Source organism: Methylohalomonas lacus, from assembly GCF_024808875.1.
GTDB lineage: Bacteria > Pseudomonadota > Gammaproteobacteria > Methylohalomonadales > Methylohalomonadaceae > Methylohalomonas > Methylohalomonas lacus.
Window position 1 is genome coordinate 57672 of record NZ_JANUCT010000007.1, and the last position, 57671, is coordinate 115342.

General features: G+C 60.9%; 58 protein-coding genes (2 of these 58 cut by a window edge). 36 read left to right on the top strand and 22 right to left on the bottom strand.

Translation table 11 applies throughout. The features are described from left to right. The 4 genes from J2T55_RS06280 to J2T55_RS06295 all read left to right on the top strand — a co-directional run. Positions 1–946: the 3' portion of a sigma-54-dependent transcriptional regulator gene (locus tag J2T55_RS06280; RefSeq protein ID WP_259054882.1), read on the top strand. The gene continues 476 nt to the left of window position 1, outside the view; the window shows 946 of its 1422 coding nt (coding positions 477–1422); its start codon lies off the left edge, out of view; the stop codon is at positions 944–946. A gap of 176 nt (positions 947–1122) precedes the next feature. After that, positions 1123–1584, top strand: a complete 462-nt coding sequence (locus J2T55_RS06285; RefSeq protein WP_259054883.1) for a DUF4168 domain-containing protein — start codon at positions 1123–1125, stop codon at positions 1582–1584. Between the two features lie 404 nt (positions 1585–1988). Beyond that, positions 1989–2324 (top strand): DUF485 domain-containing protein, encoded by a 336-nt coding sequence (locus J2T55_RS06290; RefSeq protein ID WP_259054884.1) that lies wholly within the window; start codon positions 1989–1991, stop codon positions 2322–2324. After that, positions 2321–3973: a cation acetate symporter gene (locus J2T55_RS06295; protein WP_259054885.1), complete on the top strand. Its 1653-nt coding sequence runs from the start codon at positions 2321–2323 to the stop codon at positions 3971–3973. The genes J2T55_RS06290 and J2T55_RS06295 overlap by 4 nt, the downstream gene beginning before the upstream one ends. On the opposite strand, the gene J2T55_RS06300 is transcribed toward J2T55_RS06295, so the two are convergent. Genes J2T55_RS06300 through J2T55_RS06310 form a run of 3 tightly spaced genes read right to left on the bottom strand, consistent with a single transcriptional unit; the run spans position 3974 to position 5739 of the window. After that, complete coding sequence (locus tag J2T55_RS06300; RefSeq protein ID WP_259054887.1) at positions 3974–4558, bottom strand: DNA-3-methyladenine glycosylase I; 585 nt, start codon at positions 4556–4558, stop codon at positions 3974–3976. Between the two features lie 2 nt (positions 4559–4560). After that, positions 4561–4965 carry a large-conductance mechanosensitive channel protein MscL gene (gene mscL / locus J2T55_RS06305; RefSeq protein WP_259054888.1) on the bottom strand — a complete coding sequence of 135 codons (405 nt, stop codon included), beginning with the start codon at positions 4963–4965 and terminating at the stop codon, positions 4561–4563. Between the two features lie 48 nt (positions 4966–5013). Further along, on the bottom strand, positions 5014–5739 hold the full coding sequence (locus J2T55_RS06310; RefSeq protein WP_259054889.1) for an SIMPL domain-containing protein: 726 nt from the start codon (positions 5737–5739) through the stop codon (positions 5014–5016). Positions 5740–5855: 116 nt separating this feature from the next. On the opposite strand from J2T55_RS06310, the gene J2T55_RS06315 reads away from it, so the two are divergent. Then, a complete protein-coding gene (locus tag J2T55_RS06315; RefSeq protein ID WP_259054890.1) occupies positions 5856–7577 on the top strand; it encodes a histone deacetylase family protein in 1722 nt (573 codons plus the stop codon). Positions 7578–7661: 84 nt separating this feature from the next. Continuing rightward, a complete protein-coding gene (locus J2T55_RS06320; RefSeq protein ID WP_259054891.1) occupies positions 7662–8204 on the top strand; it encodes a lipocalin family protein in 543 nt (180 codons plus the stop codon). A gap of 23 nt (positions 8205–8227) precedes the next feature. Here the strand turns inward: J2T55_RS06320 and J2T55_RS06325 are convergent, their stop codons facing one another. The 3 genes from J2T55_RS06325 to J2T55_RS06335 form a co-directional block, all read right to left on the bottom strand. Next, positions 8228–9286: a PilT/PilU family type 4a pilus ATPase gene (locus J2T55_RS06325; protein ID WP_259054893.1), complete on the bottom strand. Its 1059-nt coding sequence runs from the start codon at positions 9284–9286 to the stop codon at positions 8228–8230. A 66-nt stretch (positions 9287–9352) separates the two neighbouring features. Further along, positions 9353–10525: a PilT/PilU family type 4a pilus ATPase gene (locus J2T55_RS06330; protein ID WP_259054894.1), complete on the bottom strand. Its 1173-nt coding sequence runs from the start codon at positions 10523–10525 to the stop codon at positions 9353–9355. A gap of 80 nt (positions 10526–10605) precedes the next feature. After that, on the bottom strand, positions 10606–11640 hold the full coding sequence (locus tag J2T55_RS06335) for a type IV pilus twitching motility protein PilT (protein ID WP_259054897.1): 1035 nt from the start codon (positions 11638–11640) through the stop codon (positions 10606–10608). Positions 11641–11913: 273 nt separating this feature from the next. Here J2T55_RS06335 and J2T55_RS06340 point away from each other — a divergent pair, with 273 nt between their 5' ends. From J2T55_RS06340 to metW, 7 genes are all read left to right on the top strand, one after another. Continuing rightward, entirely contained in the window at positions 11914–12600 is a 687-nt protein-coding gene (locus J2T55_RS06340) for a YggS family pyridoxal phosphate-dependent enzyme (protein WP_259054899.1), read from the top strand. A 72-nt stretch (positions 12601–12672) separates the two neighbouring features. Next, positions 12673–13515 carry a pyrroline-5-carboxylate reductase gene (gene proC / locus J2T55_RS06345; protein ID WP_259054901.1) on the top strand — a complete coding sequence of 281 codons (843 nt, stop codon included), beginning with the start codon at positions 12673–12675 and terminating at the stop codon, positions 13513–13515. Positions 13516–13541: 26 nt separating this feature from the next. Then, on the top strand, positions 13542–13877 hold the full coding sequence (locus tag J2T55_RS06350; protein WP_259054903.1) for a hypothetical protein: 336 nt from the start codon (positions 13542–13544) through the stop codon (positions 13875–13877). A 37-nt stretch (positions 13878–13914) separates the two neighbouring features. Continuing rightward, on the top strand, positions 13915–14502 hold the full coding sequence (locus J2T55_RS06355; protein ID WP_259054905.1) for a YggT family protein: 588 nt from the start codon (positions 13915–13917) through the stop codon (positions 14500–14502). After that, the gene (locus J2T55_RS06360) at positions 14499–14807 is read left to right on the top strand and encodes a DUF167 domain-containing protein (RefSeq protein ID WP_259054907.1); all 309 of its coding nucleotides are present in this window, start codon (positions 14499–14501) and stop codon (positions 14805–14807) included. Before J2T55_RS06355 ends, J2T55_RS06360 begins: the two co-directional genes overlap by 4 nt. A gap of 82 nt (positions 14808–14889) precedes the next feature. After that, positions 14890–16035, top strand: a complete 1146-nt coding sequence (gene metX, locus J2T55_RS06365) for a homoserine O-succinyltransferase MetX (RefSeq protein ID WP_259054908.1) — start codon at positions 14890–14892, stop codon at positions 16033–16035. An 11-nt stretch (positions 16036–16046) separates the two neighbouring features. Next, positions 16047–16652 carry a methionine biosynthesis protein MetW gene (metW, locus tag J2T55_RS06370; protein ID WP_259055048.1) on the top strand — a complete coding sequence of 202 codons (606 nt, stop codon included), beginning with the start codon at positions 16047–16049 and terminating at the stop codon, positions 16650–16652. 318 nt (positions 16653–16970) lie between these two features. Here the strand turns inward: metW and J2T55_RS06375 are convergent, their stop codons facing one another. Further along, complete coding sequence (locus J2T55_RS06375; RefSeq protein ID WP_259054910.1) at positions 16971–17744, bottom strand: exodeoxyribonuclease III; 774 nt, start codon at positions 17742–17744, stop codon at positions 16971–16973. Between the two features lie 80 nt (positions 17745–17824). Between J2T55_RS06375 and pyrE the strand changes: the two genes are divergently transcribed. Further along, complete coding sequence (gene pyrE, locus J2T55_RS06380; RefSeq protein WP_259054912.1) at positions 17825–18481, top strand: orotate phosphoribosyltransferase; 657 nt, start codon at positions 17825–17827, stop codon at positions 18479–18481. A 148-nt stretch (positions 18482–18629) separates the two neighbouring features. Then, on the top strand, positions 18630–19265 hold the full coding sequence (locus J2T55_RS06385; protein WP_259054914.1) for a hypothetical protein: 636 nt from the start codon (positions 18630–18632) through the stop codon (positions 19263–19265). Positions 19266–19296: 31 nt separating this feature from the next. Here the strand turns inward: J2T55_RS06385 and slmA are convergent, their stop codons facing one another. From slmA to coaBC, 5 genes are all read right to left on the bottom strand, one after another. Continuing rightward, the gene (gene slmA / locus J2T55_RS06390) at positions 19297–19902 is read right to left on the bottom strand and encodes a nucleoid occlusion factor SlmA (protein ID WP_259054916.1); all 606 of its coding nucleotides are present in this window, start codon (positions 19900–19902) and stop codon (positions 19297–19299) included. 67 nt (positions 19903–19969) lie between these two features. After that, positions 19970–20884, bottom strand: a complete 915-nt coding sequence (gene argB, locus J2T55_RS06395) for an acetylglutamate kinase (RefSeq protein ID WP_259054918.1) — start codon at positions 20882–20884, stop codon at positions 19970–19972. 99 nt (positions 20885–20983) lie between these two features. Next, positions 20984–23476 (bottom strand): phosphomannomutase/phosphoglucomutase, encoded by a 2493-nt coding sequence (locus J2T55_RS06400; protein ID WP_259054919.1) that lies wholly within the window; start codon positions 23474–23476, stop codon positions 20984–20986. Between the two features lie 43 nt (positions 23477–23519). Beyond that, entirely contained in the window at positions 23520–23972 is a 453-nt protein-coding gene (gene dut, locus J2T55_RS06405) for a dUTP diphosphatase (RefSeq protein ID WP_259054920.1), read from the bottom strand. Continuing rightward, positions 23929–25158 carry a bifunctional phosphopantothenoylcysteine decarboxylase/phosphopantothenate--cysteine ligase CoaBC gene (gene coaBC / locus J2T55_RS06410; RefSeq protein ID WP_259054922.1) on the bottom strand — a complete coding sequence of 410 codons (1230 nt, stop codon included), beginning with the start codon at positions 25156–25158 and terminating at the stop codon, positions 23929–23931. Before coaBC ends, dut begins: the two co-directional genes overlap by 44 nt. Positions 25159–25392: 234 nt before the next feature. On the opposite strand from coaBC, the gene radC reads away from it, so the two are divergent. Beyond that, the gene (gene radC / locus J2T55_RS06415) at positions 25393–26067 is read left to right on the top strand and encodes a RadC family protein (RefSeq protein ID WP_259054924.1); all 675 of its coding nucleotides are present in this window, start codon (positions 25393–25395) and stop codon (positions 26065–26067) included. 123 nt (positions 26068–26190) lie between these two features. Here the strand turns inward: radC and J2T55_RS06420 are convergent, their stop codons facing one another. Beyond that, complete coding sequence (locus J2T55_RS06420) at positions 26191–28887, bottom strand: cation-translocating P-type ATPase (protein ID WP_259054926.1); 2697 nt, start codon at positions 28885–28887, stop codon at positions 26191–26193. A gap of 137 nt (positions 28888–29024) precedes the next feature. Between J2T55_RS06420 and rpmB the strand changes: the two genes are divergently transcribed. Next, a complete protein-coding gene (rpmB, locus tag J2T55_RS06425) occupies positions 29025–29261 on the top strand; it encodes a 50S ribosomal protein L28 (protein ID WP_259054928.1) in 237 nt (78 codons plus the stop codon). 11 nt (positions 29262–29272) lie between these two features. Next, a complete protein-coding gene (gene rpmG, locus J2T55_RS06430) occupies positions 29273–29428 on the top strand; it encodes a 50S ribosomal protein L33 (protein WP_259054930.1) in 156 nt (51 codons plus the stop codon). A gap of 353 nt (positions 29429–29781) precedes the next feature. Here rpmG and J2T55_RS06435 read toward each other — a convergent pair whose 3' ends face one another. Next, entirely contained in the window at positions 29782–30963 is a 1182-nt protein-coding gene (locus J2T55_RS06435; RefSeq protein ID WP_259054932.1) for a DesA family fatty acid desaturase, read from the bottom strand. A gap of 113 nt (positions 30964–31076) precedes the next feature. Then, positions 31077–33077, bottom strand: coding sequence for a hydantoinase/oxoprolinase family protein (locus J2T55_RS06440; RefSeq protein ID WP_259054933.1), 2001 nt, complete (start codon positions 33075–33077; stop codon positions 31077–31079). A gap of 175 nt (positions 33078–33252) precedes the next feature. On the opposite strand from J2T55_RS06440, the gene J2T55_RS06445 reads away from it, so the two are divergent. From J2T55_RS06445 to J2T55_RS06515, 15 genes are all read left to right on the top strand, one after another. Next, complete coding sequence (locus J2T55_RS06445) at positions 33253–34230, top strand: ABC transporter ATP-binding protein (RefSeq protein ID WP_259054934.1); 978 nt, start codon at positions 33253–33255, stop codon at positions 34228–34230. Beyond that, positions 34227–34973 carry an ABC transporter permease gene (locus tag J2T55_RS06450; RefSeq protein ID WP_259054936.1) on the top strand — a complete coding sequence of 249 codons (747 nt, stop codon included), beginning with the start codon at positions 34227–34229 and terminating at the stop codon, positions 34971–34973. The genes J2T55_RS06445 and J2T55_RS06450 overlap by 4 nt, the downstream gene beginning before the upstream one ends. A 9-nt stretch (positions 34974–34982) precedes the next feature. Continuing rightward, positions 34983–36332, top strand: coding sequence for a GldG family protein (locus J2T55_RS06455; protein WP_259054938.1), 1350 nt, complete (start codon positions 34983–34985; stop codon positions 36330–36332). A gap of 4 nt (positions 36333–36336) precedes the next feature. Then, entirely contained in the window at positions 36337–37224 is an 888-nt protein-coding gene (locus J2T55_RS06460; RefSeq protein WP_259054940.1) for a DUF4340 domain-containing protein, read from the top strand. Between the two features lie 55 nt (positions 37225–37279). Beyond that, positions 37280–38095 (top strand): bifunctional DNA-formamidopyrimidine glycosylase/DNA-(apurinic or apyrimidinic site) lyase, encoded by an 816-nt coding sequence (mutM, locus tag J2T55_RS06465; RefSeq protein WP_259054942.1) that lies wholly within the window; start codon positions 37280–37282, stop codon positions 38093–38095. A gap of 1 nt (position 38096) precedes the next feature. After that, positions 38097–38861 carry an endonuclease/exonuclease/phosphatase family protein gene (locus J2T55_RS06470; protein WP_259054944.1) on the top strand — a complete coding sequence of 255 codons (765 nt, stop codon included), beginning with the start codon at positions 38097–38099 and terminating at the stop codon, positions 38859–38861. Further along, positions 38858–39397 (top strand): CDP-alcohol phosphatidyltransferase family protein, encoded by a 540-nt coding sequence (locus tag J2T55_RS06475; protein WP_259054945.1) that lies wholly within the window; start codon positions 38858–38860, stop codon positions 39395–39397. Before J2T55_RS06470 ends, J2T55_RS06475 begins: the two co-directional genes overlap by 4 nt. 120 nt (positions 39398–39517) lie before the next feature. Then, on the top strand, positions 39518–40105 hold the full coding sequence (locus J2T55_RS06480) for a TetR/AcrR family transcriptional regulator (RefSeq protein ID WP_259054947.1): 588 nt from the start codon (positions 39518–39520) through the stop codon (positions 40103–40105). Between the two features lie 112 nt (positions 40106–40217). Next, entirely contained in the window at positions 40218–40409 is a 192-nt protein-coding gene (locus J2T55_RS06485; RefSeq protein ID WP_259054948.1) for a hypothetical protein, read from the top strand. 13 nt (positions 40410–40422) lie between these two features. Continuing rightward, complete coding sequence (gene trxA / locus J2T55_RS06490) at positions 40423–40749, top strand: thioredoxin (RefSeq protein WP_259055049.1); 327 nt, start codon at positions 40423–40425, stop codon at positions 40747–40749. Positions 40750–40779: 30 nt separating this feature from the next. Then, complete coding sequence (locus tag J2T55_RS06495; protein WP_259054950.1) at positions 40780–41931, top strand: alkene reductase; 1152 nt, start codon at positions 40780–40782, stop codon at positions 41929–41931. After that, positions 41931–42692 (top strand): SDR family oxidoreductase, encoded by a 762-nt coding sequence (locus J2T55_RS06500; protein ID WP_259054951.1) that lies wholly within the window; start codon positions 41931–41933, stop codon positions 42690–42692. Before J2T55_RS06495 ends, J2T55_RS06500 begins: the two co-directional genes overlap by 1 nt. A 90-nt stretch (positions 42693–42782) precedes the next feature. Beyond that, complete coding sequence (locus J2T55_RS06505) at positions 42783–43472, top strand: type 1 glutamine amidotransferase domain-containing protein (protein WP_259054953.1); 690 nt, start codon at positions 42783–42785, stop codon at positions 43470–43472. 11 nt (positions 43473–43483) lie between these two features. Continuing rightward, positions 43484–44482, top strand: coding sequence for a zinc-dependent alcohol dehydrogenase family protein (locus J2T55_RS06510; protein ID WP_259054956.1), 999 nt, complete (start codon positions 43484–43486; stop codon positions 44480–44482). Between the two features lie 40 nt (positions 44483–44522). After that, the gene (locus tag J2T55_RS06515; protein WP_259054958.1) at positions 44523–46466 is read left to right on the top strand and encodes an SMP-30/gluconolactonase/LRE family protein; all 1944 of its coding nucleotides are present in this window, start codon (positions 44523–44525) and stop codon (positions 46464–46466) included. A gap of 58 nt (positions 46467–46524) precedes the next feature. Here J2T55_RS06515 and J2T55_RS06520 read toward each other — a convergent pair whose 3' ends face one another. From J2T55_RS06520 to J2T55_RS06550, 7 genes are all read right to left on the bottom strand, one after another. After that, positions 46525–47160 carry a hypothetical protein gene (locus J2T55_RS06520; protein ID WP_259054961.1) on the bottom strand — a complete coding sequence of 212 codons (636 nt, stop codon included), beginning with the start codon at positions 47158–47160 and terminating at the stop codon, positions 46525–46527. A gap of 77 nt (positions 47161–47237) precedes the next feature. Beyond that, the gene (locus J2T55_RS06525) at positions 47238–48977 is read right to left on the bottom strand and encodes a chloride channel protein (RefSeq protein WP_259054962.1); all 1740 of its coding nucleotides are present in this window, start codon (positions 48975–48977) and stop codon (positions 47238–47240) included. A gap of 69 nt (positions 48978–49046) precedes the next feature. Continuing rightward, entirely contained in the window at positions 49047–50729 is a 1683-nt protein-coding gene (gene ggt, locus J2T55_RS06530) for a gamma-glutamyltransferase (RefSeq protein WP_259054964.1), read from the bottom strand. 250 nt (positions 50730–50979) lie between these two features. Beyond that, on the bottom strand, positions 50980–51471 hold the full coding sequence (gene coaD, locus J2T55_RS06535; protein ID WP_259054966.1) for a pantetheine-phosphate adenylyltransferase: 492 nt from the start codon (positions 51469–51471) through the stop codon (positions 50980–50982). 27 nt (positions 51472–51498) lie between these two features. After that, positions 51499–52083: a 16S rRNA (guanine(966)-N(2))-methyltransferase RsmD gene (rsmD, locus tag J2T55_RS06540; RefSeq protein WP_259054967.1), complete on the bottom strand. Its 585-nt coding sequence runs from the start codon at positions 52081–52083 to the stop codon at positions 51499–51501. A gap of 94 nt (positions 52084–52177) precedes the next feature. Further along, positions 52178–53497 (bottom strand): M16 family metallopeptidase, encoded by a 1320-nt coding sequence (locus J2T55_RS06545; RefSeq protein ID WP_259054969.1) that lies wholly within the window; start codon positions 53495–53497, stop codon positions 52178–52180. Then, positions 53487–54899 carry a M16 family metallopeptidase gene (locus tag J2T55_RS06550; protein WP_259054971.1) on the bottom strand — a complete coding sequence of 471 codons (1413 nt, stop codon included), beginning with the start codon at positions 54897–54899 and terminating at the stop codon, positions 53487–53489. Before J2T55_RS06550 ends, J2T55_RS06545 begins: the two co-directional genes overlap by 11 nt. 167 nt (positions 54900–55066) lie before the next feature. On the opposite strand from J2T55_RS06550, the gene ftsY reads away from it, so the two are divergent. The 3 genes in view from ftsY to ftsX are tightly spaced (at most 29 nt apart) and all read left to right on the top strand, a layout consistent with a single transcriptional unit that may run on beyond the window. Beyond that, complete coding sequence (gene ftsY / locus J2T55_RS06555; protein WP_259054974.1) at positions 55067–56035, top strand: signal recognition particle-docking protein FtsY; 969 nt, start codon at positions 55067–55069, stop codon at positions 56033–56035. A gap of 29 nt (positions 56036–56064) precedes the next feature. Next, complete coding sequence (gene ftsE / locus J2T55_RS06560; protein ID WP_259054976.1) at positions 56065–56739, top strand: cell division ATP-binding protein FtsE; 675 nt, start codon at positions 56065–56067, stop codon at positions 56737–56739. Further along, on the top strand, positions 56729–57671 hold the 5' portion of the coding sequence (ftsX, locus tag J2T55_RS06565; protein WP_259054979.1) for a permease-like cell division protein FtsX. 83 nt of this gene lie beyond the right edge of the window; only the first 943 of its 1026 coding nucleotides appear in the window; it begins with the start codon at positions 56729–56731; its stop codon lies off the right edge, out of view. The genes ftsE and ftsX overlap by 11 nt, the downstream gene beginning before the upstream one ends.

Below are 57671 nucleotides of genomic sequence, written 5' to 3' on the forward strand. Positions count from 1 at the left end.
GGTCGACAATATCCGCCAGATCGCCCGTGCGGCCGGACCGGTCCTGATCATCGGCGAAAGCGGTACCGGCAAGGAGCTGGTTGCGCAGGCGGTACACAAGGAAAGCGAGCGTGCCGACAAACCCTTTGTCGCCGTCAACTGTGCCGGTATACCGCCGGAACTGCTGGAAAGCGAATTGTTCGGCCACGTCGCCGGGGCCTTCACCGGCGCGCAAAAGGCCCGCAAGGGCCTGTTCGCCGAGGCCGACGGCGGCACCCTGCTGCTCGACGAAATCGGCGAGATGCCCCTGGAGATGCAGTCGAAACTGCTGCGTATCCTGCAGGACGGTCAGATACGGCCGGTCGGCGCGAACCGCGAGGTCGCCGTTGACGTGCGCATCATTGCGGCAACCAACCGCTCGCTGGAACAGGAAGTCAGTGAAAAGCGCTTTCGCGAGGACCTCTATTACCGCCTCGAAACCTTTACGCTCAAGGTGCCCGCACTGCGCGATCGCGGCGACGATATCGAACTGCTGACCGCGCACTTCATTAACCGCTTCAACGCGCACCTGCGCAAACAGATACACGGCATTCGCCCGGCGGCACTCGAGCGCCTGAAAGGCTACAGCTTTCCCGGCAACGTGCGCGAACTTTCAAACGCCATCGAACGTGCGGTCACCTTCTGTCAGAAAGAGGAAATCGATGTCGACGATCTGCCGGAACGTCTGCGTGCCAGCCAGGCCGGCCAGGCCCGCAACCAGTCACTGGAGGATAATGTCGGCGACGGCGGCCACCAGCTGCTGAAGGGTAACGAGTTGCCGACGCTGGAAGAACTGGAACAGCGCTACATCCAGTATGTGCTGGATCAGCTCGACGGCAACAAGCGCCGGGCAGCGGAATTGCTCGGTATCGGCCGGCGCACGCTATACCGGCGGCTGGAAAACGAGTCTGTGCCGGAATACGACTGATGGCGTGCCCGGGCGCACATGTGCCTGTATGACACAGCCATGGATGCTTCGTGACCCGCCATGATTTATTGATATTAATATTGTTTTCAATAGCTTATAAATATATCTGGCTGTTGGCATAGTGGTTGCTTCTATTTAAGCGAACATCTCAATGACGCCAACAAGAGGAGCAAGTCATGAAAGATATGATGCTGAACTACTACAAACATCTGGCCCTGCCGGCTTGCCTGGCACTGGTTTTCGGTATGCCGCTTAGCGCCCAGGCGCAGGGTGCCGGTGCCCAGCCGTCCGATCAGGGCCCGCCGACGGAAGGCGCCCCGGCCGAGAACGCCCCCGCCGAGGGTGGCGCAGGTCAGCCCGGTGGCGGCGTCGACCTGGATGATCAGACCAAGGAAAAATTCGTCGGTGCCTATGTTGAAATCAAGGATGTTCAGCAGAAGTACACCAAGAAGCTGGAAGACGTGAGCAACGAGGACAAGGCTCGCGAACTGCAGAAGGAAGCGCAGGCCGAAATGGTCGAGATCGTGGAAAGCAATGACATGAGCGTGAACGAGTACAACGAAGTTGTTGGCGCCATCAGCAGCGATCCGGAACTGCGTATGGAAATCGAGGAAATGGCCCAGGCTCGCAGCAACTGAGTCTGAGCCGGCTATGCACTTAGCAGTATTGAGGTACTCCTAGTAAATAGAGTCTATCTCTCCCACGGGACACACCCCCATGTCCCGTACAGCCCCCTTGGCCCCGTCCACCCCGCGGGGCCTTTTTTTTATCCGAATATCGGCCCGATGGGCCCGGTCATGGGCCATCAGGCCGATGCTGTAGAGCACAAACCGCCAGGTCAGGCTCTACCATATCCTGAACGCACGTAGCCAGGTGACTTCCAAGTTAATCCCTCTTTATCACCTTATATGACCTGCAGCCGCACTCCCGCCTGACCATTGCTTATTCTCCGGCCATCGCCCGGGCCAGGACTTCATCTCGGCCGGCTGTCGTGAAATACTTGGCCGACAACAATAAACAAAATGCCGCGGGAGTGGACGTAATGCAGGATCTTTACCGTGCCATCCACAATCATCCGGAATTCAAGCGCCTCGAGGCCGAACGCGCCAGGCTCGGCTGGTCGCTGACCGGTGTCGTGCTGGCCATTTACTTCAGTTTCATTCTGGTCATCGCTTTCGCGCCCGAACTGTTTGCGCAACCGATTCATGCTGGCAGCGTCATCAGCTGGGGCATCCCGCTGGGCATCCTGGTCATCCTGATCAGCTTTCTGCTGACCGGTTACTATGTCTATCGCGCCAATACCCGGTTCGATCCGGCACGCGAGGCACTGATACGGGACATCCGCGCGAGCAATCCCGATTTCCGGGAGCCGTCATGATACGCGCGTCCCATCTGCTCTTGCCCCTGCTGTTACTGGTGCCGGCGGGTAGCGGCCTGGCCGCCGAACTGGAAGGTGCGCGGCCGGTTAACTATACCGCCATCGCCATGTTTGCACTGTTCGTGTTCGCTACCCTGGGTATCACCTGGTGGGCAGCCCGGCGCACGCGCACGACCAAGGATTTTTATGCCGCCGGCGGCAGCATTACCGGGCTGCAGAACGGCCTGGCGATATCCGGCGATTTCATGTCGGCGGCGTCGTTTCTCGGTATTTCCGGGCTGGTTTTTGCCAGCGGCTTCGACGGCCTGATCTACTCGATCGGCTTCCTCGTTGGCTGGCCGATCATTCTGTTTCTGCTGGCCGAACGCCTGCGTAACCTGGGCAAATACACGTTCGCCGACGCTGTCTCATATCGGCTGCAGGCACTGCCGATCCGCAGTCTCGCCGCCTGCGGTACGCTCGCCGTCGTCCTGTTGTATCTGATCGCGCAAATGGTCGGTGCCGGCCAGCTTATCCAGGTGTTGTTCGGCCTGCCGTATCCGGTCGCCGTGATCCTGGTTGGCCTGCTCATGATCCTGTACGTGACTTTCGGCGGCATGATCGCCACCACCTGGGTCCAGCTCATCAAGGCCGTATTGCTGCTCTCCGGAGCAACCTTCATGGCCTTCATGGTTCTTCTACACTATGGCTTCTCACCCGAGGCGTTGTTTGCCGACGCGGTACGCGTGCATGACAGTGGCCGCGACATCATGGCACCGGGCGGTCTTGTTTCGGATCCAATTTCGGCCATCTCACTGGGACTGGCACTGATGTTTGGTACCGCCGGCCTGCCGCATATCCTCATGCGCTTCTTTACCGTCGGCGACGCCCGCGAGGCACGCCGTTCGGTGTTCTTCGCCACCGGCTTTATCGGCTATTTCTACATCCTGACCTTCATCATTGGCTTTGGCGCCATCGTTCTGGTTGGCACCAACCCGGAATTCCGCGACGCCGCAGGTGATCTGCTGGGTGGCAACAACATGGCCGCCGTGCACCTGGGCGAGGCGGTCGGTGGCGACATTTTCCTCGGTTTCATCTCGGCTGTTGCCTTCGCCACAATTCTGGCCGTGGTTTCCGGCCTGACCCTGTCGGGGGCCTCGGCGCTGTCACACGATCTTTATGCCAGTGTCTTCCGGCATGGTCGCGTCAGTGAACGTGACGAGGTGCGGGTCTCGCGCATCGCAACCATTATTCTAGGCATACTTGCCATCGGTTTGGGTATCGTCTTCCAGGAACAGAACGTCGCCTACATGGTTGGGCTGGCATTCGCCATCGCCGCCAGCGTCAACTTCCCGATCCTGTTTCTGTCGATGTACTGGCGCCGCCTGTCGACACGGGGTGCCGCTGTCGGCGGCTTTATCGGTCTGGCCACAGCGGTGCTGTGCATGTTGCTCGGACCAACCATCTGGGTAGATATCCTTGGCAATGACGAGGCCATATTCCCCTACAAGCACCCGGCCCTGTTTTCCATGAGTGCCGCATTCATCAGCATTGCCCTGTTTTCGCTACTCGATCGCAGCCGCCGTGCGCAGGACGAACAGCAGGCCTTTGACTGGCAATATGTGCGCTCGCAGACCGGTATTGGCGCTGAAGGGGCCAGCAAGCATTAATCAGTTATCAGGATCGAGCTGGCTGTAGCGGAAACAGCTGGTCAGATGATCGTTCACCATCCCGACCGCCTGCATGAAGGCGTAGCAGATGGTTGAGCCGACGAAACGAAATCCCTGCTGTTTCAAATCACGGCTCATCTGGTCGGATACAGCGGTCTTCGCCGGCACCTGACGCAGATATTTGCAGCGGTTTCGAATCGGTCGGCCGTCGACAAAGCGCCACAGGTACCTATCAAGACTGTCGTGAGTCTCGATAATCCGTAACGCGGCACGAGCGTTATCTATAGTTGACTCGATCTTCAAACGATTACGCACGATGCCGGTATCCGCCATCAGTCGCTGCACGCTTCTGCTGTTGTAGCGCGCTATTGTTTCCATATCGAACTGATAAAATGCCCGGCGATACGCCGGACGCTTCCTGAGAATGGTCAGCCAGCTCAAACCTGCTTGCGCCCCTTCCAGTATCAAGATTTCGAACAACCGTCGATCATTATGTACCGGCACACCCCATTCATGATCGTGATAAGCCACATAGTCAGCATCCTGACCACACCAGGGGCAACGCTTGACCGCGGCTGGAACCATCTCTAGCTGCGCTGCTTGAGCAAGTCACGTATTTCCTTGAGCAATACTTCCTGAGGCGGCGGCACGGCTGCAGCTTCAGTGACCTGCTCTTCCTTGCGCTTGAGTTCATTCATGAATTTGATGGCGATGAATATTGCTGCGGCCACTATCATAAAATCAATGCAAGTCTGAATGAAGGCACCATACTTGATTGCCACGGCCGGGATATCACCGCTGGCGGCCTTCAAGATGATGGCCAGATCACCAAAATCCACACCACCTATCAGAATGCCAATCGGCGGCATGACCAGGTCATTCACAAAGGATGAAACAACCTTGCCGAAAGCAGCGCCAATGATAATACCCACAGCCATATCAATAACATTACCCCGTACCGCAAATGCCTTGAACTCCGTCAATAAGGACATGAGACTCTCCTCTTGCTACCCGATAGTACCCCGGTGGTTTAAAACACTTTAATCACTCAGATAGTAATCAACTGTTGAAACAACGCGCACGGTCTTGTCAATCTGGCTGGATTCATCAATGCCCGGCGCGCGATCGCGGGGCTGAATCACAAACACGCCCTGATTCGCTCTGCGAATGCCGCCGAGCCGGCTGCCGGAGCCCTCGGCAAACTGTTCTGCCGCAGTACGCGCATTGGCTGTCGCTTCAGCTATCATGTCCGGCTTAAGATCACTCAGTTGTGTAAACAGATAGGTAGGCCCACCCTGCATGGCACCTTCATAGCTCAGTATCACGCCTGATTCGACCAGATCACTCACATTCTGGCTGGCCGCTGCAATCAGCGCGGGTTTATTAGTGCGTACCATCAGTGTCTGCGCAATAATGAACCGGTTTTGATAATCACCACTACGCCAGGCATTGGCCGTCACATCGGTCACCTCGAGGCGGTCCAGTTGAATTGATTCCTTTGGAACACCTTGCAGCGTTAGGAATGCTATTACCGTTTCACGACTTTTATTGATCGTCGCCTGGGCCTGAGCCAGATCGTTATCAGCGGCCACGTAACGCAACGGCCACAAGCCTACATCTGCCTGCACATCGCGCTCGGCAATACCCTTGACGGTCACATATCGGTCGGTGGCCCGTCCCTCCTTGAAACCATTACCGATGAACCAGCCGGCGAGCGCTATGGCCAGTGCCAGCAAACCTGTCATGAGTATATAATCGCGCTGCATCAATCATCTCCTGACAATACTTGAGGCAAAGAGTAAGCTAAATGGTTAATAATCGGAAGAGTCCATGTTCATGACAACTGCCGACTCATGACAGTATAGACGGCTTGTAAAAAACGATGATCCGTTTTGATCGCATTGTAGATCGGGGAACCGATGCTGAACGTGAACGCCTGGGGCAGGTGCTGGAGCTGTTTCGTCGGGTATTCCCTCGTGAAGCCGAGTATGCCGAAGAGTTGGTCCACGAGATCAATGATGTACGGCAGAGTGGTTGCGAACCGGTTTTGCTGACCGCAGCCGATAGCCACGGGCACGTCATCGGCTTTGCCCATTTCTACTACTTCACCGCCGTACGCTGTGGTTATCTGAATTATATTGGCAGCGATCCGGATCGCCCGCGGCGCGGTATAGGGCGGGCGCTTTACGAGAGTGTTCGCGAATACCTTAACCATCGCGGTGCTGTCGGATTATTACTCGAATTTCCGCCGGACGATCCCGACGCGGTCAGCGAGCCGGCGCGACTAAAGGCGAATCGCGATCGTGCGCGTTTCTACGAATCCTTCGGCGTACGACCGATACTCGGCACCTACTGGCAGAATCCGCCGCAAGACCCCGGCTACGATCCGCCCTGGCTGGCGTATGACGCGCTAGGTCGCAAGCAGCTATTGCGCCGCCGTACCCTGCGCGAGGCCATGCGGGCAATACTTCATTATCGTTATCGAAAAGCCGATGACGACCCATTAATGCGCGCGATGCTCGAATCGGTCAACGATGATCCGGTACGCTTGCGGCCGGCCCGCTATGCCCGCAGCCAGCCGCCACTACCGGTGTCCGCCGGCAAGCTCAATCCGATCAAGCTCTTGGTACCCAGTCAGCATGCCATCCATCATGTACGCCAGCGCGGCTATGTCGAACGGCCGGCACGTGTGGGCGCCATACTGCAGGCATTGAAGGATCTGCCGGTGCAGGAGCAACCAACGCGTCATTTCGGTGAAGATGTCATCAAGGCTGTACACGCGGTCGACTACGTCAACTACCTGCGCCGCGCCAGTGCCAATCTGCAACCAGGCCAAACCATATATCCGGAAGTGTTCCCGATCCGCCGGCCAAATAACCGGCCACGCGAAATGGCCATTCGGGCCGGCTATTACTGTATTGATACTTTCACGCCACTGTCGCTGGCGGCCTATCGTTCCGCGCGTGCGGCCGTCGACTGCGCCGCAACTGGCACGCGCCTGCTGATCGGTGGCGAACCGTTTGTCTATGCCCTGTGCCGGCCACCGGGCCACCATGCCGAACACCGCGCCTATGGCGGTTTCTGCTACTTCAACAACGCCGCCATCGCTGCGCAACTGCTGTCTGCGCGTGGTCGTGTCTGCATTCTCGACATCGACTATCATGCCGGTAACGGGCAACAGGATATTTTCTATTCGCGCAGCGATGTACTCACCGTGTCGCTACACGGCCGGCCGCGCGATCACTATCCTTACTTTGCCGGTTACGCAGATGAAAAAGGTCAGGCTGACGGCCGTGGCTTCAATCGCAACTATCCACTGGCCGATCTGATCGGAGATGATGCCTATACCGAGGCACTCAACAAGGCCCTGCAGGGTATTCGTGAGTACCGACCGGACTGGCTGGTCGTGGCATTGGGTTATGACACAATGCGCGGCGATCCGACCGGCAATTTTGACCTCAGCCCCGGTGGCATCAAACGCATCGGCGAACTGATCGGCCGCATGGCCCTGCCGACACTCATCGTTCAGGAAGGCGGCTATTCACTGAATAACCTGCGCCAGGGTGCGCGTGCCTTCTTCAGTGGCCTGGTCAGCACCTGGTAACCTGGCTATTGAACCCGGCAACCGGTTCCATGGTCGTATACTTTAATTGATCAATAGAATACGCTTCAACAAGGACCCATCATCATGCGTCTTGGAATTGTACTGAACCTACTGTTTGCCACCCTGCTATTGGGCGGCTGTGCGACACACCCGCAACAGCCCCTGGAAACTGTCGATCATATCGATCTGGAGCGCTACATGGGCGACTGGTATGTCATCGCCCATATCCCGGCCTTTATCGAGGCCAACGCCTACAACGCGGTGGAATCCTATCATCTCGATGAAGGGGGCAGGATCCAGACGACCTATACCTTCCTGGACGGCGGCTTTGACGAGGAAATGGAAATCATGCAGCCGGTCGGCACGGTCAAGAACACCGACACCAATGCTGAATGGGGCATGCAGTTCATCTGGCCAATCCAGGCCGAATATCTGATCACCTATGTTGACGACGATTACAGAACGACCATAGTAAGTCGCAGCCGCCGGGATTATGTGTGGATCATGGCACGTTCGCCGGAAATTCCGGACGAGAAGTACGAAAAGCTGGTCCGTATCGTTGAACGACAGGGTTATGACATCAGTGAACTACGCAAAGTACCACAGCGCTGGCCGGCCAAGCAGTAATTACATTCTCTGCGTGGCGCGTCTCAACCGAAGTTGATCTTGGCTTCCAGGTTGGTGCGTGAATCGGCATTACCAAGCGCTTCCTCAAGTTCGATGCGGCCCTCCTTGTAAAGATTGAATAATGCCATGTCGAACGTTTGCACACCCTGAGAGCCGCTTGATTCCATTGCCGTACGCAATTCGTCGATCGCACCTTTAAGGATCAGCTCGGCAATATGTGGTGTATTGATGAGGATTTCCACGGCGGCCACACGCATGCCATCTATACCAGTGACCAGGCGCTGCGAGATCACGGCGCGCAGATTCAATGACAGGTCCATGAACAATTGCTTGTGCAATTCCTGGGGGAACAGGTTGACCACTCGCTCCATGGCCTGTGAGGCATTGTTGGCATGCATGGTGGATATTGCCAGGTGGCCGGTATTACAGAGTTCCAGAGATGCTTCCATCGTTTCACGATCACGGATCTCGCCAATCAGAATCACGTCCGGGGCCTCGCGCAACGAAGAACGCAGTGCATTTCGATAGGAAAACGTATCGACACCGATTTCACGCTGATTGACGATGGATTTCTTGTTCGGATGACTGAACTCGACCGGATCCTCGATGGTAAGAATATGGCCTGACAGGTTCTCATTACGATGATTGAGCATCGCTGCCAGAGTTGTCGACTTGCCCGAACCGGTTGCACCTACCATCAGGATGAGACCACGCTTGTGCAGGATCAAATCCTTTAGTACTTCTGGCAGACCAAAGTCATCCAGTTCCGGTATCTTGTTCGGGATCAGTCGCATGACCACGCCGATCTCGCCACGCTGACGGAACACGTTGACGCGAAAACGCGAATCGCTTTCGGGTAATGCTATTGCGAAGTCACACTCCATGTGTTCTTCGAAGTATGCGATCTGCTTATCGTTCATCAGCCCGTAGGCGACAGATTTGCACAAATCGCTGGTCAGAACCGTCTTGCCAACCGATGTGATCTTGCCCTCAATCTTGATCTTGACTTGCGTGCCCACGGTAAAAAACAGATCCGAGGCCTTTTTGTCGACCATCAACTTGAGGTAGGGCGTTATATCCATAATGCTTTATTATCGTATGCGGGCAGGAATGGGATATTAATGAATGTCGTCTATAACAGACGGCGATTATCGCATCATGCCGCCTTTGGATTCATCTTCGGACTCATCCAGACTCAGATGATCAAGCCCACCTAGCTTGTCCTTGCCCTCATTTTCCTTGCTTTCAAGCTTGATGCGCAGACGCAGCTCGTTCATGGAATCGGCATTGCGCAGGGCATCTTCATAAGTAATGCGACCCGCCTCGTAGAGATCGAACAGGGCCTGATCAAAAGTCTGCATACCGAGCTCGCGCGATTTCTGCATCAACCCCTTGATTTCGTGCACTTCACCCTTGAGGATAAGATCGGCCATCAATGGTGTATTGAGCATGATTTCAATGGCAGCAACACGGCCCTTGCCATCCTTGGTCCGCAAAAGACGCTGTGATACAACGCCCTTGAGATTGAGAGACAGATCCATAAGCAATTGCTGGCGACGCTCTTCCGGGAAAAAGTTGATAATGCGGTCCAGAGCCTGGTTGGCACTGTTGGCATGTAACGTGGCCATGGCAAGATGGCCGGTCTCGGAAAAAGCGATACCGTATTCCATTGTTTCGCGATCGCGGATTTCGCCCAGCAGGATCACGTCCGGCGCCTGACGCAGACTGTTCTTCAGGGCAATATCCCAGTCATCCGTGTCAACGCCGACTTCGCGTTGCATAACGATCGAGTTCTTGTGCGGATGCACATACTCGATAGGATCCTCGATCGTAATAATATGACCATAAGTATTCTCGTTGCGGTAGTCGATCATCGCGGCCAGCGACGTTGATTTACCTGAGCCGGTACCACCAACCATGATCACCAACCCGCGCTTGGTCATACAGATTTCACGCATCACATCCGGCAAACCCAGTTTCTCAATCGTCGGCACGTCGGTATTGATGGTACGCAATACCATGCCACAGTGACTTTGCTGCACGTAGGCATTGACGCGAAAACGCCCAATGCCCACTGGTGCAATGGCAAAGTTACATTCCTTGGTCGCCTCGTACTCCTTGAGTTGCTTGTCGTTCATGATGGCATAGGTCATTGCCTTGGTGTTCTCACTCGACAACTGCGTTTTCGACACCGGCGTGACTTTGCCGTCAATCTTGATCGCTGGCGGGAATCCCACGGTAATGAACAAGTCCGAGCCACCTTTCTCAACCATCAGCTTGAGCAGGTCGCGCATGAACTTGATAGCTTGATCTCTTTCCATACCTGAGCGCCTCGATCCGCACCAGCAGGCTGTGCGAATTCAATGATGAATCTATGACTGTCGCCGGCGGCGCAGCCCGATCAGAAGTTGTCCTTGTTGGCAGCCTTGGTACGCGCCTCATCACGTGTCACCAGGCCTTTCTGCACCAATTGTTGCAGATTCTGATCCAGAGTCTGCATGCCCGCCTGTTGACCCGTCTGGATGGCCGAGTACATCTGCGCGATCTTGTTTTCACGGATCAGGTTGCGAATGGCCGGCGTACCGATCATGACTTCGTGGGCGGCGACGCGGCCACCACCAATCTTGCGCAGCAGCGACTGGGAAATCACGGCGCGCAGTGACTCGGACAGCATGGCGCGGATCATGTCCTTTTCCGCGGCCGGAAAAACGTCGACAACACGGTCTATGGTCTTGGCGGCCGAGCTGGTATGCAGTGTGCCGAACACGAGGTGACCGGTTTCGGCAGCGGTCAGTGCCAGACGAATGGTTTCCAGGTCGCGCATCTCGCCAACCAGAATGACATCCGGATCTTCGCGCAATGCCGAGCGCAGCGCTTCATTGAATCCCAGTGTGTCCCGGTGCACCTCGCGCTGATTGATCAGGCATTTCTTGGAATCATGCACGAATTCGATCGGATCCTCGACCGTGAGGATATGACCGTATTCGTTTTCGTTCTTGTGATTGACCATGGCCGCCAAGGTGGTCGATTTACCGGAACCGGTCGGCCCGGTAACCAGCACGATGCCGCGCGGATAGTCGGCAATGGTTTCGAAGGTTTTCGGCGCGTTGAGATCTTCCAGCGTCAGAATCTTCGAGGGAATGGTACGAAAAACGGCAAAGGCGCCGCGGTTCTGGTTGGCGGCATTGACACGAAAGCGGGCCAACTTCGGGATTTCGAAGGAAAAGTCACACTCGTAGAATTCCTCGAAGTCCTTGCGCTGCTTGTCGTTCATGATGTCATACACCATGTCATGAACGTCCTTGTGATCCATTGCCGGCACATTGATGCGGCGAATGTCACCATCGACACGGATCATGGGTGGCAGACCGGCGGACAGATGCAGGTCGGAGGCATTGTTCTTGACACTGAACGCCAGCAGTTCACCAATATCCATTCAATTCCCCTAATTGATTCCGGTGTTTATTGTTCTAGCGCGTACAATGACCGGGCCTGAATCGTTGTTATCGTTATGATGCCCACTGCCGATATTCGCTGCATTAAAGTGCCAGCGGATATACCCAATACGTATACTAATACATGCTGTGGCACAGTCAGGACACTATCCGGATCAATCCGGATATAACCCGGAAGCAACAAATTCTGTCCGGTAGCCGGATGCTTGGCAAACATGCTACTAACTTTTTAAAGTATAGACTACTGTAATAGCGTGAAAAACATCGCACAAAGCCTGACAGACCTGCGTCACGAAATTGCAGCCTGTGCTCGTGAACACGGCCGCGATGCGACCGCGGTCAGCCTGCTGGCGGTCAGCAAGAAACAACCCGTCGCCGCCATCCGCGCTGCGCTGGATGCCGGCCAGACCGATTTCGGTGAAAACTACCTGCAGGAAGCCCTGGACAAGATGACAGCGCTGGCCGATAGCCACGCCTGCTGGCATTTCATCGGCCCGCTGCAATCGAACAAGACGCGCGCCGTCGCCGAGCATTTCGACTGGGTCCATACCCTGGATCGCGACAAGGTAGCCCGCCGCCTGAGCGAACAGCGACCGGCTGACCGGCCGCCACTGAATGTCTGTATCCAGGTGAATATCAGCGCCGAGGCGAGCAAGTCCGGCGTCGATCCCGCGCGGCTACCGGAACTGGCAGCGACGATCAGCAGCCTGCCAGGCCTGCGCCTGCGCGGCCTCATGGCGCTACCGGCGCCAACCGTGGACTTCGAGGCCCAGCGGCGACCCTTCCGGCAGTTGCGCGAGACGTTCGAGCAGCTGCGTGCCGGCGGGCTCGAACTGGACACCCTGTCGCTGGGCACCAGCGCCGATTTCGCTGCGGCCATTGCCGAGGGCAGTACGCTGGTGCGACTCGGCACCGCCGTTTTCGGCGCCCGGCCGGGCTAGATCGGCGTCGATCATGCAACGCCGCGGCGCTGTTGTTACACTCGCACGCTCAAGTCAGGAGAAGCTAACACATTGAGCGATCAGACAAATCATCCGCGCATCGCGTTTATCGGCTGCGGCAACATGGGCGCCAGCCTGATCGGCGGCCTGGTTACCAGCGGCTATCCGGCCAACCGGATCACCGCGGCCGACCCGGATCCGGAAAAGCGCACGGTCATGGTCAACCGCCACGGCATTGCCGCCTACGACGACAATGCCACCGCCTGCGCCGGCGCCGCCGCCGTGGTCCTGGCGGTCAAACCCCAGGTGCTCCGCGAGACACTGCAGCCGCTGGCCGCCAGGTTGCGCGGCAGCGACACAGTCATCATCTCGGTCGCCGCCGGCATCGATTCGGCGGCCATCGACCGCTGGCTGGGCGGTAACGCCGCGGTGGTACGCGCCATGCCGAACACGCCGGCGCTGATCGGCGCGGGGGCAACCGGCCTGTTCGCCAATGATCAGGTCAGCAGCCGCCAAAAGCAGCTGGCCGACACCATTATGCAGGCCGGTGGCCTGACCCTGTGGCTGACGGACGAGTCACTGATCGACGCCGTCACCGCCATCTCCGGCAGCGGCCCGGCCTATTTCTTCTTCTTCATCGAGGCACTGGAGCACGCCGGTATCGAGCTCGGTCTGACCGCCGAACAGGCCCGGCAGTTGGCGTTGCAGACCGCCTTTGGGGCAGCCCGCATGGCGCACGAGTCGGATGTCGACGCCGCCGCTCTGCGCGAGCGCGTCACCTCGCCCGGCGGCACCACCGAACAGGCGCTGAAGCAGCTCAGCGACGGCGGCCTTGAAAACCTCATCCAGCAGGCCGCCACCGCAGCCCGTGACCGTGCGCGCGAACTCGCCGCCACGCTGGGCGGCGAAAGCTAGGCAGCCCGGGATCGGCAAAGCACATCATGCTGGGAACACTGCTCAAAGCCGGCGCCCTGTTCATTGTCGCCAACCTGCTGCTTACCCTGGTGCCGATCCACGATTTTGACCCGACGTCGATCTGGACATTGCTGCTGCCGCTGGCCGTGGCCGGCGGCTTTTTCATACATCAGCTGCTGACCCGTGCCTGCCCGCATTGCGACAGCAATTTCGCGCTCCAGCGGCAGACGACCCGCCGCGAAATCGTTGTGGAACGGCCCGCATTGTTAAAGTACCGTTGCCGATTCTGCGGCGAAACCAGTTACCTGGAAGCCAGCTATGGCGGTAATCCGGGTGGTGGTGCCGGTGGTGGCGGGTGCTAGCCGCGCCGTTTGAATATGACAGAATAGGAACCCGATCATGAGCTACTTTCTTCAGGCACTGATTTTCCTGGTCCAGACACTGTTCGGCCTGTACCTGATTGCGCTGCTGCTGCGTTTCCTGATGCAGCTGTCGCGCGCCGATTTCCGTAATCCGATCGCCGGCGTTCTGGTGCAGATCACCAATCCGGTATTGCGGCCGCTGCGCCAGCTGATCCCCGGCTTCAGCGGTATCGACTGGGCGCTGGTACTGCTGATACTGGCAGTACAGCTGGCCGAGATCGTCATCGTCACCCTGCTGGGCGGCGGTGTCGCACCCGCCCTGCCGGGCCTGTTACTGCTGGCCGTCGGCCGCGTCCTGCAGCTGGTCGTCTACATTTACATCGTCGTCATCCTGATCGAGGTCATTCTCAGCTGGGTCAATCCGCACGCCCACAACGCCGCCACCGTGCTGGTCTACAGCCTCAGCGACCCGATCCTGCGGCCGGCACGGCGCATGCTGCCGCCCATGGGCGGGCTGGACCTGTCGCCCCTGATCGTGCTCATCGTCCTCAATCTGCTGCTCATCGTGCTGGTCGCGCCGATCCTCGACAACGCCTACAGCCTGCTCGGGCAACGCCTGCCGTGAATCCCGCTGCCTGGTACCGCTGGCGCGCGGATCAGCTGCTGCTCGACTGCCGGCTGAAACCACGCGGCCGGGCGAACCGTGTGCTCGGCCTGCGTCAGGGCCGGCTGCAGGTCCAGGTCAAGGCACCGCCGGTCGATGGCAAGGCCAACGCCGCGCTGTGCAGCCTGCTGGCGACCGAATTCCAGCTGCCCCGACAGCACGCCGAGCTCGTCAGCGGTGCCCGCGGCCCGAACAAAACCGTTGCCCTGCACCAGCCCGCGGTTCTGCCGGACTGGTTCAGCGAACTCAGCCAGTCGCCGGCCTGAATACCGGTCTGCCGCGACACCCCGAACCGGCCAATAGTCGTTATAATGCACAGCTCATACTGACCGCGACATGAAGGAAGCCTTGTCAGCCAAACCCGCGCAGCCCGCGAATTCCGTCGGACTGGTAAGCCCCAAGACGCAGCACTTCAACGAAGCGCTGACGCTGGAGTCCGGCTCGACACTAAACGGATTCGATCTCGTCTACGAAACCTACGGTCAGCTGAACGCCGACAAGAGCAACGCGATCCTGATCTGTCACGCCCTGAGCGGTGACCACCATGTCGCCGGCTACCACAGTGACAGCGACCGCAAGCCCGGCTGGTGGGATAGCTGCGTCGGCCCGGGCAAACCGATCGATACCGACAAGTACTTCGTCATCGCGCCGAACAATCTCGGCGGCTGCAGCGGCTCGACCGGCCCGACCACCATGAACCCCGACACCGGCCAACCCTACGGTCCGGAATTTCCGATCGTCACGGTGGGCGACTGGGTGAAGAGCCAGGCCATGCTCGCCGACGTGCTCGGCATTGAACGCTGGGCGGCGGTCATCGGCGGCAGCCTCGGCGGTATGCAGGTCATGCAGTGGTCATTCGACTACCCGGACCGGATACGCAATGCCTTCGTCATCGCCGCGGCGCCGAAACTGTCGACCCAGAACATCGCCTTCAACGAGGTCGCCCGCCAGGCGATCATGAACGACCAGGACTTTCACGGCGGTCATTACAACGAACACAACGTCGTGCCCAACCGCGGCCTGATGCTGGCCCGCATGCTCGGCCACATCACCTACCTGTCCGATGACGTGCTCGACGAAAAATTCGGCCGCGAGCTGCGCGATGGGCGCATCAAGTTCGGTTATGACGTCGAATTCCAGGTGGAAAGCTACCTGCGCTACCAGGGCCGTTCGTTCGTCGACCGCTTCGACGCCAACAGCTACCTGCTACTGACCAAGTGCCTGGATTACTTCGATCCGGCCAGCCGCTTCGGTTCGCTGGCCAGCGCGTTTCGCGGCGCAACCGCCAAGTTCTATGTCATCTCGTTCAGCAGCGACTGGCGCTTCTCGCCAGCGCGTTCGCGCGAGATTCTGCGCGCCCTGCTGGACGCCGACCAGGACGTCACTTACGCGGAGATCGAATCGAAGCAGGGCCACGACTCGTTTCTCATGCCCATTCCGCGCTACCACGAAGTCCTGCGCACAGCGCTCAACCGGATCCATCGCAAGCTATGAGTGAAATGCAACTGCGCACCGACCAGGTTCTGATCGCTGAATGGATTCAGCCGAACGCGCGCGTACTCGATCTCGGTTGCGGCGACGGCACCCTGCTGACCTATCTGCACGAACAACGCCAGATCACTGGCTACGGCCTGGAGATCGATCCGGACAACATCACTGCCTGCATCGATCGCGGCGTCCCCGTAATGCAGTCTGACGTCGACGCCGGCCTATCCGACTTTGATGACGATTCATTCGACTACGTCATCATGACGCAGACCTTGCAGGCGGTGCACTATCCGCATGAAGTACTCAATGAAATGCTGCGTGTTGGCCGCGAGGGCATCGTCACATTCCCGAACATGGGCCACTGGCGCGCACGCATGCAGGTCGCCCTGCGCGGCCGCATGCCAATGACCATGGCACTGCCCTACAAGTGGTATAACTCACCCAACATTCACCTGTGTTCCGTGCGCGACTTCGAGGCCCTGTGCGAGGAAGAGGGCATTGAAGTGCTGGAATGCACGACGGTCGATCACGCGCATCGCACCAGCCTCGGCATGCGACTGCTGCCCAGCCTGCTCGGCGAGATCGCCATCTATCGCTTCCGCCGCGAGGCCGGACTTGGGTGATTGGTGATTGGTGATTGGTGATTGGTGATTGGTGATTGGTGATTGGTGATTGGTGATTTAAAAAAAGTGACCGGCACCGTTTCAGTGTCAAGGAAAAATTCAATCTCAATAACCAATTAACCAGTGAGCCACATCCGTAGGAGGCCCGACCTCGGGCCGAACAGAAAACCGATTATGCCGTGATATCTAAACCTTTACTTCGCGGCGGGGTCGCCGCTCCTACCTGCCCCATCAAGGGGGAAGAAGCTGAAGTGCACTTCGCGCTGTTGGTTGATGCACTCACACAAAGGGCGGGCTTCGCCAATCACTAATCACCAGTTACCAATCAACCTCATAATCGATCGTCAACGGCGCATGATCGGAAAAACGTGCCTCCCGGTAAATGGAAGCATCCCGAATCGCGTCCTGCAGACCCGGTGAGACGATCTGGTAGTCGATACGCCAGCCGACGTTCTTGCTCCAGGCCTGGCCGCGGTTTGACCACCAGGTGTATTCATCTGCGGACTGGTTGACCCTGCGGAACGCGTCGACGTAGCCGACCCTATCGAACAGTTTATCCAGCCAGGCGCGCTCTTCCGGCAGAAAGCCGGAGTTCTTCTGGTTGCTGCGCCAGTTTCTGATGTCGTTTTTCGTATGGGCGATGTTCCAGTCACCGCATATGATGAACTCGCGTTTCTGGCGCCGCATGCGGCGAAACAGATCCATGAAGTAATCCAGGCACTCGTACTTGATGTCCTGACGTACGTCGCCGGTCGTGCCCGACGGCAGATACAGGGATATGACGCTGAGCTTGCCGAAATCGGCACGGATGTAGCGGCCCTCGTCGTCCGCCCGCGGCCAGCCGAGCGTATCGTGAACCTTGTCCGGCTGGCGCCTGCAGTACAGTGCCACACCGCTGTAGCCGGGCTTTTGCGCATCGCGGAAATAGCCGTAATAGCCGTCCGGCTGGCGGATGTCATCCACCAGCTGATGCACCTGGGCCTTGGTTTCCTGTATACAGACGACATCGGCGCCCTGCTGCGGCAGCCAGTCGAAGAAACCCTTGCGGTGGGCCGCGCGGATGCCGTTGGCATTGAGTGTCATGACACGCATGGACTGTTCCTTATAGTGACAGCCGGTTATGATAACGAATCAACGAACACATTCATCCCTTCGATCGGATCAGCCACCCCATGCAGGACCCCAGCAGCAATTATCGCCAGGAATTTCTCGAATTCGCGCTTGAACGCCAGGCCCTGTGCTTCGGCGAATTCACCCTGAAGTCGGGTCGCCAGAGCCCGTACTTTTTCAACAGCGGCCTGTTCAACAGCGGTGCGGCACTGGCGCGGCTGGGGGCGTTCTACGCCCGCGCGATCATCGCCAGCGGCGTCGAATTCGACATGCTATTCGGTCCGGCCTACAAGGGCATTCCGCTGGCCTCGGCGGTCGCCATCGCGCTGGCCGAACAGCACGATCGCGACGTGCCGTACTGCTTCAACCGCAAGGAAGCCAAGGATCATGGCGAGGGCGGTATTCTGCTGGGCGCACCACTGGCCGGCCGGGTGCTGATTATCGATGACGTCATCTCCGCCGGCACCTCGGTCAACCTGTCGGTAGAGCTGATGCGCGAGGCCGGCGCCATACCGGCGGGCGTCGCCATTTCCCTGGACCGGCAGGAAAAGGGCAGCGGCGAACGCTCGGCGGTACAGGAAGTCGAGCAGCGCCACGGCCTGCAGGTGATCAGCATCGCCGCGCTCAGCGACCTGGTGGGTTTCCTGGAACAGCGGCCCGATTATACCGATCGTCTGGCCGCCATCGCCGCCTATCGGCAAAGCTACGGTATTGATTGAACCGTGACGCAGTTGGCAGTTCTATACTAGAGGTTGACGACAATGATCACGGTACTGCTCAGGTAGACAGTTCATTCCATGATTTAGCGATTTTCTTTACAGGCCATTACAAATCGGGGGGACCTCGGTCGAGGGCGATTCAAGGCTTATGAATAACAAAAGATTCAAACGATCACTGGCGACGCTGCTTGCCGCGGTACTTGCCGCGATGTTGCTCGGTCAGCCGGTAACGGCGAGCATTAAATGCTGGACCAACGACGAGGGTGTGCGCGAATGCGGCAACAGCGTACCGCCGGAATACGCCCAGCAGGGTCACAGCGAACTCAGCGAGCAGGGCATCGTCATCGACCGCAAGGAACGCGCCAAAACCGACGAGGAACTGGCCGAGCAGCGCCGGCAGGCGGAAATCGCCGCCGAACGTGAACGCGAACTGCAGCGCCAGCGGCGCCACGATTCCATCCTGTTACAGACCTTCAGCAGTGAGCGCGACATCATCACCGCACGCGACGCCAAGCTGTCTGCCATGGACGGCCAGATCGCCCTGGCCCAAAGCCGCATTGAAAAACTGCGCGAGGATCTGGACAAGCGCGAGACCAAGGCCGCCTCGGCCGAACGCAGCGGCAGGGATCCGTCAGCGGATCTACTTGAGGATATTGCCTCGCTCAGGCGCCAGATCCGCAGCAACCAGACCTTTATCGAGGAAACCCGCGCCGATCAGGACGAACTGCGCGAAATCTACAACAAGGACCTGGAACGCTTCCGCGAGCTGAAGGCGAAAGAATAAAGGCAGGCGAGCTACACGCGCGACGCAGCAACTAGCCGTCGCGGAACAGACCCTGTGCCAGTAGCGGCCACTGCTCGCTCCAGTAGCGGGTCGGTTTATCGCTGAAACCGCTACGCGCGTACTGGCTCAGCTTGCCTTCGATCAGGGCCAGCATGGTATCGGCCGCGGCATCGATGCTGACCGCGGCACGTTCACCGCCACTGAGGTTGGCCTCACGCAGACTCTGTTTCAGTTGTGTGCGAATGCGCTCGAAAAACTGGCCGACGCGCACGCGCAGGCGATCATTCTCGCCGACCAGCGCCTCGCCCAGCAGAATGCGCGTAATGCCGGGATTGTGCTCGGCAAAACCGAGCACGACCTGAACGATCTTTTCGCAACGATCGCGGACACCGTTTTCCTGCACCAGGATCTTGCTGATCAGGCCGAACACGCTCTCCTCGGCAAAGTCGATCAATGCCTCGAACATCTTCGCCTTGCTGGCAAAGTGGCGATACAGCGCCGCTTCGGAAACCCCCACGGCCTTGGCCAGACCGGCAGTGGTAATACGCGAACCGGGATGGGTTTCCAGTTCGCGGGCCAGCGTCTCCAGGATTTGCTGGCGACGATTCGGCTTGTTCTTCTGTTCGCTTTCGGACACCGGCTCCTCCCTCACAGCACCGTCTGAATTCCCGCCGGACACGCTGGGCATGCCCGACCATTAACGTTCACCCTGCCGGCTTGCCGCCCGCCTGGATGAGTGTACCCACACCCTGATCAGTAAACACTTCCAGCAATACAGCATGTTCAACCCGGCCGTCGATAATGTGCGCGCTTCTGACGCCCGCCCGCACGGCATCCATGACCGCGCCGATCTTCGGCAGCATACCGCCGTGGATCGTGCCGTCGGCGATCAGGGCATCGACCTCGGCGGCGGTCAGGCCGGTCAGCACCTCACCGGCGGTATCGGTCAGGCCCGGCATGTTGGTCAGCATCATGAGTTTCTCCGCACACATGACCTCGGCCAGTTTGCCGGCCACCAGATCAGCATTGATATTGTACGACTGGCCGTCGTCACCGACGCCGATCGGCGCGATGACCGGGATGAAATTGCCGTGGATCAGCATGTCGACGACACTGGTATCGATGCTGGCGACCTCGCCAACATGGCCTATATCGATGATCTCCGGCGCGTTCAATTCCGGGCTCTGGCGCGAAAACTTGAGCTTGCGCGCGCGGATCAGGTCGCCGTCCTTGCCGGACAGGCCAACGGCACTGCCACCGTGCTGGTTAATCATGTTGACGATCTGCTTGTTGACCAGGCCGCCGAGCACCATCTCGACCACATCCATGGTCTCACTGTCGGTCACGCGCATGCCGTCGACGAACTCGCTCTGCTTGCCGATGCGCGCGAGCAGGTCACCGATCTGTGGACCGCCGCCATGGACGATCACCGGGTTCATGCCGACCAGCTTCATCAGCACGACGTCGCGCGCGAAGCCCTGCTTCAGGGTCTCGTCGGACATGGCGTTGCCGCCGTACTTGATCACCATGGTCTTGCCGCTGAAGCGCTTGATGTACGGCAGTGCCTCGGTCAGCACCCGGGCGATATTCAGGGCATCAAAGGGTTTATGGTCAGTCATGCTTCGTTTACGCATTGGCGTCTTCGCGCGCCTTGTTTGGGCCATCGGTTCAACCAGGCTGGCAAGCGCCCGCTTACCGGCTACTCGCCGTATAGCCTATCAGAAAGGCACTTCCAATGCCGGATCTACCGCCTGGAGCGCATTGCGGAAGACGGCCTGGATGCGCTCCAGCGCCGGCTGGTTTTCCGCCTCGAAGCGCGTGACGAGAAACGGCGAGGTGTTCGATGGCCGGATCAGGCCCCAGCCGTCGCTGTAATCGATGCGCAGGCCGTCAACATCGTTGAGCTCGCCGCTTTCGGCGGCGAGCTGGTCCTTGAGCGCCTGCATGACCTCGGCGTGCCGCGTCTCCGGCAGTGGCACGCGCAGCTCGTGCGTCGAGATGGCGTCCGGCAGCTCGGCCAGCACTGCGGTCGGCGTATCGGCATGCCGGACGAGAATCTCGAGCAGACGCGCCGCGGTGTAGATGGCATCGTCGAAGCCGTACCAGCGTTCCTTGAAAAAGATATGACCGCTCATCTCGCCGGCCAGCGGCGCGTTGACTTCCTTCATTTTCGCCTTGATCAGCGAGTGACCGGTCTTCCACATCAGCGGCTGGCCGCCGGCCGATTCGATGATCGCCTTCAGGTAGCGGCTGCATTTGACGTCGAAAATGATCGATGCACCCGGATTGCGCGACAGCACATCCCGGGCCAGCAGCATCAGCTGCCGATCCGGCCAGATGATATTGCCGTCGGCATCGACCACGCCGAGCCGATCACCGTCACCGTCGAAGGCGAAACCGAGATCGGCACCGGTCTCCTTCACCCTGGCGATCAGGTCCTGCATGTTCTCCGGCTGACTCGGATCCGGATGATGGTTGGGGAAGTTGCCGTCGATGTCGCAGTACAGCTCGATGACTTCATGGCCCAGCGCCCGATAAACCTGCGGCGCGATTTTCGCCGCCGCGCCGTTGCCGCAGTCGACCACGATCTTCAGCGCGTTGCCCAATGCCACCGGAATGTCCTCGGTCGCCCGGCGGATGTAGTCGGCAGTAATGTTGGCCATCTGCAGGTCGCCGGCGCCGCTGCTGAAATCCTGCGCCTGGATACGCTGATATAGCGCCTGGACGGTATCACCCGACAGTGTCTCGCCACCGAGCACCATTTTCAGGCCGTTGTACTCAGGGCCGTTGTGGCTGCCGGTGATCATGACGCCGCTATTCGGCTCGAGAAAATGCGTGGCGAAATACAGCACTGGCGTGGCCACCAGGCCGATGTCGGTGACATCGACGCCGGCGGCGCGCAGACCGCGGCTCAGCGCCGCGGCCAGGTCCGGGCTGGTCAGGCGGCCATCGCGGCCGACCACCATGCCCTTGAGATTGCGCGCGCGCACCTCGGAACCGAGCGCGCGGCCGAGCTGCTCGACCACCGCCGGGGTAAGTTCGGTTTCAACCAGGCCGCGGATGTCGTAGGCCCGGAAAATGCCGGCGGGCACCTGCGCCGCCTGGGCTGCTTCGGCGACTTCGGCCACGGCGGCTTCGGCCTTGACCACACGAGTAATGTCTTCACGTTCTGCCGCTGCACTGGTTTCGCTGGTGTCTTTCTTCATGGGTTGTTGCGACTGCTTTTTCTGGGTGGGGCGGGGCAGGTTCGGAATGAGCTTGCCCAGCGATGGATGCGCGCCATCGATGAAGGCCTGTACCGCGCCACCGTAACTGATGGTGCTGTCATTGTCTGTGCGCTTGCCGCGGCGCCAGAGCAACACGACAAGCAGGACGAACACGCCGGCACCGGCCGCAATGATCACCAGCGATGCGTTGATCGCCGGTAACAGCGACGTGCTTCCGCTCGGCGGTGGCCAGTAGCTGACCGTCCAGGTACTCGCCGGGATGGGCCGGGTGATCGAGACAAAATTCTGTTTGAACGCCGGGTCGCCCTGCTGGAGCAGCACGACCGGCTTGGCGCCCGGTACGAACTGCTTGATTTCCAGGTAGCCGGGCACGCCCTCGAGCGCGCCGACAGCCTGCGGCAGCAGGCCGGGCTCGAGACTGGCGTGGAGCAGGCCCAGCAAGTCGCCGGCGCTGTCGGTCACCTGCCGGGTCATGACGATGTGAGCACGCTCGGTGCCGGGCATGTGCAGCTCGGCGGCTACCGGGTCATCACTCTGGCGAGCCTGTTTGAGCATGTCCAGTGAGGCATAACTGAGCGGTGACTCGCTGTCCGGCTGGCGTTCGATCGCATCGGGCAATAGCAGGCGAACCCTGAGCAGGCCGTCGATTGCCGCGGCGTGATCGGCCGCGGCCGCGGCCAGCACTGTTTCCGGGTCGGAATGTGTCGCGGCCGTGGTCAGCACCTGCCTGATCGCGGCACTGGCAGCCAGTGTCTCCAGTTGTTTGCCAACCCGGGCGAGCCGTTCGGTGACCTTTGCGGCGACCGTATCAGCCACCTGTTCGGCGCGGGCGACTGTGGCAGCATGTTGGGCCGCGGCGCGCCGGTCGAGGTGAGACTGCAGCACATACCAGCCGACCACGCCCACGATAAGACCCATCGCGGCGACAATGGCATTGCGCAGGGTGCGGCGCCTGATACGCCGGCGTTTAATCGGTCCTTCCATCGAGCGCGGTTCGATTATTGTGTTCTCGTCGTTCGGCTGGACACTAGACGCCGGTATGACCGAAGCCACCGGCGCCACGGTCACTGGCAACAAACTCGTCCACCACTTCAAACGCCGCCCGTACCACCGGCACGAAAACCAGCTGGGCGACGCGATCCCCCGGTTCAATAGTGAAGCTATCGCGGCCACGATTCCAGCAGGAAATGAACAATTCGCCCTGGTAGTCGGAATCGATCAGGCCGACGAGGTTGCCGAGCACGATGCCGTGCTTATGGCCCAGTCCCGAACGCGGCAGGATCACCGCCGCCAGTTCCGGGTCCTCGATGTTCAGCGCGATGCCGGTCGGGATCAGCTCGGTCTCGCCCGGGCCCAGGATCAGCGTGGTCTCCAGGCAGGCGCGCAGGTCCAGGCCGGCGGAACCATCGGTGGCATAGTGCGGCAGCTCGATGTCGCTACCGAGCCGCGGATTGAGAATCTTGATCTGGATGTTGCGCATAAAATCGCTCGACGATGAGGGTAATCAGTGCGCGCGCCAGCTGCTCCTTCGGCGCGCGCTCGAGTTCGCGGCTGCCGTCGGCCCAGTAGACACTCAGCGCGTTGTCCTCGACACCGAAACCGAGGCCGTCGCCGACCTGGTTGGCGGCGACCAGGTCGAGCCGTTTCCGTGTGAGTTTGGCGCGGGCATAGGTTTCGAGCTGCTCGGTCTCGGCGGCAAAGCCGACCGTGAAGACGTCCGGGCGCCGTTCGGCGACCTGGCCGAGGATGTCCGGTGTCTTTTCCAGCGACAGGATCAACCCGTCGGTGGATTTCTTCATTTTCTGCGCCGCCGGCTGGGCGCTGCGGTAGTCCGCCACCGCGGCCGTGGCTATGAAAATATCAGCGTCATCGATGACCCGGTTCACCGCCGCTTCCATGTCCGCGGCGCTGGTGACATCGACGCGCTCGACCCCGGCCGGGGTGCTCAGGGTCACCGGGCCGCTGATCAGGGTCACGCATGCACCGGCCTCGGCCGCGGCACGGGCAACGGCGAAACCCATGCGCCCGGAACTGTGATTCGACAGGTAGCGTACCGGATCCAGCGCCTCGCGGGTCGGCCCGGCGGTCACGACGACGTGGCGGCCGGCCAGGACAGCGCTTTTGAAAGCCTGGACGACGTGCTCGACCAGTTCCACGGGTTCGAGCAGGCGGCCGGCGCCTTCCTCGCCGCAGGCCTGATCGCCGACGCCGGGCCCGAGCATGGCGACGCCGCGATCCTGCAGCGTGGTGACGTTCGCCTGCGTCGCCGGGTTGTCCCACATGACCCGGTTCATGGCCGGCGCCAGCAGCAGCGGCGACTCGGTTGCCAGACAGATGGTGGCGAGCAAATCGTCGGCCAGACCGTGCGTCAGCCGGGCGATGAAACTGGCGCTGGCCGGGGCGATCAGCACCGCGTCGGCCCAGCGCGCCAGCTCAATATGGCCCATGCCGGCTTCGGCCTCGACATCGAACAGTTCGCTGCGCACGCGCTTGCCGGACACCGCCTGCAGGGTCATGGGCGTGATGAACTCGGCCGCACCGCGCGTCATCACCACCTGCACCTCGGCACCGGCCGCACGCAGGCGGCGGCACAGATCGGCGGCCTTGTAGGCGGCGATACCGCCGGTGACGCCGAGCAGGATGCGTTTGTTGGCGAGCGCTTGCATAGGCGGTAGAGTTTACCCTAGCTGATAGCCTGTAGCCCATAGCTTATAGTGACTGGGCTTATAGTCACTGGCAGTCGCGGATACAATGCGCTACAGCCTTGAGGAACGAAAGGGATTCAGATTGTAGGAGGCCCGCCCCCGGGCCGAATTATTCGCGGCGAGGGTTCGCGGCGAGGGCGCCGCTCCTACGATCAACCGTTAACCCATCAACTCGACGCAACACGGAGGTTGCCCATGTCCATCACCACCTGGCCGGTGGCCGAACGGCCGCGCGAGAAACTGCTGCAGCGTGGCCCGGCCGCGCTGTCCGACGCCGAGATCCTGGCCATTTTCCTGCGTACCGGTGTCGCCGGCAAAAGTGCCGTCGACCTGGCGCGCGATCTGCTGGGCGAATACGGCGGCCTGCGCGGTCTGCTCGACGCCGACCAGGCCAGCCTGTGCCGGCACAAGGGTCTGGGCACGAGCAAATTCGCCCTGCTCGCCGCCGGCCTGGAACTCGGCCGCCGCTATCTCGCCACCACGCTGGAGCGCAGCGATGCCCTGAGCAGTCCCGCCGATACCCGCAACTTCCTGCGCGCCCGGCTGCGCGGTTATCCGCACGAGGTGTTTGCCTGCCTGTTCCTCGACAACCGTCACCGCGTGATCAGCTTCGACGAGCTGTTCACCGGTACCATCGATTCGGCCTCGGTGCATCCGCGCGAAGTCGTGCGCCGGGCGTTGAAGCACAATGCCGCCGCCGTGATCCTGGCGCACAACCACCCGTCCGGCATCGCCGAGCCGTCGCACTCGGACGAGGCCATCACCCGCCGGCTGAGCGACGCGCTGGGCTTGATCGACGTGCGGGTACTGGATCACCTGGTAATCGGCGATGGTGAGGCGGTGTCCTTCGCCGAACGCGGCCTGCTGTGAGAATGCGTTGATCGTTACCCGTGCCGCGTTGTTATTCCGCGTTTTTCGAAAATCCGCCCACGCCTGCGGGACAGGCGTGGAAGGCGTTTATTCAATGTCTTTCTTTTAGCAGTAGACCAGGCACTACTCCGGCGCCGGAAACCAGAGGCGCAGCAGCCATTTCTCAATCTCCAGCACCAGAAACAGCACCAGGCCAGCGGCGACCACCCAGGCCAGTGACAGCAACGGCAGCGGCCGGCTGTCGAACAGCGCGTTCATGAACGGCGCGTAGATGAACAGCAACTGCAGGCCGATCACCAGTGCCAGGCTGATCAGCACCGGCCGGGTACCCTGAACACCTTCATAGGTGAACGACGGCGAACTGAGATAGCGCACGCTGAACAGGTACCAGACCTCCATGGCCACCAGCGCGTTGACCGCCAGCGTCCGGGCGACTTCTACATCCAGCCCGACCGCGATCGCCCCGCCGAAAAGACTGTAGATGCCGATGGAAAAGAGCGTCGACACGAGCACGATGCGCCAGACCAGAAACCGCGACAGCAACGCCTCGCCGCTGGCACGTGGCGGCCGCTGCATGATGTCGGGCTCGGCCGGCTCGAACGCCAGCACCAGTGCCAGCGCCACCGAACTGACCATGTTCACCCAGAGGATTTGCAGTGGCGCGATCGGCAGGGTGAGACCGAACAGGATGGCGATGATCAGACTCAGCGATTCGCCACCGTTGACCGGCAGCAGGAAGCCAATCGCCTTTTTCAGATTGTCGTAAACCGTGCGGCCCTCGCGCACGGCGGCGACGATCGAGGCGAAGTTGTCATCGGCCAGGACCATCTCGGCGGCCTCCTTGGCCGCCTCGGTGCCCTTGCCGCCCATGGCAATACCGATGTCGGCGCGCTTCAGCGCCGGCGCGTCATTGACGCCGTCACCGGTCATGGCAACCACCGCGCCGTCGCGCTGCAGTGCCGTCACCAGCCTGAGTTTATGCGTCGGGTTGGTGCGGGCGAAGATATCGACACGCTCAACCACGCCGGCGAGCTCGTCCTCGTCCAGCTTGTCGATATCGGCACCGGTCAGAACCTCGTCGCTGTTGGCAAGACCGATCTGCGCACCGATCGCGCGCGCCGTTTCGGCATGATCGCCGGTGATCATTTTCACCCGAACACCGGCGCTGTGACATTCCCCGACCGCTGTGATGGCCTCCTCACGCGGCGGGTCGATAAGACCCAGTAAGCCGACCAGGATCAGATCGTCGGCGACATGTTCATGGGCCAGCTCCGGCGGCGGCGGGTCCACCGGTTTACGCGCCAGGGCCAGCACGCGCTGGCCCTGTGCCGCCAGTTCGTGGATACGTTCCTGCCAGTCGGCGGCCAGCGGCTCGCTGCCGTCCGCCGTCAACTGCCGGTTGCACATCGCCAGGACCTGTTCGGGCGCACCCTTAACGACCACGTAGTGTGCGTCGTCGTCATCCTTGTGCAACGTGGCCATGTAGCGATGGGCGGCATCGAACGGGATAAGGCCGTGCCGGGCCGTGGCATCTTCCAGTCCCGCCTTGCGCGCGGCGACCACCAGCGCCGCCTCCATCGGATCGCCCACGGCCTGCCAGACACCGTCGGCCTCATGCAGCTCGGCATCGTTACAGTACAACGCGCCCCGCAGCAATTCGATCAACACCGGTTCCCCGACCGGCTCAACGGTCTGCTCAGCCTTACTGAAGGTGCCCTGCGGATCGTAACCGCTGCCGCTGATGTCGTAGCGACCAGCGCCGGTAATGACGCTGCTGACAGTCATCTCGTTGCGCGTCAGCGTACCGGTCTTGTCGCTGCAGATGGTCGACACCGCGCCGAGCGTCTCCACCGCCGGCAGGCGGCGAATAATGGCCTGGCGGCCGGCCATGCGCTGCACGCCGATGGCCAGCGTCACCGTCAGGATGGCGGGCAGCCCCTCGGGGATGGCCGCGACCGACAGACCGACCACCATCATGAAGACATCGTTGGGATTCAGATCGCGCAGCAGCCAGCCGAACAGGAACGTGGCGAGACCGACGACGAGGATGGCAAGGCTCAACCAGCGGGTGAAAGTGCCCATCTGCCGCAACAGTGGCGTCGTCTGGGTATCGACCCGTTGCAACAGGCTGCTGATGTGGCCGATTTCGGTATTCGCGCCAGTGGCGACCACCAGTCCGCGCGCCTGGCCGGTGGTCACCAGCGTACCGGAAAAGGCCATGCCGGCGCGGTCGCCCAGCGCCGCGTCTGCCTCGACCGCCGCGGTCGACTTCTCCGCCGGGACCGACTCGCCGGTCAGCACCGACTCGTCGATCTGGACATTGTGGGCCTGCAACAGACGCACATCCGCCGGCACCCGGTCGCCGGCCTCGAGCAGCACGATGTCGCCCGGCACTAGCGCTTCGGCCGCAACTTCCTGGCGCCGACCCGCGCGGATGACCCGGGCGCGCGGGCTGAGCATGGCGCGTATGGCGTTCAGTGCCTGCTCGGCACGCCCCTCCTGGATATAACCGAACACGGCGTTGACGAGCACCACCGCCAGAATGACCGACATGTCGATATAATGTCCCAGTAGCGCGGTAATAATGGCCGCCGCGACCAGGATCTGGATCAGCAGGTTGTTGAACTGGGCGGCAAAACGCTGCAGGCGGCCGCGCCCCTGCTGCTGCGGCAGGCTGTTGGGGCCATACTCGGCTCGGCGCTGGTCGATGGCAGCGGGCTCGAGGCCATTGGCAGCGCCGCCCAGACGAGCCAGCGCGGTATCGGCGTCGAGGGTATGCCAGGCGGCTTCGTTAGCGTTTTCGGCAGTCTGCTTGGTCATGGTTCATCGCTCAGGGTCGAAGGGGGCGGGGCAAGCCCGCCGACAGGGGCTTGGCTAAGACGCCGTTTCCGGTTATGATCCGCGGTCTTTTCGAATCCACTTAATTGATTTCAGTCTAGCAATTCAGGAATATTGCCATGTCGCGCGTCTGTCAGGTAACCGGCAAACGTCCCCAGGTCGGGAACAACGTTTCGCACGCCAACAACAAGACCAAGCGCCGCTTCCTGCCCAACCTGCATGTCCGCCGGTTCTGGGTCGAGGGCGAAAAGCGCTGGGTGAAGCTGCGCCTGTCCCGCCAGGGTCTGCGCATGATCGATAAACTCGGCATCGAGCAGATCCTCGCCGATCTGCGTGCCCGCGGCGAACGCGTCTAAGGAGGTCAGTCATGCAGGAAAAAATTCGTCTGGTTTCCAGCGCCAATACCGGTCACTTCTACACCACGACCAAGAACAAGAAGAACATGCCTGAAAAGATGGAGATCAAGAAATTCGATCCAACCATCCGCAAGCATGTCATGTACAAGGAAGCCAAGATTAAATAAGCAGGCCTTGTAGTCGTTCATGATAAAAACCCGCCCCTGGCGGGTTTTTTATTGTCTATAAATACAACCGCAAATGAACGCGAATAAACGCTAATAGGTAACTGGATTTTACTGCTCCAGGGCCTATTATCTGGGCAGCTGCCAAAACTGCAATGGCAGGTCGTATTGTAAGTACCAGCAACTGCCCGCCTGTTCACTTCATTATTACTTACTGTTTCATTACTTTCATTTGCGTGCATTGGCGTTCATTCGCGGTATTCAAAATAAATAACCCGCCTTGCGGCGGGTTTTTTCGATCAATGTCACCGGGTTATCGAGGTTGCCTATCGGCGTCCTCGCAACGACAGCGGCACTTATGCCGCTGTCGGCTGCTGGGTGTAGGCCCGCAGGTTGCGGGCAAAGTCCTGCAGCGCCTTGATGCCAGTGGCCTCGGCCTGCTGGCACCACTCCTGCAGTGACTGCATCAGCGCCTCGTGGCTGGCGGACTTCTGCTGCCACAGCTGGCGCAGCTGCTGCTTGTAGTAGTACACCGTTTCCAGCGTATTGTTGCGTTCCAGCACCGCCTGCAGCTTGCTGCGCGAGTGATCATCCATCAGTGTCTCATCGCGAATCAGCAGGCGCTTGCCACGCTTGAGCATATCGCGCGTGTAGCTGTCGGCCTTGGCGAGCTCATCGCGATAGACCTGACCGACCACATCACGGGCGTAGTGCGAAAACACGTGCAGGCGATGGTTGATCACGGCCTTGACCGTATCCATGTCGATACTCGACTTCTCCGGCGCAATGGCCGGCTGGCTGGCAACCTTCTTCACCTTGGCCAGACCGATCGTCTCGAGCATGCGGATGTACATCCAGCCGATATCGAACTCCCACGGCTTGTTCGAGAACTTCGCCGAGCTGGCAAACGAGTGATGGTTGTTGTGCATCTCCTCGCCACCGATCAGGATGCCGAACGGCACGATGTTCGAGGACGTGTCCTCGGTCTCGTAGTTGCGATAGCCCCACCAGTGACCGATGCCGTTGATGACGCCGGCGGCAAAGAACGGGATCCAGGCCATCTGAATGGCCCACACGGCGACGCCGGCAAAACCGAACAGCGCGAAGTTGATGACCAGCATCGTCGCCGGTCCGGCAACGCTGGAGCGCGAATAGATATTGCGCTCGAGCCAGTCGTCCGGCGTGTTGTGACCATAGACGCGCATGGTTTCCTTGTTCGGTACTTCAGCACGATACAGTTCCGCGCCCTCCCACAGCACCTTCTTGATGCCGTAGATCTTCGGGCTGTGCGGGTCTTCTTCAGTTTCCACCTTGGCGTGATGCTTGCGGTGAATGGCAACCCATTCCTTTGTCACCATGCCGGTGGTCAACCATAGCCAGAAACGGAAAAAGTGACTGACGATGGGATGCAGATCCAGCGCGCGATGCGCCTGGTGTCTGTGCAGATAAAGGGTTACCGACACGATCGTGATGTGGGTCAGCACGAGGGTCAGTACGATGTAGCCCCAGACGGGCAACGGCAGCAGGCCGTTCAACATAAGCAGGATAACTCCCTAAATGTAACGAGATAAAAACACATTACTACACCGCGCATGCTAGCCCATATGGCAGCTACAAATCTACCATTGGCAGGCATTTAGCAGCTATTTCCTTAATTCAGCGCCAGCCGCAGGTTGCCGACACGGTCGACGCTGGCCCGCCAGCCCGGCGCCAGGTACAGCGTCGACACAGCTTCTGTGATAACCGCCGGACCGAACAGTTCCCGCCCGGCCGTCAGCGCGGCGCGCGGCCAGACCGGCACCTCGGCCGCAACACCGTACAGCCGGGTCGTCTGCGGCCCGGCTGCAGACTGCGGCTGCCAGTCCGGCAGTGCCAGCGTTTCCGCCGGCGCGCGCACGGCCTGGCGCACGTTGACCAGTTGCACCGGCGCCCGCAGCCGATGGCCATAACGCTGCTCATGCGCGGCGTGAAAGGCCTGCTCGCAGGCGCGAATTGCGGCTGCGCCGTCATCATCGCCCCACGCGATGTTGAGGGTATACGACTGGCCGCGATAGCACAGGTCCAGGCTCGGCTGACAATCCAGCCCCTCGGGCGACAAACCCTCCGCAATCAGGGCGTTGCGACCGCTATCGGCGAGCTCGGCGAGCGCCTGCCGGATGCTCTCGGGGTCGGCACTGGCCAGATCCACCGCCAGGGTACGCGACAGCTGACGGCCGCGCGGTGCGGCCAGCATGCCCAGCGCCGACAGCACGCCGCCGTGGATCGGTGCCAGCGCCCGCTGCATGCCGAGCATCTCTGCCAGGGCGCAGACGTGCAAGCCGCCGGCACCGCCGAACGACACCAGCGCGAAGTCGCGCGGGTCCAGTCCGCGCTGCACGGATATCACCCGCAGCGCCTGGGCCATATGCTCATTGGCGATGCGGATCACACCCTCGGCAGCCTCTTCAGGCGAAGTGAGCCCCAGCTTTTCGGCCAGTGCGCCGAGCGCGCTACGGGCTGCCGCCGCGTCCAGGGCCATGCTGCCGCCCAGCGACTGGCCGGCCGGCAGGCGACCGAGCACGACATTAGCGTCGGTAACGGTCGCTTCAGTCCCACCGCGACCGTAGCAGGCCGGCCCGGGGTCGGCACCGGCCGAGGCCGGACCGACCGCCAGCAGGCCGCCGGCGTCGACCCCCGCGATCGAGCCGCCACCGGCGCCGATGGTGTGCAGGTCGACCATGGGCACGGCCGCCGGGTACGGGCCGACGCGCCCCTCGCTGGTCAGCCGGATGTCGCCGTCGATCATGGCGACATCAGTCGACGTACCGCCCATATCGAATGTGAGTACTCGCTCATTATCGCTGGCGGCGGCCAGGTGGCGGGCCCCGGCGAGGCCCCCGGCGGGCCCGGACAGCAACAGGTGCACCGCCTCGCCGGCGGCCTGGCCGGCGCTGCAGGTCTCGCCCGAGCTGCGCATGACCGCGAGCTTCGCGCTGCCGGCCTCGCGCTCGAGCGTCTGCCCGAGCCGGTTCAGGTAGCCCTCGACGCGCGGGCCGACGTAGCTGTTCAGCCAGGTGGTGATGCCGCGCTCGTACTCGCGGTACTCCGGCAGCACCTGCGACGACCGGCTTATAAATAAGGTGTCGCCGAAGGCGTCGCGCAGCGCCTGCTCAATCCGCCGCTCGCTGCGGTCATCGAGGAACGAGAACAGCAGGTTGATGGCCACCGCCTCCGGCTGGCGCGACCGGATTGCGGCCACCAGTTCCTCCAGATCGGCGTCGGTCAGCGGTTCCAGCACCTCACCGTCGGCGCTGACCCGGCCAGCGGTCTCCAGGCACAGTTCGCGCGGCACCGGCGGTGCCGGCTTCACCGGCTGCAGGTTGTAGAGTTCGGCTCGGGCCTGGCGGCCGATGGTGAGCACGTCGCCAAGACCGCGATTGGCGATGTACGCCGTCGTCGCACCCTTGCCCTCAAGCACCGCGTTGGTGGCGACCGTCGAACCGTGGACGATGCGCAGCTGCTGGCCGCCCAGATCCAGATCGCGCAGGCCCTGCAGGATCGCCTCTTCCGGTGCCGCCGGGGTCGACAGCACCTTGTGAATGCGCAGGGCGCCGCGGTCGTCGAGCAGGACGAAATCGGTAAACGTACCGCCGGTATCAATACCCAGCCACATAGGCACTCTTCAGCAAAATGAAATGTCACCACTTGCAAGAATCAATGTGATCGGAATAATACCAGCCTGAAGCAACGATGGCTGAACCACGCCTTCAGTCGCCGGTCCATACAAACGTTGCCCACACCCGGCCGACAATCGGCCAGGGTTCCTGACCATAAGCATAAGCAGGCCAATGAGCGCCCAGCCGAATACAGCCTCCGCCAAAGAAGTCCTGATCGATGTCGACGGCGTCTGGCGTTACTACGGTGACGACTGCGCGGTTCGTGATATCAGTTTCCAGGTCCAGCGCGGCGAAGTGCTCGGTTTCCTCGGCCCCAACGGCGCCGGCAAGACCACCACCATGCAGATCCTCACCGGTGTACTCGCCGCCAGCCGTGGCCGCGTGTCGGTCGCCGGACACGATATCGTCGACCAGGCACGCCGGGCGCGCACGCATATCGGTTATCTGCCGGAACAGCCGCCGCTGTATCCCGAGCTGAGCGTCGACGAGTACCTGCGTTACGCCGGCAAGCTGCGCGGTCTCAAGGGAACCGCCCTGGCTGCGGCGCTGGCCGACAGCAAGACGCGCTGCGGTCTGGATGACGTCGGCCGGCGCCTGATCCGCAACCTGTCCAAGGGTTACCAGCAGCGCGTCGGCATCGCCCAGGCAATCATTCATTCACCGGCGGTGGTTATTCTCGACGAACCCACCGTCGGTCTCGATCCGATCCAGATCCGCGAAATCCGCGATCTGATCCGCGAGCTCGGCCGCGACCACAGCGTCATCCTGTCGACGCACATCCTGCCGGAAGTGCAAACCATCTGTGACCGCGTACTGATCGTGAACCAGGGCGAACTGGTGCTGGATCGCCGGCTCGCCGATCTCGACAGCGGCGAGTCGGCCTCGATCATCGTCGGCCTGCGCAATGCACCCGATCTGAGCGTGCTGCAGCAACTGCACCAGATCAAGCGCATCAGTTCGCTGGCCGGCGATCGCTATCGCATCGAACACGACGGCACGCCCGACTTCGCCCAGCAGTTTGCGCAATTCGCCGTCGATCGCAAATGGGGACTGTTTGAACTGATGACCGAATCCGATTCACTGGAAGCGATCTTCATTCGCCTGACCGGCAGCGACCAGACCACCGTCGTCAACGATCAGGCCGCATGAACAGCGTATTTGCCATCGCCGGCCATGAACTGCGGCGCCTGTTCGTCTCGCCGCTGGCCTGGATTACGCTCGCCGCCGTCGAACTGCTGCTGGCGATCTTCTTTTTCGTACTGGTCTACCAGTTCCTGAACGCACCGGGCGTGGCGGAAATCGGCGTGACCAATTTCGTCGGCGCCGGCCTGCTGCAGGTGACCGGCATCCTGCTGTTGCTGGTGACGCCGTTTGTGACCATGCGCCTGTTCAGCGAGGAATACCGCAGCGGCAGTCTGAAACTGCTGCTGTCATCGCCGGTCACGCTGACCCAGATCGTGCTCGGCAAATACCTCGGCATTTATACGTTTCTGCTGATCATGCTGGCAATCATTGCCGCCATGCCGCTGTCGCTGGCAGTCGGTACGACCCTGGACTTCGGCCAGCTCGGCGCCGGCCTGCTTGGCCTGGCATTGCTCATGGCCGCGTTTGCCGCCATCGGCCTGTTTATCTCCACGCTCACCGCGCAACCGGCGGTCGCCGCCATCACCACGTTCGCGGTGCTGTTCATTCTCTGGATTCTTAACCTTGCCGCCAGCAGCGCCACCGAACATGTCGCCGCGGTGCTGTCGTACCTGTCGCTGCTGCAGCATTACAACGCGCTGCTCAAGGGCGTGTTCAACAGCGTCGACGTGGTGTTCTATGTGCTGCTGGTGCTGCTGTTTCTGATCCTGACCATCTGGCGGCTCGACGGCGAACGTCTGCATGGATAAGCCGACGGCATGAAGCAAAGCAAACGTACACGCCTGCAATCACGACTCAACAGCCTGCTGTCGCTGGTGCTGTTGCTGGTGCTGTTCGGTCTCTTTGCCTGGGCCAGCACGCAATACACGATCGAGCAGGACTGGACCCGGACCGGCCGCCATTCGCTGTCGGAAGCCAGCAGGCAGGTCCTGCAGCAGCTCGATCAGCCGGTGCGCATCACCGCCTACGCGCGTGACGACATGGCGCTGCGCGAGGCGATCCGCAGCTACGTCAATCGGTACCGGCGATTTAAGGACGACATCAGCCTCGAGTTCGTCAATCCGGAGCGCGTGCCGGATCAGGTGCGTGAGCTTGGCGTCAGCGTCAACGGCGAACTGATCCTTCGCTACGGCGAACGCAAGGAACACGTCAAGAACATCAACGAGGAAACACTGACCAATGCATTGAGACGGCTGGTGCGCGGCAGCGAACGCCTGCTGGTCTTCATGAGCGGCCACGGCGAGCGCAATCCGCAGGGCGAGGCCAATCATGACCTCGGCGCCTGGGCGAGCCAGCTGACCGACAGCGGCTTCGCCATCCAGCGCATCGATCTGAACCGCGCGCAGACCCTGCCGGACAATATCAGCGCCCTGGTGCTGGCCGGCCCCGAGGTCGAGGTGTTTCCCGGCGAAATCGCCATCATCCGCGAGTACATCGAAAACGGCGGCAACCTGTTGTGGCTGAGCGACCCCGGCGCACAGCAGGGCCTGGAAAAACTGGCGCCGGATCTGGGTATCGAGCTGCAGGACGGCGTGGTCATCGACTTTGCCGGCCAGATGCTCGGCATCGACGACCCGACCATCGTCCTGACCACGCCCGGTCTCTACGGTGACAGCGCGATTACCGCGGACTTTGAATACGCCAGCATTTACCCGGTCGCCGGCGGCATAACGGCACGGCCAAGCAGTGACTGGACCGCCACACCGTTTGTGACCAGCGGCGATCACACCTGGCTGGAAACCGGCGAACTGAACGAGGAAGTCAGCTTCAACCAGGGCGAGGAAGTGCAGGGGCCGATCAACATCGCCATGGCGCTGACCCGCGAACTTGAACACGGCCAGCAACGCGTGGCCGTGATCCGCGACGGCGACTTTCTGTCCAACAGCTATTACCAGAACGGCGGCAACCTGGAGCTCGGCAACCGCATCGTCAACTGGCTCAGCGCCGACGACGAAATGATCAGCATCCCGGCACGTACGGCGCCGGACAACCAGCTGCAGCTGTCCAACACGGCGGCGGTGGTCATCGGTTTCGGCTTCCTGCTGGTACTGCCGGCCGGCCTGTTCGCCTGCGGCCTGATCATCTGGTGGCGCCGGCGGCGACGTTAATACAATGCGCCCGCGCCTGCTGCTGAACCTGCTGTTGCTGCTCGGTATCGGCGTGCTCGGCACCTGGTTCTGGCTGCAGCCCGCTTCCGAACAGGACCGACCCGAATCGATCAGCCCGCTGAACATCAACGCCGTGCAACACCTGCGGATCGAGCGCCCGGACCAACCGACCATCGAACTGGAAAGACGTAACCGGGACTGGCGCGTAATCGCGCCACTGCGGGCGGACGCCGAGGACAGCCGCGTCGAGAGCATTCTGCTGCTACCGCTGAGCGCCAGTGCCGGCCAGTTTCCCGCCAGTGATGCGAACCTGGAAGAATTCGGCCTCGAACCGCCGCAGCTGACCATCACCTATGACAGCGAGACGTTCGTCGTCGGCGACACCAGCCCGCTGGATGAGGAGCGCCGCTACGTACTTTACGACGATGAAATCCACCTGTTCGATGCACGCCTGTACCAGCGCCTCAATGCACCGCTGAATTACTACATCAATCCAAGCCTGACGCCGACGGACAGCGAGCTGACCGGCATCCGCCTGCCGGGCGGGCAGATCCGCAAAGACGACGGCGACTGGCGGGCCGAGCCCGACAACCTCACCCATACACCGGCCATCACGGCCGACGCCTGGCAACGGACACGCGCCAGTTACGTCAAACAGCACGAGAATAACGACGCTGAGTACGACCAGAGCGTCAGCCTGGAATTCGCCGGGCAGGATCCGATCCGCTACCGCGTCGTCGCCACCGATCCGCAGATCATCCTCGCGCGACCGGAACAGGGCCTGCAGTACCACCTGCCGGCCGAACTGCTCCTGGACCTGGGATTGACTACAGGCAAGACAGCCGACACGAACGACGCCGGCGAATACCGAACAAGCACCGATGAACCGTAACGCCCGTCTGCATCGCTGGATATCCGTGCAGGAACGAACCGGGAACCAATAAGCCGTGCCCGAACTGCCCGAGGTCGAAACAACCCGCGTCGGCATCGCGCCGCATGTCAGCGGCCGCACGATCAGCAAGGTCGTTGTCCGCAATGCCAGCCTGCGCTGGCCGGTGCCGAGCAACCTGGTCCGCACCCTGCGCCGCCAGACGGTGCAATCGCTCGAACGCCGTGCCAAGTATCTGCTGTTCAGGCTCGACCGCGGTCATCTCATGCTGCATCTCGGCATGTCCGGCAGCCTGCGCATCAACCCGATCGATATCGAGGTCGGCCCGTACGATCATTTCGAATTGCAGTTCGCCGACGGCCAGTGCCTGCGCCTGCGCGATCCGCGCCGGTTCGGCTCGGTGCACTACGTCACCGGCGATGTCAGCCAGCACCCGCTGCTGGCGAGCCTGGGTCCGGAACCGCTGGACGAGCATTTCAGCGGCGACTATTTGTATCAGCGCTCGCGCAAGCGCCGGCAGTCAGTCAAAACCTTCATCATGGACAGCCGCACGGTGGTCGGTGTCGGCAACATCTACGCCAGCGAGTCCCTGTACGAGGCCGGCATCCTGCCCGGACGTCAGGCCGGCCGCGTGTCGCGCGCGCGTTACGACCAGCTGGCCGGAGCCATCAAGTCGGTATTGCAACGTGCCATCGCCAAGGGCGGCACCACCCTGCGCGATTTCATCAGCTTCGCGGGTCAGCCCGGCTATTTCCGCCACGATCTGCAGGTTTACGATCGCGCCGGCGAGCCCTGCCGTGGCTGCGGTCAGCCCGTACGCAACAAAAGACTCGGCCAGCGTTCGACTTTTTACTGTTCCCGTTGTCAGAGCTGATATGCGTAACCAGCCGTTCAAGATACTGACCTATAACATTCACAAAGGCTTCGACCTGGCTAACCGCGAATTCGTCCTGCACGACATCCGCGACGAACTGCATGCCTCCGACGTTGACCTGGTCTTCCTGCAGGAGATCCACGGCGAGCAGCAGCGTCACGAACAGCGGCTCGACAACTGGCCGGCGGTCTCACAGTATGAATTTCTCGCCGACCAGCTATGGCCGCACTTCGCCTACGGCAAGAACGCGATCTATTCCAAAGGCCACCACGGCAACGCCATCCTCAGCAAGCACCCGTTCCACAGCTGGGAAAACATCAATCTGTCCAGCCTCAAACGCGCCAGCCGCAGTCTGCTCCATGGCGTCATCCACCACCTTGATGATGAAGACAGCAGCCTGCACATCCTCTGCGTGCACCTGGACCTGGTCGGTTTCGAGCGCCGCCGCCAGCTGCGTATCGTCAAGCGTCATATCCGCGACCACATCCCCGCCGATCAGCCGCTGATCCTGGCCGGTGATTTCAACGACTGGAACGGCCGCATGCGCACCGGCCTGGAAAGCGAACTGAACCTGCGTGAAGTCTTCAAGTCGCAGTACGGCCGTTATGCCAAGACCTATCCATCCATGTATCCAATGCTGAGCATGGACCGCATCTACTACCGTGGCCTGGAACTTCTGGATTGCGCTTCCTATACCGGCAAGCCCTGGAAGAAACTGTCGGATCATTCACCGCTGTACGCCGAATTCAGCTACAGCGCGCCATGACACTACCCAACCTGCTCAGTCTCTTGCGCCTGCTGCTGTGCGCGCCCCTGCTCTACCTGGCCTACAGCGATCACCCGCACGTTTTCCTCGGCCTCCTGCTGTTCGCCTTTCTGCTCGATGCACTCGACGGCATGATCGCGCGCTGGATGCACCAGCTGTCCAGCTTCGGCGCACTGCTCGACAGCTGGGCGGACTTCACGCTGTACATGACCCTCGGTCTCGGTGCCTGGTGGCTGTGGCCGGAAATTATTGAACGCGAATTCGTTTACGTGGGACTCATTCTCGGCAGCATCGTCGTGCCGCCGCTGGTGGGCCTGATCAAGTTCCGCCAGATCACCAGCTACCACACCTGGCTGACAAAGCTCGCCGTCATCCTGACCGTGCCCGGTATTCCGTTGCTGTTTCTGGAGATTATGGTCTGGCCGTTTCATGTGGCAGCCTTTGTCTGCCTGCTCGCCGCGATCGAGGAAATTGCGATCACCCTGGCAGCGAAAAGACCGCCCGCCGACATCCGGTCGTTCTGGCAGGTTAAATAAGTAATCCCGGGAGTAAGTACCCGGAAGCAACTCTTCTGTATTCCTCGGCTTTCATTTCATTTTTCTGTAGGCATGCCAGGCCTGTTGACATTACTAGACGACCGGTCTAATGTATGTGCCATGACACGCACCCAGACCCGCGACGAACTGATCCAGGTCGGTACCGAAATCATTGCCCGGCATGGTTTCGGCACCACCGGCATCAATGCCGTTCTAAGCACCGCCAATGTGCCAAAGGGTTCTTTTTATTACTATTTTTCCAGCAAGGACGACTTCGGTATGGCGGTCATCGAGGCCTCGTCGCGGGCCTATGCCGAGCGCATCGACAGCTTCCTGAAGGATGCCAGCTTCAGCCCGGTCGAGCGTATCCGCAACTACATGAAGGACGGAATGGCGGCTGTCGGTGCCAGTGAGTGCAAGGTCGGCTGCCTGATCGGCACCCTGAGCCAAGAGCTGTCCAGCCACAACGAGAAATTCCGCGAGCGCCTGGACGAGGTGTTCCGCGGCTGGCAGCAGCAGTTCGTCGAGTGTCTCGACGAGGCCCGCGCCGCCGGCGAGATCCCGGCCGACAGCGACACGCGCCAGCTGGCCGAGTTTCTGCTGGCTGGCTGGCAGGGCGCGATACTGCGCGCCAAGATGGGCAAGTCGACTGCGCCGATGCAGGCGTTCATCGACATCGTCTTCAGCCAGGTGCTGAAGGCCGATTGAGGCTCACCGGAAATATATTTTTTGCCCGGTCACTAGTAGACCGGTCTAGACAAAGGCCGAATGGCTGTTGAAGCGAAGGGAGAATGCCCCAATGACAAGGAATCCAATAGCAATGAACAACGTGACGCGGTTTCTGTTCGAGTCCGCCATCTATCTTGACCTCGATCCGGCGCAAGCGTTCCGCAAGCTGTGCGCCGGTGCGGATGAGCGCACGCATGACGACGCGAGCGCCGGTGACGCCTGGCTGCACGACGCACTTTGTCACAAGCAAGCGATCACTTATTCACAACCCTGCAATCAATAACCGAGGAGCGATTCTGATGAGTGCTTTAGTTGAATTGAACGATGATTCCTTCGAACAGGAAGTTCTCCAGGCCGAACAACCGGTGCTGGTCGACTACTGGGCGCCGTGGTGCGGCCCCTGCAAGATGCTGATGCCGATCGTCGAACAGGTCGCCGGCGACCGTGACGGCGAGGTCAAGTTCGGCAAGGTCAATGTCGACGAGAACGAGAACATCATGACCAAGTATGGTATTCGTGGCGTGCCGACCCTGATGCTGTTCAAAGGCGGCGAAGTGGTCGCAAGCAAGTCCGGCGCGATGTCGAAGGCCCAGCTGGACGCCTTTCTCGACCAGAATCTGTAAGTAACGGCCGCGAACGGCCAAGGAGACAACATGAGCAAGGTTCATTCGCATCACGATCGGGTTGCGTCACCGGATCTGTTTACGCCGGTGCAGATCGGTGCCCTGTCGCTGCCGCACCGCGTCGTGATGGCGCCGCTGACGCGTAACCGGTCGAACCCGGACAACTCGCCGAACGATCTGAACGTCGAGTACTACTGCCAGCGCGCCGATGCCGCGATGATCATCAGCGAGGCCACACAGGTATCGCCGCAGGGTGTCGGCTATCCGCTGACGCCCGGTATCCACAGCGAGCCCCAGGTAGCCGGCTGGCGCAGCGTGGTCGATGCCGTGCACGACGCCGGCGGCCGCATGCTGCTGCAGTTGTGGCACGTCGGCCGCATCTCGCATCCAAGCCTGCAACCGAACAGCGAGCAACCGGTCGCGCCGAGTGCGATCCGACCTGAAGGCGAGGCGATCACCTATGAGGGCATTAAGCCGTTCCAGACGCCGCGGGCGCTCGAACTCGACGAAATCCCCGGCATCGTTGAGCAGTACCGCCAGGGTGCGGAGAACGCGAAGCGGGCCGGTTTCGACGGCGTCGAACTGCATAACGCGAACGGCTACCTGCTCGACCAGTTCCTGCGCGACGGCACCAACAAGCGTACCGATGCCTACGGCGGCTCGCTGGAAAACCGGGCGCGGCTGTCGTTCGAGGTACTGGAAGCGATACTGAGCGTCTGGCCGGCGGATCGCGTCGGTATCCGCATTTCGCCCAGTGGCGTGTTCAACGATATGAGCGATTCCGACCCGCGCCGGACTTTCGGCTATTTCGTCGAGCAGCTAAACCGCTACGACCTGGCGTATCTGCACGTCGTCGAACCGGACCAGGCGGACCGCGACGCCGGCGTCACGCTGGTGCCGTCGCGCGAGTTACGCTCGATCTTCAACAACGCCATCATTCCCTGCGGCGACTACGATCGCGACAGCGGCAATCTTGCCATTGCCAACGGTCATGCCGACGCCGTCGCCTACGGCAAGAAGTTCCTTGCCAACCCGGATCTACCCCGGCGCTTCATGCTGAATGCACCGCTGAACGAACAGGACCGGGCGACGTTCTATGGCGGCACGGAAGTCGGCTATACCGATTATCCGTTCCTGGAATCGGCCCAGGAATCAGCCCAGGAACCGGCCGAGGTCGCGTAATGACGAACCCGGCCGCCAACGACAATCTCAACGGCAAGGTGGTGGTCATCACCGGTGCCAGCAGCGGCATCGGTGAAGCCACCGCGCGACTGCTGGCGCGGTACGGTACCCGCCTGATGCTGGGCGCGCGCCGCGGCGAGAAGCTGCGCGAGCTGGTTACGGTGCTGGAGAGCGCGCATGACGACACCATGGCCGCCTTCGAGGTGACCGACGTAACGCAACGCGATCAGGTACAGGCGCTGGTCGATGCTGCCAAACAGAAGTTCGGCCGCGTCGACGTGCTGATCAACAACGCCGGTCTGATGCCGGTGTCGTATCTTGACGAGCTCAAGGTCGACGAATGGGACCGGATGATCGATGTCAACATCAAGGGCGTGCTCTACGGCATCGCCGCGGTATTGCCCATCATGCGGGCGCAACACGGCGGACATGTTATCAATGTATCGTCGGTGGCCGGTCATCGCGTGCTACCGACCTATTCGGTCTACAGCGGTACCAAGTATGCGGTGCGTGCGATCAGCGAGGGCCTGCGTCAGGAGTCGCGTGGCGAGATCCGTTCGACCATCATCTCGCCCGGTCTGACCAGCACCGAGCTGCCGTCACACATTACCGATCCGAACGCCGCCGAGACCATGGACAAGATGTTCGCCATCGCCATCGATGCCGACGCCATCGCCCGGTCCATCAAGTACGCGATCGAACAGCCGGACGATGTCGACGTCAACGAGATCGTCGTCCGGCCGACGAAGCAGGAACGCTAGAACCGGTTTCATGCCTGCCGGTCACTAGAGTACTGGCACGATCTGCACAAGAGTTTGTTCAGCGTCCGCAAGGGACGCACGGAGGTAACGATGAAAGTATTAATGGTCCTGACATCCCACGACGAGCTGGGCGATACCGGCGAGAAGACCGGCTTCTGGCTGGAAGAGTTTGCCGCGCCCTACTATGTATTCAAGGACGCCGGCGCCGACATCACCCTGGCTTCCCCCATAGGCGGTCAGCCGCCGCTGGATCCGAAAAGTGACCAGCCGGACTTCCAGACTGCGGCAACCGAACGCTTCAAGCAGGACTCCGAGGCGCGCGTTGCACTATCAAAGACGCAGCCACTGGCCAACATCAACCCGGACGACTACGACGCGGTGTTCTATCCCGGCGGTCACGGCCCGCTCTGGGACCTGGCCGAAGACGAACACTCGATCGCGCTCGTCGAATCACTCTACGCCGCCGGCAAACCGGTGGCCGCAGTATGCCACGCACCGGGCGTATTCCGGCACGCGCACACCGCTGACGGTAAGCCGCTGGTAGAGAACAGGAAGGTGACCGGTTTTGCCAACTCGGAAGAGGAAGCGGTCGGTCTGACCCAGGTCGTGCCGTTCCTGGTTGAGGACATGCTGAAACAGAATGATGGCGACTACTCCAAGGCGGCCGACTGGCAGCCGTATGTCGTCACTGACGGCCATCTGATCACCGGCCAGAATCCGGCCTCCTCGGAAAGCGCCGCCGAGGCGACACTGAAACTGCTGCGCCAACAGAACGATTAAGGAGTCGAGCCATGAGCAAGATCGTGCGTTTTCACGAGACCGGCGGCCCGGAGGTATTAAAGATAACCGACGAAACGATCGGCGAGCCCGGACCGAATGAACTGCGCGTCCGCATCCAGGCCATTGGCCTTAACCGTGCCGAGGCCATGTTCCGTTCCGGCATGTACCTGGAAGAGCCGCGCACGCCGGCGCCGATCGGCTACGAGGCCGCGGCCGTGGTCGAGGCACTGGGCGAAGCGGTGCACGGTTTCGAGATCGGCGAACCGGTCTGCGTCATTCCGGCTTTTTCCATGAACGAATACGGCGTTTACGCCGAACAGGCGATCGTACCGGCAAACGCGGTGGTTAAGCGGCCGCCAGGGCTGGACGCCAAAACCGCAGCGGCGGTGTGGATGTCCTACCCGACCGCCTGGGGGGCATTGTTCGATATCGCCAACATGACCTTCGGCGACACGGTATTGATCACGGCGGCATCCAGCAGCGTCGGCCTGACTGCCATCCAGATGGCCAACGCCGTCGGCGCGACACCGGTCGCGATCACACGTACCGATGCCAAGGCCGAAGCACTGAAACAGGCCGGCGCCGCGCACGTCATCGCCAGCGAGCAACAGGACCTGGTGCAGGAAGTCATGCGCATTACCGACAACCAGGGCGCGCGCATCGTCTTCGATCCGATCGGCGGGCCGATCCTCGAGTCCCTGGCCGCGGCCACGGCCCGGTTCGGCACCATCTTTCAATACGGGGCACTGAGTACCGAGCCGACACCGTTCCCACTGTTCGCCGTACTCGGCAAGGGGATTACGGTTCGCGGCTATACGCTGTTCGAGTTCATCACCAACCCGGCCAAGCTGGCGCAATGCGTCGACTTCGTGAACAAGGGCCTGGCTGACGGCCAGTTCAAGCCGGTTATTGCAAAAACATTTACGCTCGACAATATCGTCGAAGCACATCGCTACATGGAATCGAACGAGCAGTTCGGCAAGATCATTGTCGAGGTGCCGGGTCAATGAACGCGATTCCCGATCATCTTTTCACACAACGGAGGGATTCATGAAATCCGGATACCATTCAATCACCGCCGCCGCGGCGCTGCTGGGGCTGTCTGCTACAGCCGGCACGGCAACCGCGGACGTCGATGACAACCTGAGCAAACTGAACCTGCCGGACGGCTTCAACATTGAAGTCTATGCCGAGGTGCCCAGCGCCCGGCAGATGGCCTTGGGCCAGTCAACCGGCACCGTCTTTGTCGGCACCCGCGGCGAGAAGGTCTACGCCGTGGTCGACAAGAACAAGGACCGCAAGGCCGACAAGGTCGTCACCATCATGGACGATCTCAAGGTTGGTAACGGCGTCGCCATGTACCAGGGCAACCTGTACGTGGCCGAGCAGCACCGCATCGCACGTTATTCGGCCCCGGGCTTTGATCTCAACCTGCCGTTCTCGGAAATGCGCGACGTCATCTATGAGGACCTGCCGGACAAGTCGCACCACGGCTGGCGTTACATCGACTTCGGTCCGGACGGCAAGCTGTACGTCACCGTCGGCGCGCCCTGCAACATCTGCGAAGTCAGCGGCATTGAGGCGACAATCATCCGCATGAACCCGGATGGCTCCGACGCTGAAATCTACGCACATGGCATTCGCAATTCGGTCGGCATCGACTTTCATCCGGAAACCGGTGTGCTGTACTTCACCGATAACAACACCGACATGATGGGCGACGACAGACCGCCGGGTGAATTCAACGCCGCGCCCGAGAAGGGCATGCACTTCGGCTTTCCGTACTACGCCGGCGGCCGTGATCGGCACGAGGACTGGAAGGACAAGGAACCGCCGCAGGAAGTGACCTTCCCCGAAGTCGAATTCCAGGCACATACCGCCAATCTCGGCTTCAAGTTCTATACCGGCGACATGTTCCCGGCCGACTACCAGGGCGACGCGATCGTCACCCAGCATGGTTCCTGGAACCGCACCGAGCCGGTCGGTTACAAGCTGATGCGGGTCACCTTTGACGACAATAATGAGGTCAGTGGCAAGGAAGTCTTCATCGACGGTTGGTTGCAGGATGGCGAGGCCTGGGGACGCCCCACCGACGTGCTGCAACTGCCGGATGGTTCACTGCTGGTCTCTGACGACTACAACGGCGTGATCTACCGTATCAGCTATGGCGAGGAAGACACGGGCAAGACCCATTCGGTACGCGCGACGGGTGAGCAAACGCCTGAAGCCGTCAGTGGCCTGGCCATGCCGGAATCCGCCGTGGCCCACCCGGACGGCCGTGTCTTTATCTCCGAGATCGGCGAGTTCGGCAAGGATGGTGACGGCCAGATCAGTGTCATCGGCAGCGATGGCAGCAAGTCGACCCTGGCGCAATTCCTTGATGATCCCAAAGGCATCGATCTGTGGAACGACAGACTCTACGTCGCCGATAATGACAAGCTACTGGAAATCAACATGGATGGTGATGTGAAGGTCTTTGCCAAGCCGGAAGACTTTCCGGGGACACCACAGTTCCTGAATGACGTCGAGGTCGACGGTCAGGGCAATATTTATGTCTCTGACAGCGGCAAGGATAATGGTGATAACAGCGGCATATACAAGGTCACCCAGGCCGGCGAAGTCAGCGAAATCATCGGCAGCGATGCCGGGATCAAGCGCCCCAATGGTCTGTTGATGGATGGCCCCGGCCAGCTGCTGGTAGCCGATTTTGGTACCGGTGACCTGTATCGACTGGATATCAACAGCGGCAAGCTCACCGCCCTGAACAGCGGCTTCGGCGGTGCTGATGGCCTGGTCCGTGACAGTCGCGGCTACCTGTATGTATCCGACTGGAACAACGGCAAGGTCTGGCAACTGACCGAACCGAAGGCAACACCACAGTTGATTGGTGATGGCTACGAGGCGGCTGCCGATATCGGTCTGGCAACGGATGGCAAACACCTGCTGCTACCGGACATGAAAGCCGGCCAGCTGCATTATCTGTCTATCCGTTAAGCCATTACCAGAGCGTTAACCTGAAAGCCGGGGCCACAGCCCCGGCTTTTTTATGCGCTTACCGATCAGGATTCATACCATTGCGCTGCCGACCGGCATGCAATCGTGACAGGCAGGCGCCATAAAAGACGAACACGTAGCCGAACAGCTCCAGGCCTTCCTGAATCACGCTGCGGAAATGGGCTGTATAGCTGCTGCCCAGCGCCTCTTTCCAAACCAGATTGCCGCTACCGAACACGCGACTGAATACCAGAGTAATCAACAGACCGATGGCGAGAAACACGTAGGCGCGCGTTCCCATGAAGTGGGCCATTGGAAGCGGGATCGTGGCCCGATTGATGGCAGCATAAAGAATCGAGCCTATGGCCATGAGCATGGCCGGATAGAACCAGAACCCATGGACAACCTGATCAAAGACGTAATCCAGTTCGCGAATGAACATGCAGGAGAGCAGGCCGGCCACCAGTACCATGAAACCGCGGGCATGCGGCTCCCTGACAACGGCGACCCAGAACAACACGGCCGAGATGAACAGTAAAAATTCCTGGGTCACCTCGACAAAAGAAAGCTCGGTAATGGTCCTGTCACCGATCGTCAGATCCAGATAGACGGTGATGACCGGCAGCATCATCAACAGGCTCAGTACAATAACCTCGAGCAGTGAATGCAGCAGGCTGCGCTTGATGTCTTGCATAGTGGTACTTTGTTGTTTTGTCTTGTTTTGAAACGGATCAGTCATCAACGTTCACCACCCGCGGCGGCCGTGCAGGATTAACGCAACGAATAGCTGGCCTGTATGTCCTGGTGCTGCAGCACACCCAGGATACGATAGCTGCCTGCGCCGGCCGGGCGGCGTACATAAACGGCATCGACCTTGTACTCGTCCAGCAAGCGGCGAGCTTCGTAGAGCGTCGCCCGCGAGTCGACCGCCACGACTTCCTGGCGCTGGCCCGGCACTTCGCGCAACTGGATAGTCTCCGGAAGTGACTCGCTTTCCAGGTAAGCTGCCAGATTGGAGCCCGGCATCAGCAGGTCCTTGTCGCCGGATTGTCGAATAACAATCCACTGCGGCTCCTGCGACAATAGCTGGCGTGCGTATTTTGCCGTAATTTCCGCATCACAGCTAACGACCCGGCGATTCATGACGGCGGTAACACCGATGCGACGCAAACCGAGGGACACCGGGTCCGAACGGTAAACCATACCCGAGTCCTGCAGCATCTGCAGGAAGACCGAACGCTGGCCGAACAGCGATTTCGCCGCCATGTTGGCGCTGACGACGGCCAGCATCGCCGGCATGATCAGAGCCGGACTGGCGGTCATTTCCAGCAATGCCAGCAACGCCGCGAGCGGCGCCTGCAGTGCCGCGCTCATCATCGCGCCCATGCCGAGCACGGTGTACAGCACCGGGTCGGCGGTTACCGCCGGTAGCTGGCTGACAAACTGCGCGAACAGGCCGCCGGCCATGCAGCCCATGACGATGGTCGGACCGATGAGACCGCCCGGTATACGGCCGGACACGCAGATGGCACTGGCGACAAACTTCGCCAACAATATAAGCGCCATCAGTGTCATGCCAAGCTGGCCGCTGACCGCCAGGTTCACCGAATCGTAACCGGTACCCAGCACCTCGGGTATGAAAATACCAAGACCGCCGACGGCGAGACCCGCCAACGGCATGACCAGTAGCAGTGACCAGTTCAGTGAAATCCGGCGCAGGTGCCGGATCAGGCCGACAAAAGCCGCCGAAGCCGCACCAATGGCCACACCCATGACGGTGATGTAGAACAGGTCCGATAATGACGCCGAACCCACCGTCGGCACGATAAAGGCCGTCTCCTCACCGAACACGGCACGGCTCATGGCCGTCGCCACCACCGCCGCGAGGATCACCGGCGTGAAGCCGGCGATCGTGTATTCCATAACAATGACTTCCATGGCAAAGATGACACCGGCCAGCGGCGTATTGAAGGAAGCGGCGATTGCCGCGGCCGAACCGCAGGCCACGAGTGTGCGGATGCTGTTGTTGGGCAGGGATAGATAGCGCCCGGTCAGGCTGGAAACGCCGGCACCTAGGTGAACGCTCGGCCCCTCGCGCCCTACCGACTGCCCCGAGGCCAGGGCGACGATACCGCCGAAGAACTGCACCAGCAGATTGCGCAGTGGCAGATGGCCTTCGTGATACTGCAGGCGTTCAAGGACGTGGACAATACCGACCGAACGCGAGGCCACACTAATCAGCCAGAAACCGACACCGAGAACAACTGCACCGAACAGCGGCAACAGAAAACGCATCGGTGTCGACAGTCCTTCAAAAGTGTCAGCCGCATCCAGCGACAACAGTCCCAGTTGCAGTGTTTCTATGCCCAGACGGAAACTGATGATAAGACCCCCGGACAGGAGTCCGACGACTAGCCCCAAGAATGCCAGGGTGATTTCAGCCTGACGGGTCGCCAGAAAGTGACGGCGACGCTCGAGGGTGGTCCTGAGTTTTTCCCGGAATCGGTTCATGGTACTCGCCTATTCACCGCACTTGATTGCGTCAGGCAATCCGTGTCGGTTGCCGGGCTTAACCCCGCCTCAGCGTGGCGGCTGCTTTTCCGCGCTGCCCTCGCCACGAGGATCGCTCGCCGCGAAGATCAGGTTGGTCGGCCGGTGCCAGAGTATCGCCTGCATGTTGCCGTACTGACGGCCGACGCTTTCCAGGGTATGGCCACGTTCACGCAGTGCATTCATTAACCGGTCGGACAGGGCATCCGGTTCGTGCTGAACAACATCGGGCAGGTATTGATGATGATAGCGTGGCAGGGTCACCCAGTCGCCCGGCAGATCACCGTCGGCAAATGCAAGCGTGCCCAGCAGGACCATGCTGATAATACGGCTGCCGCCGGGCGTGCCCAGGATAGCAACCTTGTCATCCGTTTCCAGGAACGTCGGCGTCATGCTCGATAGCGGCCGCTTGCCCGGCTCAATCGCATTGGCTTCGCCACCGACCAGACCATAGGCATTCGGCTCCTGCGGCTGCAGGGCAAAGTCATCCAGCTCATTATTCAGCAACACACCGGTATCACCGGCCATCATCGCATTGCCGAACGGCAGGTTGATGCTCAGCGTGGCACTGACCCGGTTACCGTCCGCGTCGATAACGGAAAAATGCGTCGTGTCCGCACCGAGCCCCTGGTGATCGCTAAACGGCGGCATACTCTTGCTGTCCGTCGCCTTGTCTTCATCGATGTCGACGGCCAGGCCTGCCGCATAGTCCTTGTTCAGCAGACGCTCGACCGGCACATCGACGTAATCGCTGTCGCCGAGATAAGCGGCGCGATCGCGGTAGGCTCGCCGCATCGCCTCGATAATGACGTGCTTGCGCGTCGCTTCATCCATGCGCGGCAGGTCAAAGTTCTCGAGTATATTCAGCGCCTGACCCAGGACAATGCCGCCGGACGACGGCAGTGCTGCGGAAATGACGCGCATGTCATGGTAGCTCGTGACGATCGGTTCGCGCTCGACAACGCGATAGCTCGACAGATCCCGCAGTGTCCAGTCCCCGCCGGCGGCGTTGACACCATCGACGATGCGTTCGGCCAGCTCACCCTCATAAAATGTTTTGCTGCCCTGCCCGGCCAGCGCGCTCAGGGTGTCAGCCAGTTGCGGCTGTATGATCACGTGGCCCGTTTCCGGAACGTCATTATCCTGCAGGAAAATTGCGGCCGTCGCCGGGTTGCGGCGCATCACATCCAGCCGGAAGCCGGCCAGCTTGCGATAACGCTCGCTGACGGCAAAGCCCTCGCGAGCGTGTTTTATGGCCGGCGCCAGGGTCTCGGCCAGCGGCAGCTGGCCATACTCGCGGGCGAGGTGTTCCAGCGCCTTCGGAATACCGGGAATGCCGGCGGCCTTGGCGCTGTTGATGCTGATGTCGCGATCCAGGTCACCCGCGCTGTTCAGGTAATGCGCCTGTCTGGCACTCGCCGGGGCGATTTCGCGTGCATCGAGCATGATGTCGCGATCCTGATCGGCCTGATGCAGCAGATAGAAGCCACCGCCACCGATACCGGAACTGTACGGCTCGACCACCGCCAGCGTGGCACTGACCGCCACGGCGGCGTCGAACGCGTTACCACCCTGTTCCAGGGCCGCCAGCCCCGCTTCGGTGGCCAGTGGATGGGCACTGGCAATCGCCGCCTCGCCCGGCTTCTGCGCCAGCGCGACAGCAGGCAACAGGCAAAGAACAAAAACGAATATTTTCAGGTGACGGCTCAGCATTCGGACTCCGGAAACGGGTGATTAATCAATTAACCGCAAATACACGCCAATTAACGCAAATAAAAATAAAAGTTTGTATGGGCATGGCTATACAGCACAGGTTTTAGCGCAGTGCCCTGGCCTGGCGACCCTCTCGATCCGATTTACAAATATCCGGTTATGAGTCGATCGATGAAACCAGGATGGCGAATGCAGCTTCTATATGATTCTTCATTTGCGTTAATTGGCGTGTATTTGCGGTTAGACATAGTCACTGGTCCGTTCGGACAATGCGTTCGGCCAGTGCCTTCTGCACATCGGCGGTGACGAAATCGGAGACATCACCGCCGAGGCGCACGATCTCGCGCACCAGACTCGAAGAGATGCAGTTGTACTGCTCGGCCGGCGTCAGAAACACGGTTTCGGCATCGGCAAACAGCTTTCGATTCATGCCCGCCATCTGGAACTCGTAGTCAAAATCGGACATCGCCCGCAGACCGCGGATCAGCACCCGTGCGCCCTGGCGTTTGGCCAGGTCGGTAACCAGTGAATCAAATCCCATGACTTCGACATTGGCGGTCTCGCGCAGGGCACTGCGGGCCATGGTGAGTCGTTCCTCGTGTGAGAAAGCCGGTGTCTTGTTGCCGGCCCCGGCAACCGCCAGGATCACTTTATCGAACAACGATGCCGCGCGCCGGGCGATATCGGTATGCCCATGCGTGATTGGATCGAAGGTACCGGCATAGATCGCCGTTATGTTCATGGCTGAATCCCTGTTGCTGATGCTGCGTTATGCGTCCGGTGTGGCCTGTTTTAACAGACAGGCCTCGACCTGGCCGGCCCGCGTTTGCCGATGCAGCAACCAGCCATCGGCCAGCGGCGCGCCGCGTGACTGCTCGACATAGACCAGACCATCGGACCGCAGAATAGCCCGATCGGCTATGACAGATAAAGCCGCGTCAAGCAAATCACCGGCAAACGGTGGATCAAGAAAGATGATGTCGAACCGGGCCGGCGTCTGCTGCAACCAGCTGATGGCGTCGGCGGTTTGAATCTCGATATTGTCGGCCGCAAAGGCCAGCGCCTGCTCCTGCAGCAGTCGCGCCTGGGGCGGGTCGCGTTCGATCAGCGTGACCTGACGGGCACCGCGGGATGCGGCCTCGAAACCCAGCGCGCCGCTGCCGGCGAAAGCATCCAGGCAGTCGCTGCCGGGCAGGGTCATCTGCAGCCAGTTGAACAAGGTTTCGCGCACCCGGTCCGGGGTCGGCCGCAGACCGGTCAACGCCGGGACCGACAGGCGCCGGCCACGCCAGTCACCACCGATAATCCGGATCCGGCCGGTTGCCTGCTGTGCGCGTTGTCGGGATCGGGCCAAGAGGGTTACCGGTTTTATTCAGGAACGCTCATTCTAACGCATACGGCCGCTCAGGGGGGCAGACGCTGCCACAGACAGCAACGCCTGCCGTACGTCAGTCGTCGGCGTTATCGTCCGGTTGCCGCCCGACCATGATGGTATCGAACTCGGCGACATCCAGGCGCCGCTGGAATGCATCGACAATATCTTCCCGCGTAACCGCTTCAACCCGGTCGTTGAATTTGTCGAGATAGTCGAGCGGCAGATCGTAGAAACCGATCACGGCCAGGTAGGAGACGATGCTGCTGTTGCTGTCGATGCGCAACGGGAAGCCGCCGGTGATGTTCTGCTTCGACGCTTCCAGTTCGTCGGCGGTCGGGCCGTTCTCGATATAGTCGCGGATCTCGTTGCGCAGCACCTCCAGGGCGGCATCGGCCTGGGCGGTGCTGGTTTGCAGGCCGGCGACGAACGGTCCGGATTTCGCCAGCGGATAAAAGTAACTGTAGACGCTGTACGAGAGCCCACGCTCTTCGCGGATGGAGTTGAACAGCCGGGTAACCATGCCGCCCCCGCCAAGCACATGATTACCGACATACAGCGGGAAGTAATCCGGATCCTTGCGCTCGACCACGGGCGTGCCGATCAATATATGCGTCTGGCTGGATGGAAACTCGATGCGCTCCTCGCTGGATGTGGCCGCCGGCACATCCGCCAGCGCCGGCAATGATTCGCCAGCCGGTAACCGTGCCACCAGACGGTTCGCCAGATCCTCGACCTCGTCGCGCGTCAGTGCACCGACGACGGCGATCGTCGCGTTGCTGGCGGTGTAGTGTTTCTCGTGGAAAGCCCTGAGATCAGCGGGCGTCAGCGCCTTGATGCTGTCCTCGGTACCGGAGGTCGGATGGGCATACGGATGATCGCCGTAGAGCGCTGCGTAGAACGCGTCGCTGGCCACTGAACCGGGTTTCTGCTTCTTCGCTTGCAGACCGACCAGGCTGCGCTGTTGTTCGCGTTCGAAATCCGATTGCGGGAAGTCCGGCTCGCTCAGGACCTTGATCAGCATGTCGACCGCCGCCGTGCGGGCCTCTTCCTCGGCCAGTGTACGCAACTTTACGCTCGCCATATCGCGATCCAGGCTGGTGCCATACTCGGCACCGACCGACTCGAACGCCTGGCTGATCGCGTTGGCACTCATGCCGTCGGCGCCGTCGGCGAGCATGCCCAGCGCCATGCCGGCGACGCCGGCATGGTCGCCGTCACGCGCGCTGCCGGCATCAAAGACGACGTGGATATCGACAATCGGTATTTCATCGGCGGCGACAAAATAAACATCGACGCCATGCTCAGTCTGCCAGTGCTGGATATCCGGTGTCGCCTTGAGCACCGGCGCGGTAACCAGCAGGACCAGGGTCAATAGGTAATGCTTAGTGGACATGGTCATCTTCCTCGCTGGTGGGGGCCGGTAGCGCCGGCATCAGGCTTTCGCTGGCGAGCGGTTCCAGCTCGGCGATCGTCAGACGGTCGTCGGTGAGGTATTTTTTTGCCACCTCCTGCACTTGCTCCGGCGTTACCGCCTGCACCTTGCCCACGTATTCATCGATCATGCGCCAGTCGAGACCGACCGTTTCAAGCAGGCCGATCAGATAACCCTGATAGAACACCGAGTCACGCTGGTAGACATCGGATGCGACAACCTGGGTCTTGATACGCTCAAGCTCGGCGGCCTCCACCGGTTTGTCCTTGAGCTTTGCCACCTGCTCGCGCAACGCCTGTTCGAGTTCATCAACGTCATGGCCCTGCGCCGGCGTACCGGACAGGGTCAGCAGGCTGGTCGGCAACCGCGCGGTCATGTTGTAGCTGGCGCCGGCGCTGGCCGCGACGCGCGACTCGCGTACCAGGTCGCGGCTGAAGCGGGCGCTATCGCCGCCGTCGAGAATGCCGACCAGCACCTCGAGGGCATAGGGTTCCCACTCCGCCACGCCGGCGGCAGTGTCATCCAGCAAAGTGGTCTTCAGTACCGGGACCTTGTAGGACATCATCAGGTAGGGCAGCTGCGCCGGCCGCTGGACCTTGACGCGTTTCATGCCGCGCTGCTCGACTTCCGGTCGCGGCGCCGGTGGCGTGACTTCGGCGCGCGGGATATCGGCAAAGTGCTTCTGCGCCAGTTCGTGCACCGCGTCCGGCTCGACGTCACCGACCACCACCAGGCGGGCGTTGTTCGGTGCATACCAGCGGTCATACCAGTCGCGCAGGTCGTCAACCGTCAGGTTATGCAGATCGTGCATCCAGCCGACGATCGGCTGACCGTAGGGACTGGTCTGGTAGGCCGTCGCCATGGCCGTCTCATAGGTGAAGCTTTGCGGGTTGTCCTCGGTGCGCATGCGCCGCTCTTCCTTGATCACCTCGATCTCTTTTTCGAAGTCGGCTTCCTTGAGCAGCAGGTTACGCATGCGATCGGCCTCGAGCTCGAAGCTGATCGGCAACCGCGATGCCTCCAGTTTCTGGTAATAGGCGGTGTAGTCGGCGCCAGTGAAGGCGTTTTCCTCGCCGCCGTTGGCCGAAATGATTTCCGAGAACTCGCCATCCGGGTACTTGTCGGTACCCTGGAACATCATGTGTTCCAGGGCGTGGGCGATACCGGTCTTGCCCGGCAGTTCATAGCTGCCGCCGACACCGTACCAGACCATAGAATTAACAACCGGTGCGCGTTCGTCCTGCTGGACAAACAGCTGCAGGCCGTTGTCGAGTTCGTATTCCTGTACCTTGGTGGCCTGTGCCGGCGCGACTGCCAGCAGCAGGGCCGCCGTCAGGCCACCGGTGAGTAATTTGCGTGGCAAGGGGAAACTCCTTGGATAGCTCATTGATTCGGTCGTTATTAGCGAGTGCCCACGTTAGAGCCGGTGACGGCGGTCAAGTTCGACCGGCCAGAAGCGGTATCACGACTGGCACTCATTGACGGGAATAATGATACGATAATGCTTTATTCCAATCCTGTCGTCACCCAGTGTTCAGTAAAGGTTCCAAACAGAGCAATGATGCCCCGCCGGCCGCGGCGGAGAAATCCGGCGGCCTGCTGAAAAGTCTCAAACGCGGCCTGAGCAAGACCCGCGATCTGCTGCTTACCGATGTCGGCGACCTGGTGCCGCGCGGCGGCAAGATCGACGAGGCCGCGCTCGAGGAGCTGGAGAACCGCCTGCTGCAGGCGGACGTCGGCATCGATGCGACCAGCGCCATTCTCGACAACCTGCGCGAGCGCGCGCGCAAGGCCGGCGACGGCGATCCTGGCGACCTGTTGCGCGCCGCCATGCTGGACATACTGGCGCCGGTAGCACAACCGCTGGATGTCAGCACTGCAAACAAGCCATTCGTCATCATGGCCGTCGGCGTCAACGGTGTCGGCAAGACCACCACGCTGGGCAAGCTGGGCGCGCACCTGCGCGACAGCCATCACAAGGTGCTGCTCGCCGCCGGCGACACGTTCCGCGCGGCTGCCATCGAACAACTGCAGGAATGGGGCGAACGCACCGGCCTGCCCGTGATCGCGCAAAGCCACGGCAGCGACGCCGCCTCGGTCGTGTTTGACGCCATTCACTCGGGACGGGCACGCGGCAGCGACGTGGTGCTGGCCGACACCGCCGGTCGTCTGCATACCAAGGACTACCTGATGACCGAGCTCAAGAAGGTGCGCCGCGTGATCGACAAGATCGAGCCGCGGCCGGACTACGAGGTTTTGCTCGTCATCGACGCCAGCACCGGTCAGAATGCGCTGGTGCAGGCGAAGGAGTTTCACCAGGCAATCGGCCTGACCGGTATTGTGCTGACCAAGCTCGATGGTACCGCCCGCGGCGGCATTGTTTTTGCCCTGGCACAAAACCTGGGTCTGCCGATCCGTTATATTGGTGTCGGTGAACGGATCGAGGACCTGCGGCCGTTCGATGCTGAAAGTTTTGTCGATGCCTTACTGGCCCAATAGCGCAAACACGGACTGACAGACTCTCGATCATGATTCGCTTCAGCAACGTCTCGAAGCAGTATCCCGGCGGCATCGAGGCGCTCAGGCAAATCAATCTACATATCGAGGAAGGCGCCATGGCCTTCGTCACCGGCCGTTCCGGCGCCGGCAAGAGCTCACTGCTGCGGCTCATCGCCCTGATCGAACGGCACACCCGCGGCCAGATCATCATCAACAACCAGAACCTGGAGCGCGTGCGCGGCCGGCGCGTGCCACTGTTCCGGCGCAACATCGGCTTCATGTTCCAGGATCACCGGCTGCTGCACGATCGCACCGTATTCGACAACGTCTCGCTGCCGCTGGTCATCGCCGGCGCGCGCCACCAGGACATCGTCAAGCGCACCCATGCCGCGCTCGACAAGGTCGGCCTGCTGCACAAGGAAAAAGCCTATCCGGTCGCGTTATCCGGCGGTGAGCAGCAGCGCGTCGGCATTGCCCGTGCGGTGGTGCACCGACCGGCACTGCTGCTGGCCGACGAACCGACCGGCAACCTCGATCCGGCGCTGTCCTGGGAAATCATGCAGCTGTTCGAACAGTTCAACCAGGTGGGCGTCACCATTCTGCTGGCCAGCCACGATCTCGACATGATCAAGCGCATGCGCAAGCGCATCATCACCCTGCGCATGGGCCGCATACTCGACCAGGGTCGCGACGATGAAAAATAGGTTCATCGGCAAGGGCAAGAGCGAGCGGCGCGAAAAGCCCCGCAGCCGCCGTGGCGGTGCCTCGCGCCGACGCTACTTCGGCGAGCGTATCAAGGACGGCGGCAAGGTCTGGCTGCTGCAGCACATGCAGGCGGCGGTGTTCAGCTTCGGCCAGCTGGCCCGCAACCCGTTCGGCAGCATCATGACCATCGCCGTGATCGGTATCGCGCTGGCCCTGCCGGCCGGTTTCTACCTGATCCTCGACAATACCCAGCGCGTCGCCAGCGGTTTCGACACCACCCTGCAGATCGCCACCTACCTGAAGCTCGACACCAGCGCCGAACGCGCCGCACATCTGGCCGCGGAGCTGCGCGCCGATGAGGCAATCGGTGCGGTCGAGTACATCAGTCGCGACGAGGCGCTGAGCGAATTCCGCGAACGTTCCGGCTTCAGCGACGCCATCGACGCGCTGCGCGACAATCCGTTGCCGGCGCTGCTGCTGGTGCAGCCGGCCGGCAACGCACGCGACACGGCGGCCTACAACAACCTGCTCAAGCGTCTGCGTGGCATGCCGGAAGTCGACCAGGCGGACTTTGACCACCAGTGGTTGCAACGGCTGCAGGCGATCATCGAGACCGTGCAGCGTGCGGTACTGGTGCTGTCGGTCGTGCTCGGCATGGCGGTACTGCTGATTGTCGGCAATACGATTCGACTGGGCATTTTCAACCGCCGCGCCGAAATCGAGATCACCAAGCTGTTCGGTGCCACCGATGCCTTCATCCAAAGGCCGTTTCTCTATACCGGCTTCTGGTACGGGCTGCTCGGCGCCATTTTCGCCTGGCTGCTAATCACCGCCGCCGTACTCTTCCTGCGTGGCCCGGTGCAGGACCTGGCGAGCCTTTACGCCAGCGACTACCGCCTGCGGGCGGCGTCGTTACTGCAGCTGCTGGCAC

Coding starts and splice junctions, on each gene's coding strand:
- J2T55_RS06420 (WP_259054926.1), bottom strand. CDS start 28,887: ATGACCAAGCAGACTGCCGAAAACGCTAACGAAGCCGCCTGGCATACC.
- J2T55_RS06330 (WP_259054894.1), bottom strand. CDS start 10,525: ATGGAAAGAGATCAAGCTATCAAGTTCATGCGCGACCTGCTCAAGCTG.
- J2T55_RS06470 (WP_259054944.1), top strand. CDS start 38,097: ATGCGTAACCAGCCGTTCAAGATACTGACCTATAACATTCACAAAGGC.
- J2T55_RS06335 (WP_259054897.1), bottom strand. CDS start 11,640: ATGGATATTGGTGAACTGCTGGCGTTCAGTGTCAAGAACAATGCCTCC.
- J2T55_RS06315 (WP_259054890.1), top strand. CDS start 5,856: ATGATCCGTTTTGATCGCATTGTAGATCGGGGAACCGATGCTGAACGT.
- J2T55_RS06545 (WP_259054969.1), bottom strand. CDS start 53,497: ATGTCCACTAAGCATTACCTATTGACCCTGGTCCTGCTGGTTACCGCG.
- ggt (WP_259054964.1), bottom strand. CDS start 50,729: ATGCTGAGCCGTCACCTGAAAATATTCGTTTTTGTTCTTTGCCTGTTG.
- J2T55_RS06435 (WP_259054932.1), bottom strand. CDS start 30,963: ATGTTGAACGGCCTGCTGCCGTTGCCCGTCTGGGGCTACATCGTACTG.
- J2T55_RS06515 (WP_259054958.1), top strand. CDS start 44,523: ATGAAATCCGGATACCATTCAATCACCGCCGCCGCGGCGCTGCTGGGG.
- J2T55_RS06455 (WP_259054938.1), top strand. CDS start 34,983: ATGAAGCAAAGCAAACGTACACGCCTGCAATCACGACTCAACAGCCTG.
- J2T55_RS06500 (WP_259054951.1), top strand. CDS start 41,931: ATGACGAACCCGGCCGCCAACGACAATCTCAACGGCAAGGTGGTGGTC.
- J2T55_RS06295 (WP_259054885.1), top strand. CDS start 2,321: ATGATACGCGCGTCCCATCTGCTCTTGCCCCTGCTGTTACTGGTGCCG.
- J2T55_RS06350 (WP_259054903.1), top strand. CDS start 13,542: ATGCTGGGAACACTGCTCAAAGCCGGCGCCCTGTTCATTGTCGCCAAC.
- J2T55_RS06385 (WP_259054914.1), top strand. CDS start 18,630: ATGAATAACAAAAGATTCAAACGATCACTGGCGACGCTGCTTGCCGCG.
- J2T55_RS06450 (WP_259054936.1), top strand. CDS start 34,227: ATGAACAGCGTATTTGCCATCGCCGGCCATGAACTGCGGCGCCTGTTC.
- J2T55_RS06445 (WP_259054934.1), top strand. CDS start 33,253: ATGAGCGCCCAGCCGAATACAGCCTCCGCCAAAGAAGTCCTGATCGAT.
- rpmB (WP_259054928.1), top strand. CDS start 29,025: ATGTCGCGCGTCTGTCAGGTAACCGGCAAACGTCCCCAGGTCGGGAAC.
- coaBC (WP_259054922.1), bottom strand. CDS start 25,158: ATGCAAGCGCTCGCCAACAAACGCATCCTGCTCGGCGTCACCGGCGGT.
- J2T55_RS06285 (WP_259054883.1), top strand. CDS start 1,123: ATGAAAGATATGATGCTGAACTACTACAAACATCTGGCCCTGCCGGCT.
- J2T55_RS06375 (WP_259054910.1), bottom strand. CDS start 17,744: ATGCGTGTCATGACACTCAATGCCAACGGCATCCGCGCGGCCCACCGC.
- J2T55_RS06320 (WP_259054891.1), top strand. CDS start 7,662: ATGCGTCTTGGAATTGTACTGAACCTACTGTTTGCCACCCTGCTATTG.
- J2T55_RS06520 (WP_259054961.1), bottom strand. CDS start 47,160: ATGCAAGACATCAAGCGCAGCCTGCTGCATTCACTGCTCGAGGTTATT.
- dut (WP_259054920.1), bottom strand. CDS start 23,972: ATGCGCAACATCCAGATCAAGATTCTCAATCCGCGGCTCGGTAGCGAC.
- ftsE (WP_259054976.1), top strand. CDS start 56,065: ATGATTCGCTTCAGCAACGTCTCGAAGCAGTATCCCGGCGGCATCGAG.
- rpmG (WP_259054930.1), top strand. CDS start 29,273: ATGCAGGAAAAAATTCGTCTGGTTTCCAGCGCCAATACCGGTCACTTC.
- J2T55_RS06440 (WP_259054933.1), bottom strand. CDS start 33,077: ATGTGGCTGGGTATTGATACCGGCGGTACGTTTACCGATTTCGTCCTG.
- J2T55_RS06525 (WP_259054962.1), bottom strand. CDS start 48,977: ATGAACCGATTCCGGGAAAAACTCAGGACCACCCTCGAGCGTCGCCGT.
- argB (WP_259054918.1), bottom strand. CDS start 20,884: ATGACTGACCATAAACCCTTTGATGCCCTGAATATCGCCCGGGTGCTG.
- pyrE (WP_259054912.1), top strand. CDS start 17,825: ATGCAGGACCCCAGCAGCAATTATCGCCAGGAATTTCTCGAATTCGCG.
- coaD (WP_259054966.1), bottom strand. CDS start 51,471: ATGAACATAACGGCGATCTATGCCGGTACCTTCGATCCAATCACGCAT.
- J2T55_RS06355 (WP_259054905.1), top strand. CDS start 13,915: ATGAGCTACTTTCTTCAGGCACTGATTTTCCTGGTCCAGACACTGTTC.
- J2T55_RS06475 (WP_259054945.1), top strand. CDS start 38,858: ATGACACTACCCAACCTGCTCAGTCTCTTGCGCCTGCTGCTGTGCGCG.
- mscL (WP_259054888.1), bottom strand. CDS start 4,965: ATGTCCTTATTGACGGAGTTCAAGGCATTTGCGGTACGGGGTAATGTT.
- J2T55_RS06460 (WP_259054940.1), top strand. CDS start 36,337: ATGCGCCCGCGCCTGCTGCTGAACCTGCTGTTGCTGCTCGGTATCGGC.
- J2T55_RS06485 (WP_259054948.1), top strand. CDS start 40,218: ATGAACAACGTGACGCGGTTTCTGTTCGAGTCCGCCATCTATCTTGAC.
- J2T55_RS06510 (WP_259054956.1), top strand. CDS start 43,484: ATGAGCAAGATCGTGCGTTTTCACGAGACCGGCGGCCCGGAGGTATTA.
- J2T55_RS06505 (WP_259054953.1), top strand. CDS start 42,783: ATGAAAGTATTAATGGTCCTGACATCCCACGACGAGCTGGGCGATACC.
- J2T55_RS06325 (WP_259054893.1), bottom strand. CDS start 9,286: ATGGATATAACGCCCTACCTCAAGTTGATGGTCGACAAAAAGGCCTCG.
- J2T55_RS06480 (WP_259054947.1), top strand. CDS start 39,518: ATGACACGCACCCAGACCCGCGACGAACTGATCCAGGTCGGTACCGAA.
- J2T55_RS06310 (WP_259054889.1), bottom strand. CDS start 5,739: ATGCAGCGCGATTATATACTCATGACAGGTTTGCTGGCACTGGCCATA.
- radC (WP_259054924.1), top strand. CDS start 25,393: ATGTCCATCACCACCTGGCCGGTGGCCGAACGGCCGCGCGAGAAACTG.
- J2T55_RS06290 (WP_259054884.1), top strand. CDS start 1,989: ATGCAGGATCTTTACCGTGCCATCCACAATCATCCGGAATTCAAGCGC.
- J2T55_RS06400 (WP_259054919.1), bottom strand. CDS start 23,476: ATGGAAGGACCGATTAAACGCCGGCGTATCAGGCGCCGCACCCTGCGC.
- J2T55_RS06300 (WP_259054887.1), bottom strand. CDS start 4,558: ATGGTTCCAGCCGCGGTCAAGCGTTGCCCCTGGTGTGGTCAGGATGCT.
- J2T55_RS06495 (WP_259054950.1), top strand. CDS start 40,780: ATGAGCAAGGTTCATTCGCATCACGATCGGGTTGCGTCACCGGATCTG.